Origin of the sequence: Spongiibacter thalassae, assembly GCF_012272835.1 — a bacterium.
GTDB classification, from domain to species: Bacteria; Pseudomonadota; Gammaproteobacteria; order Pseudomonadales; family Spongiibacteraceae; genus Spongiibacter; species Spongiibacter thalassae.
This window is the reverse complement of record NZ_JAAWWK010000001.1, coordinates 115,343-173,013: the sequence shown is the minus strand read 5'-3', so window position 1 is coordinate 173,013 and position 57,671 is coordinate 115,343. Positions and strand designations below refer to the sequence as shown.

The 57,671-nt window shown below is 51.9% G+C and carries 49 protein-coding genes (2 of these 49 running past the window's edge); 23 read left to right on the top strand and 26 right to left on the bottom strand.

The window, feature by feature from the left end:
* From HCU74_RS19915 to HCU74_RS00705, 7 genes are all read right to left on the bottom strand, one after another.
* On the bottom strand, positions 1-826 hold the 5' end (the start) of the coding sequence (locus tag HCU74_RS19915; protein WP_246864388.1) for an acyl-CoA dehydrogenase family protein. It extends 1,541 nt beyond the left edge of the window; only the first 826 of its 2,367 coding nucleotides appear in the window; its start codon is at positions 824-826; its stop codon lies off the left edge, out of view.
* Between the two features lie 13 nt (positions 827-839).
* Positions 840-1,067 carry a Rossmann-fold NAD(P)-binding domain-containing protein gene (locus HCU74_RS00730; protein ID WP_168448484.1) on the bottom strand — a complete coding sequence of 76 codons (228 nt, stop codon included), beginning with the start codon at positions 1,065-1,067 and terminating at the stop codon, positions 840-842.
* A gap of 261 nt (positions 1,068-1,328) precedes the next feature.
* A complete protein-coding gene (locus HCU74_RS00725) occupies positions 1,329-2,237 on the bottom strand; it encodes an alpha/beta fold hydrolase (RefSeq protein ID WP_168448483.1) in 909 nt (302 codons plus the stop codon).
* A gap of 12 nt (positions 2,238-2,249) precedes the next feature.
* Entirely contained in the window at positions 2,250-3,695 is a 1,446-nt protein-coding gene (locus tag HCU74_RS00720) for a WS/DGAT/MGAT family O-acyltransferase (RefSeq protein WP_168448482.1), read from the bottom strand.
* 1,112 nt (positions 3,696-4,807) lie between these two features.
* Positions 4,808-5,662, bottom strand: a complete 855-nt coding sequence (locus HCU74_RS00715) for an enoyl-CoA hydratase-related protein (protein WP_168448481.1) — start codon at positions 5,660-5,662, stop codon at positions 4,808-4,810.
* 9 nt (positions 5,663-5,671) lie between these two features.
* Positions 5,672-7,021: an MFS transporter gene (locus HCU74_RS00710; protein WP_168448480.1), complete on the bottom strand. Its 1,350-nt coding sequence runs from the start codon at positions 7,019-7,021 to the stop codon at positions 5,672-5,674.
* Between the two features lie 66 nt (positions 7,022-7,087).
* On the bottom strand, positions 7,088-7,714 hold the full coding sequence (locus tag HCU74_RS00705) for a TetR/AcrR family transcriptional regulator (RefSeq protein WP_168448479.1): 627 nt from the start codon (positions 7,712-7,714) through the stop codon (positions 7,088-7,090).
* Positions 7,715-7,883: 169 nt separating this feature from the next.
* Here HCU74_RS00705 and HCU74_RS00700 point away from each other — a divergent pair, with 169 nt between their 5' ends.
* The 4 genes from HCU74_RS00700 to HCU74_RS00685 are packed head-to-tail and all read left to right on the top strand — an operon-like array spanning position 7,884 to position 10,855.
* Entirely contained in the window at positions 7,884-8,798 is a 915-nt protein-coding gene (locus HCU74_RS00700) for an oxidoreductase (RefSeq protein ID WP_168448478.1), read from the top strand.
* Positions 8,788-9,471, top strand: coding sequence for a 4'-phosphopantetheinyl transferase family protein (locus HCU74_RS00695; RefSeq protein WP_168448477.1), 684 nt, complete (start codon positions 8,788-8,790; stop codon positions 9,469-9,471). Before HCU74_RS00700 ends, HCU74_RS00695 begins: the two co-directional genes overlap by 11 nt.
* An 18-nt stretch (positions 9,472-9,489) precedes the next feature.
* Positions 9,490-10,428, top strand: a complete 939-nt coding sequence (locus HCU74_RS00690) for a metallophosphoesterase (protein WP_168448476.1) — start codon at positions 9,490-9,492, stop codon at positions 10,426-10,428.
* Between the two features lie 4 nt (positions 10,429-10,432).
* Positions 10,433-10,855 (top strand): PaaI family thioesterase, encoded by a 423-nt coding sequence (locus HCU74_RS00685; protein ID WP_168448475.1) that lies wholly within the window; start codon positions 10,433-10,435, stop codon positions 10,853-10,855.
* A 44-nt stretch (positions 10,856-10,899) separates the two neighbouring features.
* On the opposite strand, the gene HCU74_RS00680 is transcribed toward HCU74_RS00685, so the two are convergent.
* Both HCU74_RS00680 and HCU74_RS00675 read right to left on the bottom strand, forming a co-directional pair.
* On the bottom strand, positions 10,900-11,085 hold the full coding sequence (locus tag HCU74_RS00680) for a hypothetical protein (RefSeq protein WP_168448474.1): 186 nt from the start codon (positions 11,083-11,085) through the stop codon (positions 10,900-10,902).
* Positions 11,085-11,630, bottom strand: coding sequence for a cytochrome b (locus HCU74_RS00675; RefSeq protein ID WP_168448473.1), 546 nt, complete (start codon positions 11,628-11,630; stop codon positions 11,085-11,087). The genes HCU74_RS00680 and HCU74_RS00675 overlap by 1 nt, the downstream gene beginning before the upstream one ends.
* 371 nt (positions 11,631-12,001) lie before the next feature.
* Here HCU74_RS00675 and HCU74_RS00670 point away from each other — a divergent pair, with 371 nt between their 5' ends.
* The 6 genes from HCU74_RS00670 (at position 12,002) to HCU74_RS00645 (ending at position 23,714) form a co-directional block, all read left to right on the top strand.
* The gene (locus HCU74_RS00670) at positions 12,002-12,925 is read left to right on the top strand and encodes an SDR family NAD(P)-dependent oxidoreductase (protein ID WP_168448472.1); all 924 of its coding nucleotides are present in this window, start codon (positions 12,002-12,004) and stop codon (positions 12,923-12,925) included.
* Between the two features lie 89 nt (positions 12,926-13,014).
* Entirely contained in the window at positions 13,015-16,569 is a 3,555-nt protein-coding gene (locus tag HCU74_RS00665) for a thioester reductase domain-containing protein (RefSeq protein WP_168448471.1), read from the top strand.
* Positions 16,570-16,607: 38 nt separating this feature from the next.
* A complete protein-coding gene (locus HCU74_RS00660; protein WP_168448470.1) occupies positions 16,608-17,924 on the top strand; it encodes a spinster family MFS transporter in 1,317 nt (438 codons plus the stop codon).
* A gap of 350 nt (positions 17,925-18,274) precedes the next feature.
* Positions 18,275-20,683, top strand: coding sequence for a TonB-dependent receptor (locus HCU74_RS00655; RefSeq protein WP_168448469.1), 2,409 nt, complete (start codon positions 18,275-18,277; stop codon positions 20,681-20,683).
* Positions 20,684-20,886: 203 nt separating this feature from the next.
* Positions 20,887-21,246 (top strand): hypothetical protein, encoded by a 360-nt coding sequence (locus HCU74_RS00650; protein ID WP_168448468.1) that lies wholly within the window; start codon positions 20,887-20,889, stop codon positions 21,244-21,246.
* 188 nt (positions 21,247-21,434) lie between these two features.
* On the top strand, positions 21,435-23,714 hold the full coding sequence (locus HCU74_RS00645) for a TonB-dependent receptor (RefSeq protein WP_168448467.1): 2,280 nt from the start codon (positions 21,435-21,437) through the stop codon (positions 23,712-23,714).
* Positions 23,715-23,852: 138 nt separating this feature from the next.
* Here HCU74_RS00645 and HCU74_RS20235 read toward each other — a convergent pair whose 3' ends face one another.
* From HCU74_RS20235 to HCU74_RS20385, 4 genes are all read right to left on the bottom strand, one after another.
* Positions 23,853-24,683: a pirin family protein gene (locus tag HCU74_RS20235; protein ID WP_168448466.1), complete on the bottom strand. Its 831-nt coding sequence runs from the start codon at positions 24,681-24,683 to the stop codon at positions 23,853-23,855.
* Between the two features lie 49 nt (positions 24,684-24,732).
* Complete coding sequence (locus HCU74_RS00635) at positions 24,733-25,767, bottom strand: pirin family protein (RefSeq protein ID WP_168448465.1); 1,035 nt, start codon at positions 25,765-25,767, stop codon at positions 24,733-24,735.
* 247 nt (positions 25,768-26,014) lie between these two features.
* On the bottom strand, positions 26,015-27,055 hold the full coding sequence (locus HCU74_RS00630; protein WP_168448464.1) for an alpha/beta hydrolase fold domain-containing protein: 1,041 nt from the start codon (positions 27,053-27,055) through the stop codon (positions 26,015-26,017).
* 218 nt (positions 27,056-27,273) lie between these two features.
* Positions 27,274-27,534 (bottom strand): acyl-CoA dehydrogenase family protein, encoded by a 261-nt coding sequence (locus HCU74_RS20385; RefSeq protein ID WP_428480331.1) that lies wholly within the window; start codon positions 27,532-27,534, stop codon positions 27,274-27,276.
* On the opposite strand from HCU74_RS20385, the gene HCU74_RS19900 reads away from it, so the two are divergent.
* A complete protein-coding gene (locus HCU74_RS19900) occupies positions 27,430-27,768 on the top strand; it encodes a hypothetical protein (RefSeq protein WP_246864387.1) in 339 nt (112 codons plus the stop codon). The two genes, HCU74_RS20385 and HCU74_RS19900, sit on opposite strands and share 105 nt — an antisense overlap.
* Here the strand turns inward: HCU74_RS19900 and HCU74_RS00620 are convergent.
* The 6 genes from HCU74_RS00620 to HCU74_RS00595 form a co-directional block, all read right to left on the bottom strand.
* On the bottom strand, positions 27,760-28,800 hold the full coding sequence (locus HCU74_RS00620) for an alpha/beta hydrolase (RefSeq protein WP_168448462.1): 1,041 nt from the start codon (positions 28,798-28,800) through the stop codon (positions 27,760-27,762). The two genes, HCU74_RS19900 and HCU74_RS00620, sit on opposite strands and share 9 nt — an antisense overlap.
* A gap of 181 nt (positions 28,801-28,981) precedes the next feature.
* Positions 28,982-30,112, bottom strand: a complete 1,131-nt coding sequence (locus HCU74_RS00615) for an acyl-CoA dehydrogenase family protein (RefSeq protein WP_168448461.1) — start codon at positions 30,110-30,112, stop codon at positions 28,982-28,984.
* 7 nt (positions 30,113-30,119) lie between these two features.
* Positions 30,120-31,334 carry an acyl-CoA dehydrogenase family protein gene (locus HCU74_RS00610; RefSeq protein WP_168448460.1) on the bottom strand — a complete coding sequence of 405 codons (1,215 nt, stop codon included), beginning with the start codon at positions 31,332-31,334 and terminating at the stop codon, positions 30,120-30,122.
* A 43-nt stretch (positions 31,335-31,377) separates the two neighbouring features.
* Positions 31,378-32,118 (bottom strand): enoyl-CoA hydratase/isomerase family protein, encoded by a 741-nt coding sequence (locus tag HCU74_RS00605; protein WP_168448459.1) that lies wholly within the window; start codon positions 32,116-32,118, stop codon positions 31,378-31,380.
* Between the two features lie 425 nt (positions 32,119-32,543).
* Entirely contained in the window at positions 32,544-33,788 is a 1,245-nt protein-coding gene (locus HCU74_RS00600; RefSeq protein ID WP_246864386.1) for a cytochrome P450, read from the bottom strand.
* A gap of 119 nt (positions 33,789-33,907) precedes the next feature.
* Entirely contained in the window at positions 33,908-34,243 is a 336-nt protein-coding gene (locus HCU74_RS00595) for a hypothetical protein (protein WP_168448458.1), read from the bottom strand.
* Between the two features lie 377 nt (positions 34,244-34,620).
* On the opposite strand from HCU74_RS00595, the gene HCU74_RS00590 reads away from it, so the two are divergent.
* The 6 genes from HCU74_RS00590 to HCU74_RS00565 all read left to right on the top strand — a co-directional run bounded on the left by HCU74_RS00590 (position 34,621) and on the right by HCU74_RS00565 (position 41,100).
* Positions 34,621-35,829: an acyl-CoA dehydrogenase family protein gene (locus HCU74_RS00590; protein ID WP_345889640.1), complete on the top strand. Its 1,209-nt coding sequence runs from the start codon at positions 34,621-34,623 to the stop codon at positions 35,827-35,829.
* A 12-nt stretch (positions 35,830-35,841) separates the two neighbouring features.
* On the top strand, positions 35,842-36,957 hold the full coding sequence (locus HCU74_RS00585) for an acyl-CoA dehydrogenase family protein (RefSeq protein ID WP_168448456.1): 1,116 nt from the start codon (positions 35,842-35,844) through the stop codon (positions 36,955-36,957).
* Between the two features lie 203 nt (positions 36,958-37,160).
* Complete coding sequence (locus HCU74_RS00580; RefSeq protein WP_345889639.1) at positions 37,161-38,120, top strand: enoyl-CoA hydratase-related protein; 960 nt, start codon at positions 37,161-37,163, stop codon at positions 38,118-38,120.
* A complete protein-coding gene (locus HCU74_RS00575) occupies positions 38,113-38,883 on the top strand; it encodes an SDR family NAD(P)-dependent oxidoreductase (RefSeq protein ID WP_210425057.1) in 771 nt (256 codons plus the stop codon). The genes HCU74_RS00580 and HCU74_RS00575 overlap by 8 nt, the downstream gene beginning before the upstream one ends.
* Before the next feature lie 195 nt (positions 38,884-39,078).
* The gene (locus HCU74_RS00570) at positions 39,079-39,948 is read left to right on the top strand and encodes an alpha/beta fold hydrolase (protein ID WP_210425056.1); all 870 of its coding nucleotides are present in this window, start codon (positions 39,079-39,081) and stop codon (positions 39,946-39,948) included.
* A gap of 27 nt (positions 39,949-39,975) precedes the next feature.
* On the top strand, positions 39,976-41,100 hold the full coding sequence (locus tag HCU74_RS00565; RefSeq protein ID WP_168448455.1) for an alcohol dehydrogenase catalytic domain-containing protein: 1,125 nt from the start codon (positions 39,976-39,978) through the stop codon (positions 41,098-41,100).
* Positions 41,101-41,118: 18 nt separating this feature from the next.
* Here the strand turns inward: HCU74_RS00565 and HCU74_RS00560 are convergent, their stop codons facing one another.
* The 3 genes from HCU74_RS00560 to HCU74_RS00550 form a co-directional block, all read right to left on the bottom strand.
* Complete coding sequence (locus HCU74_RS00560) at positions 41,119-41,970, bottom strand: helix-turn-helix domain-containing protein (RefSeq protein ID WP_168448454.1); 852 nt, start codon at positions 41,968-41,970, stop codon at positions 41,119-41,121.
* 919 nt (positions 41,971-42,889) lie between these two features.
* Positions 42,890-43,999 carry an oxidoreductase gene (locus HCU74_RS00555; protein WP_168448453.1) on the bottom strand — a complete coding sequence of 370 codons (1,110 nt, stop codon included), beginning with the start codon at positions 43,997-43,999 and terminating at the stop codon, positions 42,890-42,892.
* Positions 44,000-44,166: 167 nt separating this feature from the next.
* Positions 44,167-44,811 (bottom strand): nitroreductase family protein, encoded by a 645-nt coding sequence (locus tag HCU74_RS00550; protein ID WP_210425054.1) that lies wholly within the window; start codon positions 44,809-44,811, stop codon positions 44,167-44,169.
* 522 nt (positions 44,812-45,333) lie between these two features.
* Between HCU74_RS00550 and HCU74_RS00545 the strand changes: the two genes are divergently transcribed.
* The 3 genes from HCU74_RS00545 to HCU74_RS00535 all read left to right on the top strand — a co-directional run bounded on the left by HCU74_RS00545 (position 45,334) and on the right by HCU74_RS00535 (position 47,674).
* Positions 45,334-46,107: a VOC family protein gene (locus HCU74_RS00545; RefSeq protein ID WP_168448451.1), complete on the top strand. Its 774-nt coding sequence runs from the start codon at positions 45,334-45,336 to the stop codon at positions 46,105-46,107.
* Positions 46,104-46,622, top strand: a complete 519-nt coding sequence (locus tag HCU74_RS00540) for a VOC family protein (RefSeq protein ID WP_168448450.1) — start codon at positions 46,104-46,106, stop codon at positions 46,620-46,622. Before HCU74_RS00545 ends, HCU74_RS00540 begins: the two co-directional genes overlap by 4 nt.
* A gap of 71 nt (positions 46,623-46,693) precedes the next feature.
* On the top strand, positions 46,694-47,674 hold the full coding sequence (locus HCU74_RS00535) for a DUF7064 domain-containing protein (protein ID WP_168448449.1): 981 nt from the start codon (positions 46,694-46,696) through the stop codon (positions 47,672-47,674).
* 71 nt (positions 47,675-47,745) lie between these two features.
* On the opposite strand, the gene HCU74_RS00530 is transcribed toward HCU74_RS00535, so the two are convergent.
* The 3 genes from HCU74_RS00530 to HCU74_RS00520 are packed head-to-tail and all read right to left on the bottom strand — an operon-like array spanning position 47,746 to position 52,015.
* Positions 47,746-49,140 (bottom strand): phosphotransferase family protein, encoded by a 1,395-nt coding sequence (locus tag HCU74_RS00530; protein WP_168448448.1) that lies wholly within the window; start codon positions 49,138-49,140, stop codon positions 47,746-47,748.
* Positions 49,140-50,405 carry an acyl-CoA dehydrogenase family protein gene (locus HCU74_RS00525; RefSeq protein WP_168448447.1) on the bottom strand — a complete coding sequence of 422 codons (1,266 nt, stop codon included), beginning with the start codon at positions 50,403-50,405 and terminating at the stop codon, positions 49,140-49,142. Before HCU74_RS00525 ends, HCU74_RS00530 begins: the two co-directional genes overlap by 1 nt.
* Before the next feature lie 56 nt (positions 50,406-50,461).
* The gene (locus HCU74_RS00520) at positions 50,462-52,015 is read right to left on the bottom strand and encodes a long-chain-fatty-acid--CoA ligase (protein WP_168448446.1); all 1,554 of its coding nucleotides are present in this window, start codon (positions 52,013-52,015) and stop codon (positions 50,462-50,464) included.
* 562 nt (positions 52,016-52,577) lie between these two features.
* Between HCU74_RS00520 and HCU74_RS00515 the strand changes: the two genes are divergently transcribed.
* The 3 genes from HCU74_RS00515 to HCU74_RS00505 all read left to right on the top strand — a co-directional run bounded on the left by HCU74_RS00515 (position 52,578) and on the right by HCU74_RS00505 (position 56,998).
* On the top strand, positions 52,578-53,600 hold the full coding sequence (locus HCU74_RS00515) for an NADP-dependent oxidoreductase (protein WP_168448445.1): 1,023 nt from the start codon (positions 52,578-52,580) through the stop codon (positions 53,598-53,600).
* 107 nt (positions 53,601-53,707) lie between these two features.
* Positions 53,708-54,328, top strand: a complete 621-nt coding sequence (locus HCU74_RS00510) for an FMN-dependent NADH-azoreductase (protein WP_168448444.1) — start codon at positions 53,708-53,710, stop codon at positions 54,326-54,328.
* Positions 54,329-54,664: 336 nt separating this feature from the next.
* Positions 54,665-56,998, top strand: coding sequence for a TonB-dependent receptor (locus HCU74_RS00505; protein ID WP_168448443.1), 2,334 nt, complete (start codon positions 54,665-54,667; stop codon positions 56,996-56,998).
* A 280-nt stretch (positions 56,999-57,278) separates the two neighbouring features.
* Here the strand turns inward: HCU74_RS00505 and HCU74_RS00500 are convergent, their stop codons facing one another.
* Positions 57,279-57,671 carry the 3' portion of a MarR family winged helix-turn-helix transcriptional regulator gene (locus tag HCU74_RS00500; RefSeq protein ID WP_168448442.1) on the bottom strand. Its footprint extends 102 nt past the window's final position, so only the last 393 of its 495 coding nucleotides appear in the window; its start codon lies beyond the right edge, outside the window — the gene reads right to left on this strand; its stop codon occupies positions 57,279-57,281.

Sequence of the window (57,671 nt, the reverse complement as noted above, 5' to 3'; positions counted from 1 at the left end):
TGTACATATCGGCCATCATGTGTTTGAGCGCCTGAAATGAACCGATAGGTCGGCCAAATGCGTAACGCTCCTTAGCGTAATTCACGGCCATATCTAGCGCCGCCTGTGCGCCGCCAATTTGTTCAAAGGCGAACAACACCGCGGCTCGGTCATAAAGACGCTCAAGCTGGTCCCAGCCCTCGCCATCAACACCGAGCAGGTCTGCACCGGCATTTTCAAAGCTGATTTGCGCGGTATTCCGAGTGGGATCAACGGCACTCACAGCACTTCGCTCAATTCCCGGCCCATTCAAATCAACGAGGTACATCGCCGGGCCGTTGTCACCCTTGGCCAGCACAACTGCAACATCCGCTATACCGCCTTCCGCGACGGCCAATTTATGACCGCTCAAGGCTCCGTCAGTCACCGCGCAGCGTATATTCGTTGCGCTTATCTGCTCAAGACTTTCGGTCACTGCCAGAGCACCGATGAGCTCGCCACTGGCCAGCTTAGGCAGCCATTCACTCTTTTGCTGCTCGCTACCGAACTGCAATACCGCTTCAGTGACGAGGTAGACGGTCGATGAAAAAGGTATTGGTGCCGCATACTTACCAATACTTTGCGCCACCAGGCAAAGACTTTTGTAGCCGCTATCCACGCCGCCATACTCAGCCGGGACATTCATCCCCATCAGCCCCATTTCGCCCAGCCCGCGCCAGACCTCCTCGGAAAACGTCTTCTCGCCGTCCAGTACAGTACGAACTTCATCGATGCCGCAGTGCCTGGACAGGTATTTCTCTACCTGGCCCTGGATGAGTTTATCGTCTTCGGAAAATTCCAGATTCATTGCATATACCTTTCTAAATACTATGGAACTTAAAGATGCTTAAAAGCAGTGCATTAATATCCGCACTGCTGCCCACATCAGCAAGCAGCCCAATGCACTCACATGAGTGACCTGATTCAGTGACCTTCTGGTCGAGATTTTCGTGTTTTCGAGGGGTAATGTAGACCTTGGCAGCGGTGCTGAGCTGCTTCTGAGCAGTCATCTCGCCGCCGCTGCCGCCAGCCAGCCAGCGAGCCAGCAAGGCTACCTCGCCAGCGAAGGAAAACGTTGTTCAATGCTTTTTGTGTTCACGCTGCCAAGACTCCTATAAACCGCATCCCACTAGCATGCACCGATGGAGTCTTTGTGTCGTTAAACTGGTTTAACGAACAGCGCTATTCAAGAGACGTTATTTTAAACCAGCATCAAGGCACCCACTGCTGCGACAGTGCTCTCAGTTGCGAGACGTGCCTGAACGCAGCAGCGCTCGCTGGAATTCCTGGCGACGGGTGATATTTCCTGGCTAGGCTCTTATGGCCTTTTTACTACCGGAGGCGTGTTCGGCAATCATGTCCACAATCCGTGGCACCAACGGTTTCGGCAAGTCGTGCCCCCAACCGTCAATAATTTCCAACTGTGCACGCGGAATCCAGCGCGCGGTATCGACACCATGCGCCACTGGAATCAAGGGGTCATTCTTACCATGTAATACCAGACTCGGAGCCTGGATGCGCCTCAGAAGCCGTATACGGCTACCGCCGGCGAATGCGGCCGCGAGTTGCCGTGAATAGCCGAAGGTATAGTTCGAACGACGGGAAGATTCGATGATTAGCGTCCTCGCATCTTCTTCCGAAGTGGGGAACTTAGGGCTACCGATCAGGCGATACATCTTGACTCCGTGCGCCAAGCGACGCTCCATGTCGTTAGTCATCGGTCGGCTCATCAATTGCCTGAAGACCTTTGGCTTCGGACTTGGCAACCCAAGTCGGCCGCTGCTCGACATCATCGATGTCAACGACAGGCATCGGCTGGGGTAATGCGCAGCAAATAACTGGGCGATCATGCCGCCAAGTGAGGCCCCGACAATATGTACGGCGTCGATATCCAATGCATCCAGCAAACCAACCGCGTCTTCGGTCATATCCGTGAGGCTATACGGCACCGGTACGGGCAAGCCGAAAAACGACCCCATACCCACGAGCAACATATTTGGCTGACCACTGTGATCAAATTTTTCAGAAAGGCCGACATCCCGATTATCGAAGCGCAAAACATGATAACCTTGGGATACAAGGCCCTCGCAAAAGGATAAAGGCCAGAGAGTCATCTGTGCTCCCAGCCCCATCACCAACAGAATGGTCGGATTGCTACGGTCACCGAACTCTTCGTAGGCAATGTCGATGCCGTTGGCCTTAATTATTTTTTCAGTCATATCTCTGCCTACCTATGCACTTTCTTTTTTACGCGTTGTCGTGGCCAACACATCGACGGCATCAATATGCTCCTGAAGGGAACGATTAATACACTGGTGATAAAATTCCGGGTCGTCCATGATTTTCCGACATGAGACGAAGGTCAATGAAGCATAACCGTTGTAACTGGTCACGGTATGAAACAAACCCTGGCCATCCATCAGACAACCAAGCCCCATAGCCAAAGAGACCTTGGCTCCACAAAAATACAGTGGAAACTGCGGCCCAGGGACATTGGTAACCGTGGTATGCGGCATCGGCGCTTTCGACTGCAAGCCCGTATCGGCCGCCACCCTCATCCCCAGCGACATTAAACTCGTGGGAATCGAATCTATCACGGTGGAAATACGTTCAATGCCAATCGCTTGTGCGTAGACCTTGGATCGAACAGCATCCTCATTGATTGCTCTGGCCCGCTCCAGCGGATCAGCAATATCAGTACGCAGGCTCACATTCATCGTAGAAGCTTCATTACCGCCTTCTGCGTTGACATTGTCTTTGGTTCGCGTACTTATCGGCACCAGGGACACCAACGAACTATCCGGCAATTCTCCCTTCTCGCTGAGATAATGCCGCATTGTGCCGCCGACAATGCTCAGCATGACGTCGTTCAGCGTGCAATTACCTGCTGCATTCTTAATGGCTTTCAGCTGAGCCAATTCCATACGCAAACCACCGAATACACGGTGTGGGCTGACATTGCCGTTAAACCGTGTTCGCACTTTCAAGTCGTGGTCCTGCTCAGCTCCCTTAAGCAACTCACGGACTTCTTCGCTTCGGGACTTGACCGCATGTCTTACTAAAGCGCTCACTTGCTTAGGCGTTTTAAACAGCTTGATATAGGCTTTTCCCAGTTTGGAGAAATGACCAGGTTCGCTTTCCGGCATCCATTTGTCGATAGTTTTACTCAGTACCGGCTTCGGCTCAATATCATGCAGCGCTTCGCCCATTTGCGAGCCGGTCGAGCCGTCGATTGCGGCGTGATGGGTCTTGCTGAATACTGCCCAGCTACCTTTGGGTAGACCATTAATGTTATCAAGCCCCTCGATAACATAAGCCTCCCAGGGTGGCCTGCCGAGATCCAGGGGTCGGCTATGGAGCCGGGCAATCAATATACACAACTGACGCCAATCACCCGGCGACGGCAGGGCAATATGACGAACGTGGTACTCCAGATCGAAGTCCGGATCTTCTATCCAGTAAGGAGTATCAAGATCAAAGACCACCCTCGAAAGTTTGCGACGAAAGACCGGTGACCTATCTAACCTTTCTTCATATCGCTGCAAAACGTCTTTGAATCTGACCGAGCTCTCCCCTTCCCCCGGAGGGTCGTAGATGGACACACTTGAAATATGTAACGGGGTTCTTGAGGACTCGTTGTAAACAAATACCGAGTCCATGGCGCTAAGTTGTTTCATACAAATTATCCTTACTGTTTAATTCGACAGAGCACGACTACTCATTCAGTCGTTTGCCTGGGAAATCCCTCATCAATTCGATCTAACCCTCAGACGATATCGCGACCAGTTGCTCTAAAAGGTCAGTGAAACTTGCAACACTTCAGTACCCTCACTGTTGTCAATATCAGCGAGATATGCCAATGCAGTCACGGCACTAAAACTCCTCGCAACAGCATGCACGGATGGAATCTCTTTGTCGTTAAACTGATTTAACGAACGGGCTATCACTGAGACATTTTCTCAATCCCGACTACAGTCCGAGTTAAGGAATTCAATGCGGTTGTCGGCGAGAATCTCTTGGGCAGAATTAGTGTTACCCATCGTCTTTTCATTATTCATTATTCGGCAAATCTGTCGCTGGCAATGACGGCTCACGCCACATTGGCCCCAAACAAGCTCGACCTACCGACCAGGCATACTGCACTATTGTATTACTATGTTACTATAATTTTTGCAACAGAGGGAATACCTGCTTTGATTGGAAGCATTGCAACAAGTAAAAAGACCTGATGGCGGACGCCAGTATTCACGGCCAAATCAGGCACGCGCCCCCTCCTCCGGCGGCCCATAAATGGCCCCAAGGCAAGATCACAGATAGTGCAAATTTCAGGGAATGTTTCGAAAGCCGCCTTAATAAGGACGCTGCTGAAGGCATCGCGCGGCCATTCCAAAACACACTAACTTATTGATATTTATTGATAATATTTGAAATTGGGCACACACCAACCCCAGCATTGCGAATTGCAGCTCGGCGCGCACCCGAAGACGCAGGCAATGGATACCGATAGTTAAGTAGAAACCCGGCCCTACTCCTCTCAGGTGAGACGCTATTTTCCGCTACCCTGCGATCAGGTCGGAAATGGTCTAGGGACAGCCAATGGTGGAGGGGCGGCCGGTGGGCTGACAAATGCGGGGTTGGTCCAGGTGATAGGGGCGCGGGCATTAATAAAGCCAGACAACAGGGAGTGGCTCTACAGGTTACCGGATCTGGACAGGCCACCAGCCCTCTCGCTCAGATAGCAACCTGCCTCCCTCTTGGCCATTCTCTCCCGCGCTTCGTTTTCAGGTGCTCAAAATGCGGTATCGCGAATTTTTCCTAGCTCGGGGAACACTGCTTCGCGCTTTTCCATACTGGCAGTGAACGCTTCTTGCATATGACTTTGCGCAAGCATCCCGGCGTTCCATACACCAATATAATCCAGCGTGTCGCTGGTAGAGTGGTCACGGCCGTAATTAATGAGCGTTTTACACCCAGTGACGGCCAGAGGGCTCTTGCGGGCAATTTCGCTGGCGATACCCATAACGTGTGTCAACATCTGCTCGTGTGATTCAAACACCTCATTCACCAGACCAATCTCCCTGGCCTTTTCTGCGCTGATGCGCTCGCCGGTATAGGCCATTTGCTTTACCCAACCTTCGCTGACATAGCGCTGCAGCCGCGGAAATGTGCCGACATCGGCGGTCATGGCAATATTGGTTTCCTGCACACAGAAGAAGGCATCACTGGTGCACCAGCGGATGTCACCTGCGCAGATCATGTCAATACCGCCGCCGACAACCCCTCCCTGACATGCCATGAGCACGGGCATGCGAGCCTCTTCGATGACGTTAAAGCTATGCTGTATACGCTTTACGTTATTGCGAAAAATATCTGCGCTAATGTATTGGTCATGCTGCTCGGCACTCGTGAGATCATCTCCGGCAAAAATAGATAAGTCCATACCGGCAGTGAAGTGCTTGCCTTGAGCGGAAATGACGATAACGCGCGCAAGGGCCCCGCGATCGATTGCCTGTATGATTTGAGGAAGATCATTCCAGAACGCCTTGTTCATGCTGTTCATTGCTTTTGGTCGAGATAGCACAATATGAGCCACTTTGTCGCTTATGGTGACTTCAAAGCATTCGTAGTTGTCTTTCAGCATCATGGATTCCTTCTATTGGTTATCTAATGCGCCGATACCTTTCAGTTCAGCGATAATGTCTTTGTGAGCTTCTGGCGTAATAGGAAACCGCCAGAGAATCAGCATTGCCACAGTATTGGCCACAACCGGTATAGCGACGACAAGGTACAAGAGGCCCTGTATGGCGTCAGGCGAGTTAAGCTCTGCCGTAGAATCGAAGCCGATAAGGTTTAGCAAAAAATAGGTCGTACCAATCGCCATGGCTCCGGCTAATTTTTCCCCGGTTGTAAAGCAGGCGAACATAAATCCGGTGCGGTAGACCCCTTTGTTTTGCAAGGCGTCAAAATCAGTGGTGTCAGCCAGTAGTGATCGTAACAAGATGGGGGATGAACTGAGGCCCAAACCCATTAAGGCAAACAGCATCGCGATAGAAACGATGTCGCTGTGAGGAATAAAAAGCAGTCCCAACTGGCAGCAACTACCGTACAGCATCGCAATGAGCAAGGCTTTTGGCTTGCCAAGCCTATAGCTTAATGCCATCCAAAGAGGCGCCCCGAAAATCGCCGGCAGAAAGAACAACAATAGCAAAGAGCTCGACTGCTCCTCCAATCCCCAAACCCACTTCAATGCAAACAGCAATACGCCGCTTGTCGCCGATGCCGCAAAGAACGTCAGGAAAATAGCAAGCAAACACCGAATATACGCCGGATTGGTACTAAAAATGGATTTTATGTCGGCAAGACGGGTGTGCACCTGCGTTACAGCGGCCTTGTCGGGCACAAACTTAAGGCAAAGCAACACGGCAATCGGCATGCTAATGATAAGAAACCAGCCCATGCTGGCCACTTTTTGTCGAGCGCTTACATTCCATAGCTGTTCTGCGGCCGCCGGCACAATTAGCACCAGAAGCATTCCCAGGCTCATGATGATTTCACGCCAACCGTAGATGCGGGATCGCTCGTGATAAGAAGTCGTGAGATCAGCGCCCCAGGCCTGATGAGTGACCGAGCTAATAGTCATGCCAAGGTAAAGCACAAAAAGCCAGGCGACTAAATACAACGGCGAAACCGAATCTGGCGGCATATAGATCGCGAATGCGCCGGCTATGGTGATGGGCACACTGAGCGCAATCCAGTGCCGGCGCTTGCCCCATCGACTGGGAAACCGATCCATCAAATAACCGATCGTCGGGTCGGTGATAACGTCCCATATTCGAGCAAGCGCAAAAATCAGACCAACGGTCGCCACCCCCAAGCCAAGGTCTTGCGCAAAAAATGGTGGCAGGTATACCGCCAAGGGCAAACCAAGCGCGGCAAAGGGCAAGGACACAGAGCAATAGCTCGCCAGTACCGAAACTTTAGTGCTGTTATGGTTTGAGGGCATGGGCTATATCGCTTGCTGGTTGCACTGAAGAGGCCGTAGCTTGACCCAACACCCAGGCAGGACAGGTCACGCCTTGACACTCAGCACCTGAGTGCAGGTGTTGGCAATCATATCGAAGGCTGCATCGACATCTACAGTGTTGTCAATCAGGTGCAGCGACCCAACTCCCCGCAACATCCCAATAAACGTGTAGGAAAAAGCCCTGGGGTCTACATCCGTCTTCACTTCGCCGGCTTTCTGGCCGCTTTCCAGTAGCTCGACAATCATGTCGCTTATCTGGCGGTTATACTTGCGGAAGGTGGTAAGCAATTCGGGAATTAATGAGCGACCTTCTGACATCAGTCGACTTTGCGCCAACACCAGCTCACTGCGCTTGGCAACGCTGTCCAGATAAAATCGGCTCATGGATTTCAGTGTCTCGATACAGGAGTCAGAGTGCCCCACTGCTGACTCACGCAGCATATTTGTCCATTCTTCAAGCACCCTCATACAAGTCGCCTGGAGCAGATTGCTTTTCGAGCCGAAACGATGGTTGACGAGCCCAGGACTAACCCCGGCCTCTTTGCCCAGACTGGCAAGCGTCATCTTGTTGGGGCCATCCCTTGCAATTAACTTGATGGCGGCCATGTACATCGCCTCTTCAGTCGCTTCGATACGCTCTGCCTGGGTGCGGCGTTTTTCTGGAGCTGGCATGGGATGCTGATTCCTCTGTGGTCAATAACACCAAAGTGTACCCGACAGCCGGCCGAGAAGTCATTGAATTGGGATTTAATATCATGTATTGTCACAACATACTAAATACCCATTTATTATTATTCAAGTCAGAGGCGCGCCGCGCTCGACCTGACGAACAGGAGCTCTTATGCCTAAAGGATTCACCGACAAGGATGTGCCGAACATGGCGGGGAAAGTCGCTGTAGTAACGGGCTCGAACACAGGTTTGGGGTTTGAAGCAGCAAAAGTACTCGCCGGACGTGGTGCTGAAGTTGTTGTGGCGTGCCGATCCAAAGACAAAGCGGAAGCCGCAATGGCGCAGATACGGCAGGAACACAGCAATGCATTGCTCAAATATGTGCCTCTGGACCTCGGCAGCCTGTCTTCGGTGAAGGAAGCTGCCGCGCAGATCAATGCACTCCCCCGCCTGGATCTTCTGATCAACAACGCCGGCATTATGATTCCGCCTTACGAGCTAACCGCCGACGGCTTCGAATCACAATTTGGCGTAAACCATCTAGGCCCCTTTGCCCTCACCGGCCTCCTGCTTGATAAGCTAAATGAAGCCCCAGCGGGGCGCATAGTAAACACCAGCAGCCTTGCCGCGAACAAAGGCCGGTTCCTGTTCGATGACATTAATGCCGAGACAGGGTATGACGCAATGGAGCGCTACAGCATGAGCAAGCTGGCGAATCTGGCGTTTTCCAACGAGCTTGATAAACGCCTGAAAGCCTCGGGCTCAAAATGTGTCTCGATCGCCTGCCATCCTGGCATAGCCACAACCGAGCTTTCGCGACACTTCCCATGGTGGGTAATGCTAGGCGCGCCATTGTTCTGGCTGTTATGCAATTCACCCAAGCAAGGTGCGTGGCCGACATTGATGGCGGCTACAGATCCTTCTTTGCAGGGCGGGGAATTCTGCGGCCCTTCCAAGCGAAAGCAAATGGCGGGACCGGGCGTGTTGGTCAAAGCGTCAGCTAACTATAGCCAGGCAGACGCGAACAAACTCTGGGATCTTTCTGCTGAATTGACAGGAATAGACTACCTTCGCAATGCTGGCTGATCATTTCCCGCCGGACATCGCCCTTGTTGTTGCGACAGACCCCATGCAGACCCAACGGCTAAGCGAAGCTGAAGAGGCGTGTGTCGCTAACAGCGTGGAAAAACGTAAACGTGAATTCCGCAGCGGCCGCCATGCAGCGAAAGCAGCATTGCGGCAGCTAGGGCTGAAAGAAGATATCAATCTACTGCCCATAGCAGGAGGCACACGCCCGGATTGGCCTGCCGGGTACGTCGGCAGTATCACCCACACAACGGGGTTTTGTGCCGCAGCGGTTGCGACGCAAACCCATTACCAAGCCATCGCTATCGACGTGGAGCCACGAACGCCGATACAACGCAATGCTCTTGCCGCAATTTGTACCAATCGTGAACAACAGTGGATCGCACAACAGCCGGATGACCACTACAAAGCGGATTGGGGAAAAACTTTTTTTTGCATCAAAGAGACGCTTTACAAGGTATTTAACCCTATTCACGACGTTTATTTGGACTTCCAGGAAGCCGAAGTTCAGCTTAGTCGCCAAGACGGGAGCTTTACGGCGGATATTCATCAACAAGCCAAGGGAATAACTTGCCGCTATAGCGGCCGCTTCGGTATGAACGAGCGGTATATTTATGCCAGCACGCTGTTGAGGCAAGAGTTACCGCAAAAGATTAGGCGAAGCGTCCCTTAACGGCCCGGTGACTAAAGCATGCCACGCATTTTCGCCATTTCAGACCTCCACGTGGATTTTCCCGAAAATCTGCAATACATGCTGTCGCTCTCCAATCACGACTACCTCGACGACACGTTGATTATCGCCGGGGATGTGAGTGATTCCCTCAGCCGCCTGGAACAGCTTCTCGTCGACGTGAGGCAAAAGTTTCGCCAGGTCGCCTTCGTTCCGGGCAACCATGAACTGTGGGTGCGAGATAAGACCGCAGCGAACTCACTGGAAAAATTCAACACCATAATGACTCTCTGCCAACAAGTTGGCGTTCACACCGAACCGTTTAGAGTCGAATATGGGCAGCGCTCCGTCTGGCTTGTACCACTGTATTCCTGGTATCGAACAGGCGAGGCCGATAAACATTCTCTACTCATTACAAAAGAGGGAGAGGATTGGAAAAAAAGCTATTGGATGGACAACTACAACTGCCGCTGGCCAGACCAACTTGATGCAGAATCCGGCGCTGTTGCAGATTTTTTTCTATCACTGAATAAGGACGCTGTCACGCGCGGTTACGATGCTCCCATTCTGAGTTTCAGTCATTTCCTTCCGCGCAAGGAATTGATCTTTGACGATCCAGTGATTGCGGCACGCTTTTGCCAGGCCGATGCGGTCATCCCGGCTTATCCCGGCGACCCTGCCCCAACATTCAACTTCACGCGAGTTGCTGGCTGCGACAAACTTGATGAGCAGATCAGGCAATTGGGGGCTGTGATGCACGTCTACGGCCATCAGCACCACCAGCGCAATCGCTCAATAGCGGGCGTTTCCTATGTCTCCAATTGCCTGGGTTACGCCCGTGAGCGACGCCGGCTAGGGGGCTACGCAAGCCCCAAAATGCTATGGAGGGATGGTATTTTCCTCGAACCCGAGGAAACCGTAAGCGACACATTGACAACACCAAATCTCAAGAGGACTTAAAATAATGCCATCCACCAAAGAACAAAACGCCGTTGATAAACTGAGGGCGGGAGCACCGAAATTTATAGAATTGCTTGGCGGGCGCTTACTGACTGTCGATTTCGAAACTCAATCCTGTACTTTTGAATTCAATGTCAGCACAGATTTCTGCCATTCGGTCGACATTGTCCAAGGCGGATTTACAACCGCCATGCTGGATGCAGCGATGAGTCATGTGGTGTACGCCTGCGACGACAGCGTGAAGGGCTTGTCATCACTTGAGATAAAGACGAGCTACCTTGATGTAACTCGAGCAGGTGTATTGAGAGCCGAGGGATACATCGTCAAGGCAGGCTACAAAACAGCCTTCCTGGAAGGGCGCCTTTACAATGCAGAAGGTGTGCTCTGCGCCACAGCAAGCTCTGTTGCCAAGATTAGCAGAAAGTAGGCTTTTTATTCAGAGCGACCCGCTACAGCTGGCTGAGCAAACACTTACGCCTCAGCCCGGTGGAAGCTCAGGATTATACGACCACGTAGTGGTGGTTTTACAATCATCGCCGCCCCCAACAAGGCTAATGGCGGCGTAATATCTGCTTTCTCGGCGCTAAAAAAGTCGCAGCCCTCGGGCACCCCTGAATAATCAAAAGCGCCCTGGATCACAGGGAAAATCTCACCCATTACGACCGCTTGGTAAACGGTAACATCCGCACCAAAACATCATCTTTGTCGACAAAATGATGCTTCAGCGCAGCGACTATGTGAACTACCAAAAGAGCGACGATGGTCCAGTAGATACCTTTGTGAAAGGTGAGCAGCGTGTCGTACATGGCGTCATTCACGAGATCAAAACTGCTGTAATTGATGTTGTAACCCCGTGCAATAAAATCCTGCTTGGTGGTTGAGGCCAGCATTATGCCAACACTGACCTGGGCGAAAAGACAGATATAGAGCAGGTAGTGCACGGCTTTGGCTGCCAACTGCTGCATGTCAGACATCGTTGTCGGCAGAGGCGGAAAGCCTTGCCGCGCCCGCCAGATCGCGCGAATGATCAGGCAGATGGCGATGGTGGTTACGGAGGCGCCGTGGCCGCCATATTCTTCAGGCTTTAATGGCTCGGGCAGGTCTGACATACCGTAGGAAAGTATCAGTGTGGCAAAAATATTCAAGGCCATGAGCCAGTGTATGAATTTATCGAATTTTCCGTAGGTGCTTGTGTTGTCCATCGAGAATACGCCTCAATCAGGTTGGGAGAATGGTTAAAAAAATGCCCTGTTGTCTACTGTGCTGCAAGCCTTTGTGTGCAAAGGAAAAGGCCGAGCTGAATAGAAAGTAGATGTTGTTGCTCCCCATATTCTTAACCTTCCTTCTCGCTCATATATTCAAACTACTTAAGCTCAATCTCTATTGAAATTAGTGTAAGTGCCAGGATCAGCTGCTCGAGCCGAGTTTCCACCAGGAAAGTTTATTGTACCAGCGTTTAATACTTATTGTATATCCATTTAATAATATGTATGCTTTCCATGAGAGCTAGCGAAATACTATACAAAAGACGCGATCTGCGAACTATGAACTTGAAGACCAATAGGAATAAACCATGAGCGGATTTGAACTTAGTACCTATGAAGTACTGGCAGGCGTAAACCTCGAGGGCAAGCAGGCGATTATCACCGGTGGAGCCGCTGGACTGGGCTTTGAGACCGCACGAGCCCTTGGAAGCAAGGGTGCCCATGTCGTTCTCGTGGGCCGAAATGCCGACAAGCTGGAGATGGCAAAGATACAGCTGATGCGGCTCGGGCAGACCAAGGTTGACACCGAGCTGATGGATTTGGAGGACTTGGAGAGCGTCAAAGGTGCCGCCGAGCGCTTGCTGAAACGCTACCCAACCGTGGACATCCTGATCAATAATGCAGGTATTATGGCCTGCCCGCTGGCCCGTACCAAGCAAGGTTTTGAAAGCCAATTTGGCACCAACCACCTCGCTCACTTCCTGTTTACCTGCCTTCTCGCGCCATCGTTGATTGCGGCAGGTTCAGCGCGTGTGGTTAACCTGAGCTCTTCAGGGCATCACGAAGGGTCAGTCAACTTCGAAGACCCCAACTTTGAAACAACTCCCTACGAAAAGTGGGCGGCTTATGGCGCATCTAAAACCGCCAATGCGCTGTTTTCAGTAGGCCTCAACGCACGCCTTGAATCCAAGGGCGTTCGCTCATACGCCGTCCACCCGGGCATGATCGCTACGGGCCTGGGGCGTCATCTGGTGCCCGAAGATCTGGCACGTTTTGCCGCTGCGCCGGAGCCTTTTAAAACCGAACCCCAGGGCGCGGCGACCAGCGTGTGGGCCGCGACGGCACCGGAACTGGCCGATAAAGGTGGAAGCTTCCTAGCGAATTGCCAGGTAGCGCCGATCAATGACGGCCCCAAGCATTACGGCGTTAAAACCTATGCTACCTCGCTGGATAACGCGGACAAACTTTGGACACTTTCTGAACAGCTGGTAGGCGCCACGTTTAGCTGGTGACCGCTCCGAGAGACCGACGAACTGCTCGGCACATTCATCAGGAAGCCCCCAAGCGGGCTCTAATATAAAGAACAGAAGAGGAAGGCACCGTGACGAACGCATTTGAAAATATAAGCGACCCGCTGGAACGCATGATGGCGAGGTTTCAACACTTGCTGGAAACCGATGAACAAATACGCAGCATCATGCCCCTGCCAGAGGTGGCTCAGGCAGCAACAGCTGAGGGCTTGAGTACCGCGGAGCGTATAGACACGGTGCTGACCGGCTACGCAGATCGAGAGTCGCTGGGTATGCGCGACTACAAGCTGGTCAGTGATGCCCGCGGCAGGCAGGTGAAAGAATACCTTCCGGCGTTTTCCACCATCACCTATGCCGAACTCAGAGACGGTGTGCGCGCTATTGCCAATGCATGGCGGAATGAGGAAAGCATTGCGCTGAAACGTGATGAGTTTGTGGCCATTATCGGGTTTACCAGCACTGACTTTTTTATGCTGGATTTGGCCTGCTGTTATGCGCAGACGGTCAGCGTTCCTCTGCAAAGCGCGACCTCTGGTGCAGACCTGGACGAGATATTCGCCAAGGTAAACCCCGCTGCGCTTGCCGCAACAATTGATGACCTGGTTATCGCCGCCAAACATGCCGTGGTCCATGGCGGCGTTCGCACGCTGATCGCGTTCGATTGCGATCTTGGTGCGGACTACGACAAAGAGCAAATACAGGAAGCACAGGCGATTCTGGATCAGGGCGGCGTAGCGACACGCCTGATTACCCTGGATGAAATAAAAAGCCTGGGCAGCCAGTATGAATGGGAATTCATGCCTGCACACCCGGATGGCGAGGAACGTCTGGCGTATATTCTGCATTCCTCAGGCTCCACCGGTAAGCCTAAAGGCGCTATGAGTACCGACAGGATGCTCGCCCAATTTTGGGATGCCAGAAACGACAAAGCACCCGGCGTCGGTGTCAATTTTGGCCCCTTGAATCACGGTATGGGCAGGGTCTATATCTGTATGCATTTACGCAAAGGTGGCATCGTGCATTCGACCTTGAAGTCGGACATGTCTACCTTATTCGAAGATATTCGTATTGCGCGGCCAACTCACCTGTCTATCTTCCCTCGTGTTTTTGAACTGATCTACCAGTATTTCCAGAATGAGGTAACTACCCTCAGAGCGAAGGGCGTTGAGAAGGAAGCCGCCGAACGCCAGGTGGTAGAAAGTATGCGCTACACCTTCCTGGGTGATCGTCTGCTCAGCGGCGTTTACGGCTCTGCCCCAACATCACCTAAAGTGGTCCAGTTTATGGCCGATTGCTTTTTGGTGCTTCTGATCGACGGCTACGCAAATACCGAAACCGGCGCCGGCTCCATCGCGATGGATGGACATATCAATAAGGAAACGATACAGGACTACAAGCTGGTTGACGTTCCCGAGCTTGGCTACTACAGCACCGACAAGCCAAACCCCAGAGGCGAGTTTGTTTTCAAAGGGCGCTGGCAAATTAAAGGCTACTACAAAGACCCGGAGGCGACCGCCGGACTGCTGGATGAGGACGGGTATATCAAAACCGGCGATATTGTCGAACTGATAGGCCCTGATCAGATCAAGATCATTGATCGCCGTAAAGACGTTATCAAACTGTCACAGGCTGAATATGTTGCCGTCGGGCCTTTGGGTACAGTGTTTGAATCAGGCAGCCCGCTCATCAAGCAGATCTTTATCGACGGCAGCTCTCTGCGTTCCTATCTGCTGGCGGTCGTTGTTCCAGACCCCGAGGCTGTCGTGAATGCCCTGGGAGAGAATTACAGTGAAGATCAGCTAAAACGCCTGATTCGTTCGGAAATGTTGCGTGTTGGCGAGGAACGAGAACTCAAAAGCTTTGAAATTCCCCGCGACTTTATTCTCGAATATGAAGAATTTAGTCAGGAAAATGGTTTGCTGTCCAGCGTGCGCAAACGCCTCCGCCCTGCGCTGAAGGCAAAATATGGCGATCGCATGGAAGCGATGTATCTGGCTCATGAAGAGCAGCAAAACCAGGCCTATGAAGCGTTGAAGGACCCGGAATCAGGTCTGTCCATTGAAGAAAAGCTGGTGCGCCTGGTAGAACTGACGCTCGGCGCGGATTCCGCAGATGTCTTGCTGGATAGAACGTTCAACGAGCTGGGCGGCGATTCAATGGGGGCCGTGACCTTTTCGCTGGATATTGAAAATATTTTTGGCGTCAAGTTGGCCGCCGATAGCGTACTCAGCCCAACCGGCTGCATCCGCAAGTGGACTCGGGAAATTGACGCTGCGCTGTCAGGAACCGGTACACAGGCCAGTTTCGAGAGCGTTCACGGTGAAGGGGCCACCGAACTTCACGGCGCTGATCTCGACATTTCAAATTTCCTCGATGATGAGACCCTGCAAAAGGCGCAGGCGGCCGAAGCCGTTGTTGATGACGAGCGCACCGTATTGGTGACAGGGGCCAATGGTTTCCTGGGCCGTCATGTCTGCCTTCAATGGATGGAGCGCCTGGCGACCGTCGGTGGCAAGGTAATCTGTATCGTTCGCGCGCGTAGCGACGAAGAAGCCCGCGCGCGGGTAGATGCCGGCTTTATGGGTGTTGATGCCGCGCTTGAGGAGCATTACCACGCATTGGCAGCAAAGCACCTGGAGGTGCTCGCCGGCGATGTGGGCGAGTTCAAGCTCGGCTTGTCCAATGAGGTTTTTGAGCGAGTGAGTGCTGAAGTCGACCGGATTTGTCATATTGCGGCACTGGTTAACCACCGCTTAAGTTATGAGCATTTGTTTGGGCCCAATGTTGCCGGTACGGCTGAAATTGTCAGGTTGGCGCTTACCTCAAAAATCAAACCTGTCGACTTTATTTCCTCAGAGGGGACCCTGGGGATGATGGACTCCTCTAGTGGCGATATCGAGTCAGCGCTGCCACTGCCTACCGTCTCCATCGGTGAAGATGCCTACGCGGTAGGCTATGCCGCGAGTAAATGGGCCGGCGAGCACATGTTGCGCATGGTTCATCGAGATTACGGCGTGCCCGTGAATATACTGCGCGGCAATATGATGCTTCCCCACCAGAAATATCTTGGTCAGATCAATCACACCGACATGTTCTCACGCTTGTTGTACAGCGTGATTGCCACTGGCCTGGCACCGGAGTCGTTCTATGTGCCCGCCGAAGACGGCGGCAAGTTGCGGGCGCACTACGACGGCAGCCCAGTCGATGTTGTCGCTGCCTCAGTGGTCGCCAACGCCAACTTCAATCACCGTGACTGCGTCGCCGTCAACATGACCAATTATCACGATGACGATGGCTGCTCACTCGACAGTTTTGTGGACGCCATCGAAACGGCGGGCTATGACATCATCAGAATCGCGGACCACGCCGAATGGCGTACTCGTTTCGAGGAGAAACTGAACAACCTTTCCGAGGAGCAAAAGCAGCGGTCTGCCAAGGAAGTTATGGGCGCCTATGCGAGGCCGCGACCGACGGAATCTCTGAGCCATGCGGCAAGTAACTACAGGAAGCTGGTACCCACGCTGAGCACTGGACCTGAAATACCGCATCTGGACGAGGCATTTATTCATAAATGCCTGCGCGACTTGAAGGCACTGGGGATGATTGACGAGAAAGGCATCTTATAGACACCGTGCATTTAGCTTCACCAATAAGAGAAAAGTAAATGTCAGAAGCGAACAATACCAGGGTGGACGAGCAAGAAGCTCAGCCGAACTCACAAAAGGATAAGATTGAGCCTGGTATTTACCGCTGGTACGTACTCGGTATGCTGGTGCTTGTCTATGCATTCAGCTACATGGACCGGCAGATAGTATCCATTCTGCTGGAGGACCTGCGCCTCGAGTTCGCTATGACAGATACCCAATTGGGTTTGTTGTCTGGCCTTGCATTTGCGCTGTTTTACGCCACCCTCGGCGTGCCTATTGCGAGGCTGGCAGATCGCAGTAACCGAGTACGGATCGTTGCAATTGCCGTTGCCGTTTGGAGCGGCATGACTGCAATATGCGGGCTGGCGGGCTCGTTTTGGCAATTGTTTCTTGCCAGGGTGGGCGTTGGTGTTGGCGAGGCGGGTGGCGGCCCACCTTCATTGGCCATCATATCTGATTACTTTGGCCCCAAAGAGCGAGCCCTCGCCACCTCTATCTACGCAATGGGGCCAGTTATCGGCGGTTTCGTCGGTCTTGCTGCAGGTGGTTGGGTCGCACAGGAGTATGGTTGGCGCTGGGCTTTTTTCGTTATGGGGCTACCTGGCATCGCGCTGGCCTTGCTTTTGTACACTACCGTTCGCGAGCCAGTGCGCGGCGCGCTCGATTCCGTTACCAGCTCTAAAGAAGAAAATTTTCTCAATACAATACTCCTGCTGCTGCGTAATCGCCTGTGGTTGTGGCTCATCCTTGGTCAGACCTTTGCAATATTTGTTGGCTATGGCTTCTCGTCGTGGAAACCGTCGCTTTACCTTCGCCAGTTCGATCTCTCTCAAGCTGAAGTCGGTAGCCTGTTGGGTATAATGAGCTTGCTTGCCGGAGCGCCCAGCATGCTCGCTGGTGGCTTCCTAGGTGATCGCCTCATCGCAAAGTCACTTAAATTAGCCATACGTTGCATTGCTTTCGCAGCACTTCTCGTTATTCCGTTTTACGGTTTAGCATTGATGCAAAGTAGCTGGTTAGCCACCACCCTGCTTTTAGGTGTTGGCTTGGTGTTTTATTCGCTCGGATACGGCACCGCTCTGGCGATAGCTCTGTCGGCGGTAGCAGCTAATCAAAGAGCACTCGCGGCTTCGTTCGGTTTTCTTTCTTCAAATTTGCTAGGCCTGGGCTTGGGTCCGCTTTTGATCGGCGTCATCAGCGATGCCGCTGTCAGCAGTTTCGGTGACGATTCACTCGGCTTTTCTCTCGGCGTTTGTCTACTAAGCATGGTCATTTCTTTCGCATGCTACTGGGCTGCGGCAAATGAGGTCTCTCGTCGGGAGCTCAACGCTTAAATGAACAACTGCGTCGTCAGATTTCAGGCCCTTCTGCACGACAAGAAAAAGCTCCCCCACCCTGACCACTCCGCGACCAACTTGCTCTCCGCCAGGGCGTTGTCGTTGCTCTGCCGGGCGGGGCCGTCCGGAAAGTGGGCCAGGTCGGCAGTTGAGTTCAGCTGCCGTCGGTCAGGATAGCTCGCATAGCGCCGTTATCAATGGGGACGGGCACCGACTTTTTAGACCCATTTCACGCTGGAAACTGGCCCTCGCTTCAGACTCTTTTAATAGTGGACAAGGCTCTGGTTGACTCCTTCCGCCCATTTCGCTACGGTTTACTGTATAACAATATAACATTTGGTGATTTTATGAATTCCGGCCTTCCTGGAAAAATAGCTGCGACAATAAAAATTGCATTGCTTGTTACTATCTATAGCACCACCCTGCCCGTCCAAGCTCAATCGGGGCCTGCTCTTCAGGAAAAGCAGCAGCAAACGCAAAAACGTCAGCTTGAAGAAGTCATAGTTACGGCTCAAAAACGTGAGCAGTCCACCTTAGAAGTACCGGTGTCCGTCAGTGCCATTAGCGGCGACAATATGCGTGATATCGGTGCCACTGGCATACAAGATGTTGTTGCCTATATCCCAAATCTGAAATTCTCTGCCGACACCGACCCGATACTGGCCACCGTCAGTATTCGCGGCCTGGGTAGCAATCCCTTAAACACCACATTTGAATCCTCTGTTGGTTTTGTACAAGACGAGGTGTTCTACGCACGCCCCAGCTATTACAGTGAGATGGTATTTGATATAGAACGGCTTGAAGTGTTGCGCGGACCGCAGGGTACCTTGTTTGGCAAAAACACCGTTGCTGGTGTGTTTAATGTGACATCAAAAACACCCGGTGACGAGTTGAGTACTGATATAAGATTAAGCGCTGCCGGCTATGGTGAAGAGCGTTTAGAGGCGGGTGTAACTATTCCAATTGCCGACTCGTTTTCGTCGCGCATTTCCATACTTTCATTTAAAAGAGATGGCGAGCTTGAGAATACGGATATCGGTGGCAATTATGATGATATCGATCAGCTAGCCGGGCGCGTGCAATTTTTAGTCACACCCAGTGACGAACTTAAAGTACTGCTGAGCTATGTAAAGTCTGACCAGGAGTCTAATTATTGGCCGCAGCAATTGGTCTCCTTTGAACAGCATACCGCCGACTACCTTTCCCAGTTTGACCCAGAGGTGGAAGACGACCCCTTTAATCAACAGCTTTCCCAAAACACAGACGGCTATGTAGCAAAAGGTTCTGAAAGTTTCACCCTAAAAACAGACTATGACATTGGCCATTTAATTGGCTTGGATGATTTAACCGTCACTTTGGTGCTGGGCAGTAGCTCTCTTTATATAAACTCAGTCGTCGACCTGGACATTTCACCTGCTGACATAACAGACTTGGCGGTATTTTCAGACTCAGGCCAGAAATCGGCTGAGCTGCGTTTTAGTGGCAGTACAGACAAGGGTCTATTCGGCTTGGGTGAGACGGTAGAATACGTGGCCGGCCTGTATTATATAGACTCGCGCTTTGAGCAAATTGCAGATCTTATCACCGGTGAAGATCTAGCCAGCTATCTAGCTACCCCGGATTTCAGGCAGCTTGCCGGTCAGGATGCCAATGACACCGGCGCTTTGCCCGACCAGTTTGGCGCAGCGGCGGCCTTAGCCGCAGGCAGCATCATTGGCGAGGACAGTTACCGGCTGGCGTTGGATTTGGAAAGCCAAGCGATGGCCTTGTTTGGCCAATTTAACTGGACGATTAACGAGCGTTGGGCGGTGACACCGGGTATACGCTTTAACCAGGAAACAAAAACTGTGGACTTATTGGGTGAGAGTACTTGCAATACCAAGGAGACAACCGGCTGTGTATTATCAACACTGCTATCCGCGGAAGAATATAATTTCACCAATCTAGAAAGGACCGAAACAGACGTCTCGCCCAAGCTGTCTGTGCAGTACTTTATTGATGACAGCGTTAATATATTTGGCACTATTGCTAAAGGGTTTAAGGGCGGTGGCTTCAATGGCTCCTCGCTGACTGGGCAAAACCTGGAATACGATGCGGAACAAGCCGACACGATAGAGCTTGGCATGAAGGGGAAAATTTTTGATAACACCCTGCTGTTTAGCGCCACCTTATTCCAAACCAAGTTCGATAATCTACAAGTGCTTATAGACACCGGAACCGGCGTGGACGTGCAAAACGCCGCTGCCGCAACCGCTGAAGGTGTCGAGGCAGACTTCAGATGGTTAACACCACTGGAGTTTTTAAGTGTGTCCGGCTCGCTCGGCTATTTAAATGCCCGCTACGACGAGTACGATGCAGCGCCAACACCTGTTGGCTCAGAAGAAGAGACGCAAGATTTAGCAGGCAAACGACTGGCAAACGCGCAGAATTCGTCACTGCAAATCAGCCCGGAGATTACCTTACCTTTGTTTGGCAATGTTAGCCTGAAAGTCGGCATAGATTTACTTTATTATGGCAGCCAATTTTCTGAAATAGATTTGGATGATGAGGTAAAATTTGACCCCTACACTACTTACAACGGCCGAGTCAGCGTGGGCGATTTAGATGCCGGTTGGCTGGTGAGCCTGGGTGGCACCAACTTAACCGACAAAGACTCACTTAGCCGTAAAAGTGACACCATCTTTTTCCCCCACACTTATCACGCTACCCAGCGGCCTAGTAGGAAAGTATTCCTGGCGGTTAGTTATAACTGGTAAATGGCCAACTGAGGTACATGAAGCAGGCATTGACGGCTGGACGGATTTAGGCTTAATCCAGACTCCGCCCCCTGCTCCAGACGAACTCGCCACTATGAGCTTTATTTTGGCCCAATGTTGCCGGTACGGCTGAAATTGTCAGATTGGCGCTTACCTCAAAAATCAAACCAGTCGACTTTATTTCCTCAAAGGGCACTCTGGGGATGATGGACTCCGCTAGTGGCGATATCGAGTCAGCGCTGCCACTACCTACCGTATCCATCGCTAAAGATGCCTACGCGGTGGGCTATGCCGCGGGTATATGGGCCGACGAGCACACGCTGGGCATGGTTCATCGAGTTTGGAGCGTCGGCGCACAGCAGCGCCGAGGCTTACCAAGGAGGGTATTGGCTTTCCCTATTCATTCAGTATTTTTTCTACTTACTCTTATTACGAATTTAACCAGCAACACTAGTAGTTTTACCTATATTTTATTCAACACCTATTTAATATCATTAATCCCACCTAATATTTTCCCCGAGGAAACGCCGCATCCACAAAGGGATGTCAGAACAAAAAAATAAGATACGACGACTGGCTAGACGGTTTTATCCAAAGATTTCGCCATACCCAGATCTCGGGAAAAACCGCTTCTGAATAGCGATCACATGGGAGCTACTGGAGCGACCAGACTCGGAATATCAATGCAAAATAATTCTTACAGCCGAGGGCATATAAGGCCCTCTCATTGCAAATAGTGGAGATTAGTCTCATGAAAACCAGATTTCACACCGCAACCATTGCCGCTGCGATCGCGGCAACCGTTGGTAGCGCACCGCCTGCCATGGCGCAGGTGCTAGAGGAGGTGGTCGTTACCGCCCAGCGCCGGGCTGAAAACGTACAGGAAGTTGCCATTGCGGTCACTTCGGTAAGCACCGAAGAGATGGAGGCAGCCCGCGTTTTCAATATAGAGAACATTTCCGCAGTTTCACCGAGCATTTCGTTCAAGTCGACTCAAAACGCCTCGTCCTCGGGCAATATTCAGATACGAGGAATAGGCACAACCGGTGGTTCTCGCAGCTTTGAGGGTGCCGTAGGCGTATTCGTAGATGGTGTCTATAGAACAAGATCCGGGCAGGCGCTTGCCCAGTTTTTGGATATTGAACAGTTGCAGGTACTCAGAGGCCCACAGGGCACCCTGTTTGGCAAAAACACGGCAGCCGGCGCAGTGCTGTTGGACAGTACCGCGCCCGATATGGATAGTATTCACGGCAATGTAACCGCCGAGGTGGGCAACTATAACCACAGCCTTCTGAAAGGCGCGGTGAACGTACCCTTGGGTGATCGCGCTGCGGCCCGCTTCGCCGCTCTCAAATTTAAGCGTGACGGCTTCTTCGAAGACCCCACTGACGGCGATGATCTGAGCTTCAAGGACGATCTGGGTTTCAAGGGTCAATTCCTGTTCCAACCTACAGATACACTTGAGTTCAAGATAATCGCCGACTACGCAAAAAGCGATGACGATTGCTGCTACGCCACCAACGACGAGATCGATGGTCCGCTTCAGCCACTGATCGACGGGCTGACCGCGGCAAATGGTTCACAAGTCCCCTCAAAAGATCGCGACGCCTATGAAGCGGTGACCAACCCCAATCCCAAAAACGAGGTATCGGATTCCGGTATCGCTGTTTACGCGAAGTGGGACCTGGGTGTCGGAGAGCTCAGCTACGTAGGCGCGAACCGAAAATATGAAGTCGACCAGTTAGTCGACGCCGACTTTAGTGGCGCGGATATTCTGGACATAGATGAGGCCTTTGAGTCCAAATTCACCTCGCACGAACTCACCTTCGCGGGACAGCTGGAAGACGCCATCAAGGCGGATTACCTGTTTGGTGTCTATACCTCCAGCGAAGACCTGGCGATCACCAGAGACGGGCGCCATGGCAGTCAAGCCCAACAGTTCTGGGATGCCGTTTTTGGCGCTCAGGGTGCACCTCCGGGAACCGCGAATGCAGCACCTGGGCTTTTGAACAGCGAAATAATGAAGGGAAGCGCGGACTCTCTTGCTGTATTCACGCACTGGGATATTTCATTGAGCGAGAAGTTCAGCCTTATCCTCGGCGCCCGCTACACCGAGGACAAAAAGGAAGGCAGTCATTCCGAACCCTTCTTCCGCGACCCTCTGTTTGATCCGTTCGCGCTTGCGGGTACGCGCCCAGCCATCGCCTACGACGAAGATTTCGAAGACGAATCTGTTAGCGGAACTGTCACCGTTCAGTATTTCCATTCGAACGACGCCATGATTTATGCAACCTATAACAAGGGCTACAAGGCCGGTGGCGTGAATCTCGATGCCACCGCCGCTGGCACCCCTGGCAGTCCGATAACCGGCGTTCCGGCAGAGGAAGGGAACCCGGTGTACAAATCCGAAACGGTCGAGTCATACGAGCTTGGTATAAAAGCAGACTGGCTTGAGGGGCGCGCACGTACCAACGCTGCCGTGTTCTATAGTGATGTCACAGAACTCCAGAATGCCCAGTTTCTTGGGCTGCGGTTCGCTATACAAAACGCACCCGAAGCCGAAGTGTATGGACTGGAATTCGAAGGGCTTTACCAGCTGACCGATTCACTGCGATTGGCGGGCGGCTTCACTTGGCTACCCACCGCAGAGTTCGGTGACGATGCCTCTCTGGGAGCTCTGGCGGGACGCGACTTTTCGACGGCACCCGAGTGGGCAGCCAATACCGTACTGAGCGGTAGCCACCAGGCCACAGAGAACTTTACTCTGGATTGGAGAACTGAAGTTATCTACAGGGACGAGGTGTTTACCAACACAGACAATAATAATACCCAGGACGCGCTTACACTTGTGAATGCAAGTATTGGCATCGCGCCCAATGAGGCGAACTGGCGTGTTATGTTTTTTGTTCAAAACCTGACAGAGGAAAATTATGTCACGACCCACTTCAATACCCCTCTCCAGGGCAGCGATATAAATGGATACATAGGGGCACCGCGAACGTTTGGCCTGTCCGCCTCACGTGAGTTTTAGCATCTGAGAAGCTAGCGTTTATTGAGGTCTCTCGACTTCCTTTACCGGGCTATTTATAGCCCGGTTTTTTTTGTCGAAGGACATTACACTAATACGGGATAGGTGTTCCGCCCACCCGGGGCTTGAAGCGATGGAGTATTACAACTCCCCAAACAGGCCCTTCTGAAACCGTTCAATTGTCTGCTGCATTTCAGCAGCGCTATTTGCCACGAAAGGCCCATAACGAACCAGCTCATCCCTAATTTCATGGCCGCCCAGCACCAATAATTCACTCTCAGTCGTGCAGCAAATTTCCAGGCTTCTCTCACTATCACCCATCACCGCTAGTTCATTTGCCGCAATGGGGGTACCATTGATGGTGACGGCACCTTCAAGCACAAATGCGCCAAGCGCCTCGATACCTGACAGGATCAGACAAGTCGACCCATTGGCCTTTAAGGAAACACGCATCAGCAAGGGCTCGGCTAACGTGGTCAAAGGGCCTGTAAGACCCGCGTATTGCCCCGCTATAACGCTAATCTCCACGCCACTCTCCACGTATTTTGGAATATCCGCTTGGCGGAAGCTTTTATAGACCGGCTCTGAAGTCTTACTAGCCCCCGGCATATTGATCCATAGCTGTACCGCATGGACACGGCCACCACGCTCCACCAGCGATTTTCCTGGCGCCTCGTCATGGACTATGCCACGGCCGGCACGCATCCACTGTACCTCACCTGGCCCTGTTGTCGCCTTATTCCCAAGACTGTCCTGATGAAAGCCTTCACCATCCAAAAAATAGGAAATGGTCTCAATACCCGCATGGGGGTGAGTCGGGGCGGCCACAGATTGCCCTGCCGGGGCCACTAAGGGACCGATATGGTCGAGTAATATAAAAGGGCCGACGGATTCACAGACCGGCGTAGGAATCGGCCTTGCCACCTTGAATCCTGCGCCTTCAAGGGTTTGCTGTGCCTGGAAAATTTTCACTGTATCGTCCTGCTATTGATTTTGAGATAAGGCCGCTGAATCCATAAATTCAGTCATCCGGATTCAATCCAGTAGGCGGAAATTCCTCTTTACCCCGAATACGAGTAAACCGAGGTTGATCTCGTGAATGGGCGATATCGGGCGCAGGCCAGGGCCAGCCGCCAAACTGGGTCTTTTGATAATCAGCAAACGCTTCCATGAGCTCAGCCCGAGTATTCATAACAAACGGCCCTTGCTGGGCAATAGCTTGGTTGATACTTCGGCCCTGGAGCACCAGCATGTAGCTAGGTTCGCTATGGTTTGTTATCGCAAGCGTTTGCTGCGGTTCAACATCAAAGCAGTAGCCCTGCTCAATGTTCTGTTGGTTAACCCACAGGGACTTTCCCTGATAGTAATACACTCTTCGGTTTACCCCATCCGGGCATGGAGGCATTTGCCACTCGGCATCGGCATCCATACGAATATGCCATATCGCAACGTGATTGCGTTCGTCAGCAGCCCAGGAGTTTGGCGGCGGTCGTAGCGGTGTGGTATCTCCCAGCGCACCAGCGGTAATGTCTACCCGAGTTTCCCGGCTGTGCTCGTCTCTATATGTGTAAACTGGCAAGGATTCGTGCCAGAACATGTTGAAACAAGGTTCGCAGCGCTTGCTTTCCGAGGGGAGATTAAGCCAGATTTGAAACAATTCCAGTGGGTTTTCTTTGTTCTCATGCACAAGGGGAAACATTTCAGAATGTTGGATGCCGTTACCCGCGGTCAACCATTGAACATCGCCGTTACCATAGCGCCCGGTTGCCCCCATCGAATCAAAGTGATCTACGTACCCTCTTTTGGTTATGGTCACCGTTTCAAAACCCCGGTGAGGATGTGCAGGAAAACCGGGCACCGTGTGCCCATGGTACATACGCCAATTGTCGGAGAGAGGCAGGAAGTCCATCCCTAACTGATGCCCCGCAAGGGACGCATTCGGGCCCAGTTGATCGTTACCATTAGGGTAGTGGTCGATATGATGCGCACAAAGCAGGAATGGATCTCGGGTTTGCCACAACAACTGCAGCTTTTGAAGATTTTTAATGGCCGTCATACACTCTCCATCGCTCCTCGAATACCTATCCAGCGATTATTGATTTCACAATGAGGTAAAGGCACCTCCTACTACAGGAACACCCGGAAGGATTGCTGACGCAATCAGCACCTCCACGATTCCAACGGCCTCGGCGCGATGTCCGTCGACGAGAAGTGAGTTGAACGCCCTCCTCAGGAGTTTCGGCGAGAAACAGGCTGATGCCATCGGCATTCAACTGCCCAATCCTCTGCCGTACAAGCGGTATTTACCGTAAATGCTTTAGCAAAAACGCGTTTAGCTCGGCGTAGTGCTCCCTGGACTCAGGGGAATCCCACACTTCCATGTAATCCGCGTGGGACAGCCCCTCATAGATGTGTAAGTCCGCTTCCACGCCGGCCCGACGCAACTTCCTGTGAACCATTACAGTGTCGCTTAATAGAGCATCTCGCGTTCCTGAAATTAAGCAGCCGGGTGGGAAGTTCTCAAAGTCACCACGCAGCGGAGAAACATAGCAGTGTTCTGCCCCCAGTTCACCCGGGTATATTTCTTCGCTGACCCTACGCAGGATGCCATGCCGGGAAACCAACATGCGATCAACGCCCTCGTTAATGTAGTGACTGTCGCCGGTTTTATAGCAGTCTCCGCCCGGAGTACCTGCATAAATCGCACCGGGCAGCTCTAAACCCATGTCCTTGAACTTATGTATTGACCCCAGTGTTAAGCCGCCCCCTGCGGATGTCCCCCCCATAGCCATTGAACCCGCTGAGCGAGATTTCAGTAAATATTTCCACACAGCCGTTACGTCGTTGAGCCCTGCCGGGGCCGGGTGATCGGGAGCCATGCGATAGTCGACAGCCAACACTTTCATTTTAGCGCGGGCGGCGATTAATACCGCCTCGTCATTGCCCGCCATTCCAGCACCCATAATATAACCACCGCCGTGTAGATTGATGAACAAGTGGTTTTCGTGCTGTGGATCAATCGTCTCTGGCGTCAGCCAGTACACATTCACCCCATCAATGGAATCCTGCTCAATAGAAACAGAAAGTGTCGCGGCCGTTTCTTCGACTGAGCGAGCTTTCAGCCTATCCATCTCTTCAGCCCGTTCCATCAATTTACTGATGGACATGAATTTGCAGATCAGCTTGTGGATCGTGGCGCGCATAGTCGGAGATTTTCGCAGCGATTCGCGCATTTCATCGCTAACGCCTTCCGGTAGTGGTAGAGAAGTGAAGATCAGCTTTCGAAGTGCTTTTTCAGACACCGCTTTTAACCAATTTTTTTTATTGGGCTTGTTGTTCTTCATTCTCTTATTCTTAACCTCTTTTAAAGACGTAGTAAGCGATCTACCGAAGCTCGATCATTTCTTTCATGGTAATTAGTAACAGGGACGCAAACAGAGACAGGATCCCTTCAATCCAGGAAGACCAATGCAGAAAAAAACCACATTGAAAAAACAATGATTGAGGCTAGAGGATCGCCTTGGTTCAACTCCTCCACGCCTGCTGCAGGTGAAAATTCACATTACCCAGCAGCTGACCAATGGCAATCAAGCGCTTGACATAGTGCCCAACAATGAGTTCGTCCGTCATCACCATACCGCCATGCGGCTGAACTGCCGCGTCGCCGATTATACGACCGGAATGCCCTGCTTTCGCCTTCAGCAGGTGCAGGGAGCACTTGGAACGTGGACAGGGGCACACCGAATTGCTTGCGGGTATTCGTATACTCTACCGTGGAATCGAGCAGCGCCGCCATGATTTCCACTGCCTCGGCGCAGAGCATCAGCAAACCGCTGTCGACAGCCAGCGCCAATATTGTGTAGCCCTGCCCTGCCTCAGTCAACAGGCACTCAGGACCCAGTTCTACATCGAGACTGATATTGGCGGCGCGGTGTCTGTCGACGGTGGAATAAGAAGTGAGCTGAAGGCCCTCCTTGGGAGTTTCGACGAGAAACAGGCTGATGCCATCGGCATTCAACTGCCCAATCCTCTGCCATACACGCGGTATTTACTGTAAATGCTTAAGCAAAAACGCGTTTAACTCGGCGTAGTGCTCCCTGGACTCAGGGGAGTCCCACACTTCCATGTAATCCGCGTGGGACAGCCCCTCATAGATGTGTAGGTCCGCGTCAACGCCTGCCCGACGCAACTTCCTGTGAACCATTACAGTGTCGCTCAATAGAATATCTCGCGTTCCTGAAATTAAGCAGCCGGGTGGAAAGTTCTCAAAGTCACCACGCAGCGGAGAAACATAGCGATGTTCTGCCCCCAGTTCTCCCGGGTACATTTCTTCGCAAATCCTACGCAGGATGCCATCCCGGGAAACCAACATGCGATCAATGCCTTCGTTAATGCAGTAACTGTCGCCGGTTCTATGGCAGTCTCCGCCCGGAGTACCTGCATAAATCGCACCGGGCAGCTCTAAACCCATGTCCTTGAACTTATGTATTGAGCCCAGTGTTAAGCCACCCCCTGCGGATGTCCCCCCCATAGCCATTGAGCCTGCTGAGCGAGACTTCAGTAAATATTTCCACACAGCCGTTACGTCGTCGAGCCCTGCCGGGGCCGGGTGATCGGGAGCCATGCGATAGTCGACAGCCAACACTTTCACTTTAGCGCGGGCGGCGATTAATACCGCCTCGTCATTGCCCGCCATTCCAGCACCCATAATGTAGCCACCGCCGTGTAGATTGATGAACAAGTGGTCTTCGTGCTGTGGATCAATCGTCTCTGGCGTCAGCCAGTACACATTCACCCCATCAATGGAATCCTGCTCAATAGAAACAGAAAGTGTCGCGGCCGTTTCTTCGACTGAGCGAGCTTTCAGCCTATCCATCTCTTCAGCCCGTTCCATCAATTTACTGATGGACATGAATTTGCAGATCAGCTTGTGGATCGTGGCGCGCATAGGCGGAGATTTTCGCAGCGATTCGCGCATTTCATCGCTAACGCCTTCCGGTAGTGGTAGAGAAGTGAAGATCAGCTTTCGAAGTGCTTTTTCAGACACCGCTTTGAACCAATTTGTTTTATTGGGCTTGTTGTTCTTCATTCTCTTATTCTTAACCTCTTTTAAAGACGTAGTAAGCGATCTACCGAAGCTCGATCATTTCTTTCATGGTAATTAGTACCAGGAACGCAAACAGAGACAGGATCCCTTCAATCCAGGGAGACCAATGCAGAAAAAAACCACATTGAAAAAACAATGATTGAGGCTAGAGGATCGCCTTGGTTCAACTCCTCCACGCCTGCTGCAGGTGAAAATTCACATTACCCAGCAGCTGACCAATGGCAATCAAGCGCTTGACATAGTGTCCAACAATGAGTTCGTCCGTCATCCCCATACCGCCATGCAACTGAATTGCCGCATCGCCGACAAGGCGGCCGGAATGCCCTACTTGCGCCTTCAGCAGGTGCAGGGAGCGCCTGTCGACGCTCCCGCCGGCGGACTGGGACAAAACGACCGTGTCCAACAGCGCACTCGTGCGCTGGTACTCGATGAACATATCCGCCATCCGGTGACGCAGCACTTGAAACGTGGACAGGGGCACACCGAATTGCTTGCGGGTATTCGTATACTCAACCGTGGTATCGAGTAGCGCCTCCATGATTCCCACCGCCTCGGCGCAAAGCATCAACAGGCCGTTGTCGACGGCCTGTATCAATAGCGGGTAGCCCTGCCCCTCTTCCGATAACATGTTCTCAAGGCCCAGCTCTACATCAAACTTTATATTGGCGGCACGGTGTCCATCCACCGTGGGATAAGAAGTGAGTTGAACCCCCTCTCGGTCGGTCTCAACAAGAAAAAGGCTGATACCGTCAGTATCCGACTGCTCTTCAGAGGTTCTCGCCGAGACCAGTAGAAAATCGGCCTGGGGTGCATTCAGCACGCATATCTTCTCGCCCCTCAGCCGATATTCACCTCCCTTCGCAAGCGGCTGGGCGGTCATGTTTACTAAAGCCGGGTTGCCCCGCGACCCTGGCTCCTCCATAGCGAGGGCCCCGATGACCTCACCCGCTATCAAACGGGACAGACACTCCTCCTTGAGGTGCCGGTTCGATCCCTGTGCAATAGCACCTCCCACCATACCCACGGTGCTGGCAAAGGGTTCTACCACCAGATGCTTGCCAAACAGACGCATCATCTCCAGGGTATCTGTGAAAGCCCCACCGATACCGCCGTGTTGTTCGGCGAAGGGAATTCCCAGCCAGCCCAGTTCAGCGAAAGCGCGCCAGTGCTCCCTCGAATAGCCCTCTTCAGAAGCGACAAGCGACTGCCGCGCCGGGAAATCGTATTCATTGTCAAGAAATTGTGCGATGGTGTCGTCGAGCTGTTGTTTGAGCTCCGTATTCAGGGCTGTCATAGTTAACTCAGTTCCTTCCATCCACAATCGCCTTGGCGATAATTTCTCGCTGAATTTCGTTGCTACCACCATAGATGGACGCCGCGTGGTTATTCAGGTACTTGGGCATCAGAGTAAGCGCGTCTTCCGGGCCTATCGGCTCTACACCGCTACCCACTTCCAGTGCCGCCAGCTGCAGCGGCAATGACACCGAACCACACACATCGATGGCGAACTCGCATAAGCGTTGCAGGCTTTCCGTCCAGGCGATCTTGATCAGGGAGCTGTATGGGCCTGATTCCGGGCTGCTTTTGTCAATGCGGAACATCTTATCTTCCAGCGCGTCCACGGTGGCCGCTTCGCGCTGCAGGTCTGCAAAGCGTCGCTGGAAGGCCGAGTCGTCAACGAGCACGCCACCAAAACCATCGCCCATCTCACTCGCCAGGCGTCTGATGCGTTGTAGCTCGTTCTCCATGATGACACCCATGGACAGACTGGAGCCGCGCTCGTGCACCAACAGGTACTTGGCAACACTCCAGCCGTCGTTTTCTTCGCCCAGGCGGTTGCTAATGGGCACGCGCACGTTGTCGAAGAACACTTCGCACTGCTCCGGCACACCGTCCAAGCCGATGATTTCCCGCACTTCCATTCCGGGCAAATCCAGCGAATCGAGCAAGAGAAAGGTAATGCCGCGCTGGGGCTTGCAGTCGAAATCGGTGCGCACCAGCATGAACATGCGCTTCGAGTGGTGGGCGTAGGTTGTCCAGATCTTGCTGCCGTTGATGACGTACTCATCGCCGTCGCGGTCCGCGCGACACTTCAGCGACACCAGGTCAGAGCCGGATCCCGGCTCAGAGTACCCCTGAGCCCAGTACTCTTCGCCGCTGAGAATCCCAGGCAGGTAGCGCTGTTTCTGCTCCTCGGTACCGAATTTCATTAACACCGGCCCCACCATCTGCAGCCCATTGGGCAACAAAAACGGCAGCTCTCTCACTCGGCACTCTTCCTGGAAAATATTCTGCTGCGCCAGGCTCCAGCCCGTACCGCCATATTCCCTGGGCCAGGAAACACCGGACCAGCCCTTGGCGTGCAGCGCTTGCTGGAAGGCCATTGCCTCCGCAAAGGGTGAGAACATACTGGTGGTTTTTTTACCGCCCTCACGAATACGGTCGCTCAATTCCTCGTCCAGGAACTTCGCCACTTTCTGCCGGAAAACGTCAAGTGATTGTGTCTCGTCACTCATTGCTGCATATCCTCATTGCGTGTGGCGGACTTCGCGGGCGGGCTTATTTCTGATTTTTGATGAAGTTGGCGACCCGCTCCTTCGCGTCGTCACAGGCGCCGGGGCTGTTGGCGTATTCATACGACAGGCCCTGGGCCAGCGCCATGCCGTCGGTCTGATTCAAAATATCCTTACACACACGATGGGTGTACCTACTGTTGTTAGCCACTTCTCTGGCGTAGGCGAGGGTCTCCTCTTCCAGCGAGTCGACGGCACAAACCTTCTCGACCAGCCCTATAGCCAAGGCCTCCTGTGCACCCACAAGGCGAGCACTGAACATCATGTCCTTGGCACGGGCGGCACCAACGCGGCGCGGCAGACGCTGCGTCATCCCCCACACGGGACTCAGGCCCCATTTACTGTGGGTGTCTGCCAAACGTGTATCCTCATCAATAAAGATCAGGTCACAGGCGAGGATCAACTCCAGCGCACCGGTGAAACAATACTTGTGCACTCGAGCGATAGTCGGCATTGGCAGGGCTGCCAATTGCTCCAACACCTTGGCCTCGAACTCGGCGTGATCCGCCTCGGCGCCGGCATCAATGTCATTCAGATCATGGCCTGATGAAAATGCCCTGCCGGCACCACACAGGATCACGCAACCCACATCCTCGCGGGAAGCCAGGTCGGCCACAGCGCTTTCCAACTCTTTGAACACATCGTAATTCAGAGCGTTCATCACCTCGGGACGATTTAATGTCAGGGTGGCAATGCAGTCGCTAATCTCGACAAGAAGGTTGCTCATATTGTTACTCGCTTCACTCTGTAAATTACGTATATTTAAATTACGCTGCTCTCTTTATCCTGCTTGGTTCAGCGCGATGCAGAAGATCCAAATTCCCAGCCGTACATAACAGCCTTATCCATGGATCAATGTGCCACTAACGATCCAACTGAATATGGCTTGATAGCGCAAAGCTCTTTGCCCAAAACCACCTGCGCCACACCCAGACACCGAAGATTTTCCATGCTACATTATATTAAATGGCCATACAATATTATTACATAATAGATAGAGACGCCATGTAAAATATATAGACAGAACAGTTAGTTATGAGACAGAAATTATGAACGCGGCAACTGCAAGCCACGCACAACAGGCAAGCGCTCTGCTATGCGAATCAAGCACGCCATGCCCCGATATTCGATAGCGCCAAGTCTTATTGCAGTTCAGTTAAATTCGTATCGCACGGGTAGGGATTTCAGGCCGCCGACAAAATTAGCGTGAATCCATTTCGGCTCCCCCGCCAGCTCGATATGCTTCAATCGGGGCAATAGCTCTCGGTAGAAGCGCGCCACCTCCAGCACGGCCAGATGCATACCCAGACACATGTGAGCGCCATAACCGAAGGCCAAGTGCTTTTTCGGGTCCCGGGTAATATCCAGCTTATTTGGGTTGTCAAAAGCGCGTGGATCGCGATTGGCGGCGGGAAACCAAAGCACCAGATTGTCTCCGGCCTTGATCTGCTTGCCATGAAGTTCCAGATCGTAGGTCGCGGTACGCACCATGTGCCGAACCGGTGACACCCAGCGCATCAATTCCTTCGCTGCGCGATCATCCAGATCCGGGTTGTCGCGCCACTTTACCAGCTGCTGAGGGTTGTCCAGCAGCGCCTTCATGCCTACGCCCAGCACTGCGGCAGTGGTATCGTGCCCAGCACTGGCGGCAATAATGAAATAGCTGAGCTGGTCCAGTTCGCTCATGGGCTCACCATCCACCTCGGCATTGGCCAGTACGCTGGCGAGGTCATCCGCAGGACGCTTTCTGCGCTCCTCAATCACACCCTTGAAGTAATTGCTAAAGTCGGTGAGGGTACCCAGAGAGTCCTGCTGAACCTGCCCCGGGTCGCGCTGTAAATCCGGATCATCTGGACCGAATATCTCCTGGGTCAGTTTGAGCATCGTCGCCTCGCTCTCGCGAGGGAGACCCAATATAGACATGATAACCCGCAGCGGATAGAGCAGAGTGAGATCCTTGATGAAGTCGCACTGGCCGCCACAGGCCTGCATCTTATCGACATACTCCCTGCTCAAATCCTGTACTTCAGCATCCAACTTATTGATCGAACGAGGCAGGAACCAGTCGCGAGTGACTCGACGCATCTTCAGATGCTTGGGCTCATCCATGTGGATCAGTGTGTCGAGACCGTTCTTATTCCCGAACTGCGCCTCCAACTGTTGCTCCATCTCGACTGGCGCCAGGATCGTGCGCGGAGAGCTGAGAAATTCGCGGTTGTTATTGCCGATCGACTTGATGTCGTCGTAACGGGTCAGGTTCCAGAAAGGGCGGTAGTCCGGGTGCTCCACCCAACTGACCGGGTCGTTTTCGCGCAGGTGATCAAACAGGGCATACATCGTATCCTCATGCCCCATCAGCTCAGTATCGAGTACGTGGACCGGTTGGTAGTTTGCCATTTCGTCAATCCTTCATAAGCGCGGAAATTTTATTCATGCAAGACCACAGAACTGCTTGTTTTAATACATACTCAGGGGCCACTCACCGCCACAAGCAAAACCGTTGGCCAACCCTTATCTCAACCCCACATTAGCAGGGCGCGAACAAGCACAGACATCAATCTTGCAGAAAACCGATAAGACACTGATTCACAAGCAAGAGTGCCGTCGATCAATCCCTCGGGCATCAGCACTGCCGAGGCAGCGTCATTATTATCCCGGCGCCAATCCAGCGCACGCGGCGGCCATTTGTGCGGCGTTGCCGTTAGCACCCGAAGCAACCACCAGTATAGCCAGTTTAGCGACGGTCGCTGGCGGCGATACCACGCATTCCAGGATTTTCGCCCGGAGCCCTGTCGCCATGAGCGCTGCATCCAGAGCTCTGTATCCAGGATCACTCGAAACCAGGCTTGCATGAAGGCAGCTTAACGCAGGGACTCTCTCGCCCCCTGGAGATTCGATGTAAACTGTTCTCCGCACACAGAAAGAACGCGATATGAGCACAGTCCTCTTTGCTCTGCGGAGGCAACACAGCGAACGGAGCCGCTACGAAATTGCTCCACTCCTCGAAGCCCCAGGCCGTATAGTCATCCGGCATCAAAAAGCCCCAAAACACCTTATTGAGACCTCAATAGAACTGAGCGCTTCGCGCTTGGCTCGATGTCTCATAACCTATCAGGTCATAGCCCCGCTCTACATTCTGCTTCACCATGAGTAGCTTTGCAGGCTCATTCTGAAGAGCCGAACCCAGCATAAACAAGGCATAGCACCTTTAAGCGATTAACGATCACCAATGATCCAAACAGGTATCTTTATGGCCACTGAATTAGAACGGTTTCGAGACGAGGTGAGGGAATGGCTGGAGCTGAATTGCCCCGCCTCAATGCGCACCCCCATGGTAGATAGTGAGATTCCCTGGGGCGGGCGCAATGCCAAATTCCCCAACCCTGACACTAAATTATGGCTGGATCGCATGATCGAAAAGGGCTGGACGGTACCCACGTGGCCTGAACAGTACGGCGGCGCAGGACTCTCTATTGAGCAGGCTCAGGTGCTTGAGCAGGAGATGGAGAAGATCAATGCGCGCACCCCTTTGTTCAGTATGGGCATTTTTATGTTGGGCCCGGTTCTGCTAGAGCTGGGCACTGAGGAGCAAAAACAGCGTTTTCTCCCTGACATTGCCAGAGGGAAAAGACGCTGGTGCCAGGGTTATTCGGAACCGGGGGCCGGCAGTGACTTGGCCAGTTTGAGCACAAAAGCCGAATTGCGTGGAGATCATTATCTGATCAACGGAAGCAAAATCTGGAACTCGGAAGCGGACCAGTCGGATTGGATTTTCTGCTTGGTCCGTACCGACTTTGACGCCCCCAAGCACAAGGGCATCTCATTTCTGTTGTTTGATTTGGATAGCCCAGGAGTGGATCGTCAGCCGATCAAATTAATTTCCGGTTCGTCCGTGTTTTGCCAGACCTTTTTTGATGATGTAAAGGTGCCCGCTGAAAATTTAGTCGGTGAAGAAAACGCGGGCTGGAGTATCGCCAAGCGATTGCTGCAGTACGAGCGACAAAATGTCGGCAAGCATTTAAATAAATCCTTTGACATTAAGCTGTGGGATTTGGCCAAAAAATACTCGTCGTCAGCAGACGGTCAGATCGAACCCGATCTTCGCTCGCGTATTGCCCGTCAGGCCATCCAGGACGGCGCGCTGGGTTTGTTGATCGAGCGCCTGGAACGTGAGGCAGATAACCCGAATGCGGGCAGCATGAGCTCTGTTATGAAAGTTGCTATGGCTGACATCAATCTGCAGCGCGGCGAGCTCGCGATTGAGGCCATGGGGGCCGCGGGCCTGGGTTGGCAAGGGGATGAGTTTCCTGAGGAAGCTTTAGGGGAAGTCAGGGTATGGCTACGGGGGAAGGCGAATTCCATTGAAGGCGGCACCTCAGAGGTGAACCTGAATATTATCGCCAAGCGTATTCTGGGCTTGCCGGATCCACAGCACTAGGAAGCATTTGATATGAATCTGGATAGAGAAAGTCAGCAAATATTTCAAGACAGTGCCCGTGACTGGGTATTGAATAGCGCACCGATCTCGCACTTTCGCCACCAGCGAGACAGCCAGCCCTATGTGAGTGGGCGCGAGTTGTGGCAGGAACAGGTAGAGCTCGGCTGGCCGGGCATTATGGTGCCGGAAGAACTGGGCGGCAGTGGCCTGGGCATGCAAGAGCTGAGTCTGGTCATCGAGCAGATGGGACGTAGCTTGACGGCTTCGCCCTTGTTGTCAACTGGGCTTATCGCCGTAAGCGCCCTGAGCCTCTGCGAGCAGACAGACTTTAGTCGCAGCCGTTTAACCTCGATCGCCAGTGGTGAGTTAACTGTCGCACTGGCCACCGAAGAAGGCAACCATCATGCACCGCATTGCGTGAGCGCAACAGCCAGACAGCATGAAGGACAGTGGTTATTGAACGGCAGAAAGATTCGTGTGGCCGATGCCAATAGCGCTGACGCGTTTCTGGTGAGCGCCAAAATCGAAGCTAGCGACCAACTTGGCGTATTCCTGCTGCCAGCCGAAGGTGTGTCTGTTACGCCGTTGGCGATATTCGATAGCCGTGAGCATGGCAATATTTCCTTTGATGCTATCGCGGTGCCCGAGCAAGCGTTATTGGTGGCCAGGGATAGCTCTACCAGTTTACTGGACCAGATACTCGATCGCGCGCGTATTGGCTTGGCGGTCGAAATGTTGGGCAGTGCCAATGCCGCCTTTGAAATGACGCTGGACTACCTGAAAATTCGAGAGCAGTTTGGTCAGCTCATTGGCAGTTTTCAGGCGCTGCAGCACCGAGCAGCAAAAATGTATATCGAGCTGGAATTGGCACGCAGTGTGGTCGATGCCGCGTTGCTGGCTGTTGATGAAGGCAGCACTGAGATTCCGCTGTTAGCCTCCCAGGCAAAAGCCCTGGTGGGTGACACGCTCAACCACATTACCAATGAAACCATACAGCTGCACGGAGGCATCGGCATGACCGATGAGCACGATGCAGGTCTGTTTATAAAACGCGCACGTGTGACCGAATACCTCTATGGTTCATCGGCTTTTCATCGAGATCGTTATGCTCGCCTGCGCGGGTTTTAAAGAAGGTACCGAAGTGGGGAGCTCAAACAAGCACCTTCGGCGTTGCACTTTTAACTAATAACCCAGGTTATTAGTGGCGGAGAGCCTCCTTTCGACAGAAACCCGGCAATAAGTAAATACTGATATTTGATGTGTCCGCCGAGAGCCACCTCCTCTTTTCGAAGGTTCTCCAGGCAACTGATGTTAACACTGAGGAAAAACAAGTGAATTCCACAAAATTCGAAACCATAAAATATGATGTCGAAGACAATATCGCGACCATCACTCTGAACCGCCCCGATCAGCTGAACGCAATGACCGTACTCATGATGGACGAGATGGTTCAAGCGCTGGATCTCGTCGACGCTGATGATGACGTAAGAGCGGTTATCGTCACTGGCGAAGGTCGCGGTTTTTGTGCTGGCGCAGACCTGACGCAACCAGCCGGCCCAGGCGATAGTTCAAATCCGTTTGAATACGAAATACCGAGAAACGCCGATGGCAGCATCAACTATAGTGACCCTTCCATACGTGACGGGGGCGGCTTTATAACCCTGCGTATGTACCAATGCAACAAGCCGATTATTGGCGCCATTAATGGCGCGGCCGTCGGCGCCGGTGCCTCTATGATTGTTGCCATGGACATGCGGCTTGCCAGCGAAAAAGCCAAATTTGGCTATGTGTTTGCTCGCCGAGGTATTGTGCCGGAATCTGCCAGTGCCTGGTTTTTACCTAAAATCGTTGGCCGTGCCCAGGCACTGGAATGGTGTATGACCGGTAGAATTTTCGGGCCTGAAGAGGCATTGGCCGGTGGCCTAATACGCTCAATTCACCCCGCTGACGAACTGTTAAGCGCTGCCCGATCACTGGCGCGCGAAATCGTGGACAATACTGCACCGGTATCCGTGGCCCTCACTCGTCATATGATTTGGCGTATTCCAAACGAAGACCATCCTATGGCGGCGCACAAGATAGATAGCCGCGGTGTATTCAGTCGTGCCAGTCACAGGATTCTGCCGAAGGTGTCGCCAGCTTTTTGCAAAAGCGAGCACCAAGCTATCCCGATACAGTCCCTAAAAATCTGCCGGACTTTTTCCCTTGGTGGGAAGAGCCTGATTACGAATAGTGCCGAAAGACCAGCGAAGAGCTTAGTTTTCCAAATTAAAGGATATTTGTATGTTTGATCTAACAGGTAAGGTCGCCCTTATTACCGGTGGCAACAGCGGCATCGGTATGGGCATGGCAGAAGGTCTTCTACAACAGGGTTGCGAAGTTGCCATCTGGGGTACCAATGCAGCCAAAAACGATGCGGCTTTGGAAAAACTCTCGGCCTATGGCCCTAAAGTCACAGCCCGTGTTTGTGATGTCACGGATGCCGCTGCTGTAGAATCAGCGTTTGCTCAGGCAGTAAAAGACCATGGTAGAATAGACGGCTGTTTTGCGAATGCAGGTTACGGCTTACAAAAAACTCGCTTTGATGAGTTTCCGGATGAAGAGTGGCACCGTGTTCTAGACATCAATCTCAATGGCGCCTTTTACGTATTCCGATGTGCCGCAAAACATATGCGAGAACGAGCATTAGCCGGCGACCCATTTGGCCGCTTGGTAGGAACATCAAGCCTTGCTGCAGTAGCAGGTCAGCCGCGAGGCCAGCACTATGCCGCCTCAAAAGGTGGCTTGAACGCCATGATCAGGTCACTCGCCGTAGAATATGCGAAGCATGGGGTGACGGCACATAGTATTATGCCGGGATTTGTAGAATCAGCCCTTACCAAAGAAAATTATGACCCCCAGGCTTTTACTGAGAAAGTTATGCCAAGAATACCTGCGCGACGAATGGGACAAGGTTCAGATTTCGCCGCCATCGCTGCTTACATCATGAGCGACGCCAGCAGCTGGCATACGGGACAGGATTTCGTGATTGATGGTGGCTATTGGATATTTTAAGGCCGCCATACAAGCGAGAACTCAACCAGATGAATTTGTATAGGTGAGCCAGGCCGTAGATCCTTTTGCCGAGCGCTTGTCACCGCTCGGCAAAAGGCAAAATACCCGTGAGAAGCCACTGCACTGTCACAGCGACGTTAATCCGCTTATCGGCCCAATTAAACCCACACACCCTACATACACAGGTATAGCAGTTTGATTTACCCTACTTCCCAATACTATGTTTCACAGCGTTTGAAGCTACACTACACCGACTGGGGCAATCCCGACGCTCCGCTACTCATCCTGATTCATGGCGGCAAAGATCACTGCCGCAGCTGGGATTGGGTCGCAGAACGCTTAAGAAATGATTGGCATGTGGTAGCCCCCGACTTGCGCGGCCATGGCGATAGCGCTTGGGCTCCCGACGGAAACTACTGTACAAGCGCATTCGTATACGACATCGCACAACTGGTCCAAAACTTAAGTGCGGATAAAAAAGTAAGAATTGTTGCACACTCAATGGGTGGAGCAATGGCTCTTAGATATGCCGGCCTTTACCCTGATAAAGTCGAAAAACTGGTTGCCATAGAAGGTTTGCGACCGCTCAGCCCACCAGATAAAGCAGCTGAGGAAAAGCCGCCACAAGATCGCTTCCGAGACTGGATAGAAATCAAGCAAAAAAGCGCTTCCAGAGGTGCAAAGTGCTATTCAAGTATAGATGAAGCCTATCAGCGCATGAAAGCGGCAAATCAACAACTGTCAGACGAGCAGGTGCGGCATTTAACGTGGCATGCTCTCAACCAAAACGAAGATGGCAGTTATAGCTGGAAGTTCGATTATCACCTTAATGCCATCTCGCCTATCGATTTGCCTTCAGACGCATTGTATGAAATATGGAGGGCTATCACCTGCCCTACATGGTTAATGTGGGGCGAAGACAGCTGGGCCTCACACCCTAAGTCCGACGGGCGTTTGTCGCATTTTCGCAATGCTGAAGTTATTGCATATAAAAACGCTGGGCATTGGCTGCATCACGACCAACTTGATCAGTTTGTCCGTGATCTCCAAAGAATCCTTCCCTAGGGAACCTCTGAACAAGGTAGCAATACTATGAGAACAGGCAAGCAGCTCTTTAGTACATTGGCGGATCATAAACTTACAGTAGAGATTTCGGAAACGCAATTTGAAGAACCAACAGGCAAGCAAGTCTTGGTACGTATGGAAGCGGCACCGATTAATCCCTCGGACCTTGGGCTACTAGCCCTTGGCGCAGATCTCGCTAATGCTGAATATTCAGCCGGAAAGTTTGTTGCCGATATGCCTGAACCTTTCTACAGAGGCTCCAAGGCACGCCACGGTTTACGACTCCCCGTTGGTAACGAGGGTGCAGGTACAGTTGTCGCCGCGGGTGAACACGAAATGGCGCAAGCCTTAATAGGCCAGAGAGTCGCCTGTCTGTCGGGCTCCACATATTCTGAATATACGCTTATCGACGCGATGATGTGTTTGCCCCTAGGTAATATATCGGCAGTCGATGGCGCATCGGCATTTGTTAACCCTATGACGGCCTTGGGATTTGTCGAGAACGCTAAAATGGAGGGGCAGACAGCCATCCTTCATACTGTGGGCGCCTCTAATTTAGGCCTGATGCTTAATAAAATATGCCAGGAAGATAATATTCCACTGGTCAATATTGTTCGCAAAGCGGAACAAGCAGAGTTGTTATCGGGTTTAGGTTCAAAGCATACAGTCAACTCTTCCGACAAGGATTTTTCCAAGCAGCTTTGCGATGCTATCGAGGCAACTGACGCCTACTACGGTTTTGACCCTATTGGCGGGGGCAGGATGATAGATACTTGTTTAAGGGCTATGGAACGAGTAGCTGTTAAAAAAATGACAGAGCATTCGCGTTATGGGTCAGATCAACCGAAAAAAATGTATCACTATGGTGTGCTGGACATGAGCCCGACTATTTTAACGCCATCCTATGGTCATGGCTGGACCGTTTCGGGATGGCTGTTATTTCCGTTCCTGCGCGCTGCAGGTAGCGAAACGGTTGAACGAATGAGGCAGCGTGTTTTAGCCGGTTTAACGACAACGTTTGCAAGTTCATACAAACGCCAGGTATCGCTGGAAGAAATGTTAACGCGCGATGCGGTGCTAGAGTACAGCGCAATGAAGACCGGCGAAAAATATTTAGTAACGCCCCCACCATTGAGGCAAGCATTAGCGTAATTTACAGCAGTAGTCAGCTTACAGCTCTTGCAACAGTGGGTGAGCCAAGTCATTTTCAACCAGAGAGCTTATATCTATATCATCTACAGGGTAGTAGGTACAGATACTCAGCCTCGGCTCAGATACATATGCAGCTGTGCCGACAGAACCGACGGTTTGTACCACGCTGTAGAAATAGGTCGGCTGACCGTTGAACTCCAGCTTTACTCGAAAGCTGGCAAGAGGATCGACGGATGCAGCCCGCCTTTTCCAATTTTCAGGCACCTGCGGCAGTGATGTTACTCTAGTGAGGCGCCGACGACTTTCGTCTTCATTGTTCAGAATCACTTCTTGCTGCAGCCACATGGCCATCAGCGCCTGGGCGTCGGCCCAGTCTTCACTGTCGACTTCTGTGGCCATATACTCAAAAAAGAGATCGATGTAGTTGTTGATATTTTTCAGTTTTTCATCCGGGATGGATTGTTGAAATAGACCGAGCCAAGCCCTGTTGACCATCAGCACATTACAGGCACCATCCATTAGCATGCTTGGATAAGGGTTGAGTGCTTTTAATGACAAAATCATCGCTTTTCTTAACCATTTTAAGTTCGGCGATTTAAAATCCATTTTACGGACCTGCGGTCTATAACCCGCCGCCAATAGCAGATAATTCCCATCCCTCTCTCTTAGTGACAACGTTTCTATGATTTTTCCAACCATATCCAGACTAGGATGAACATGACTGTTTTCCAACCGGTTGATATGCCGGGTTGATGAGTCAACAGCAAGCGCCAACTGCTCTTGACTGAGCTCAAAGGTCTCGCGCCAAAATCTCAACAGGCGACCAAAGGGCAGGCTTTCTTTAGCCGCTGCATTTAACGATTTGGGCATGGGACTTATCCGCCTGGTTCAGTGGGTATACCTTCTAGACACAACTTTCGCGGCTATTATCGCCAACCGCCCTTAGTGCTTCAAGTCGCACGGCGCTTGAATCAGAGTATAGAGAACCTGACATTCGCTTACTTGACAAGTAGAAAGTTCGCTTGAAAAGCCCTCCAGCCCGAGCTTCGAGATGCAATGCGACTCATCTATTATTTAAAGTTACTGTTTAGCTGGATGCATTCGCAAATGAATGACAAGCCATAGGGCTATGGCAATTTCTGCAGCAAGCAAGACATTTAGATCCTGGTGGTAACCGTGCTGGCATATTGCAACAGCTCGACCACACAGCACGACGCCTTCTGCCAAAAGGACCACCCAAAGAAAGGTCATATTTGATCGCCAGACTCCCAGTAATGCGCAAAGGCCCAACAAAAGCAAAAGCGAAGCGATATTTCCACTAAGGGTAGACCAACCAACGGAATTCATCGGCTCGACAGCATACGATTGAATGATTACAGTCGGCTCTAGCATCGTATAGAGGCCTACGCATATCATCCAAATACCCCAAAGGGAGACAACAGCTTTGCTTATCACAGAAAACATCGTATTAGATTCCCGGTAATTGATTCTATTGAAGGTATTGCCAATTTAGCCAGAATGGTTTCAAACACCCAGCATCTTGTATTGTAATAACATATATTATCAGGCGATCGACAAGCCCTTAGCCAGGTGCTCACGGGACAGAAACCAACAAAGTGCCGTGATAACTCTTTGGGAACTGCATGCATGAAAAAGGCCTCTCCTTCCAGAGGCCTTTTTTTCACACCTTGGGCGTGCTCTACGCACCCTGAATCTCAAGCCCTGCTTCAGGGCTATACTCTACGGCACCGGCGCCAGGCAATACCGTAGATTATTTTCGATCCACACCTTACTCGAGCCTGTTTAACATGACTTTTTCAAATGCCACAAGTTTGTCGAAGTCCCCGTTCTGCACCAGCTTTACCCAATCGGGATTGGCTATCATTGCACGTCCAACGGCAACCAAACTGAACTCGTTGTTATTCATACGCTCCAGGAGGCCATCCAAGCTCGCAGGTTCTGCCGCCTTAAAGCCGATTTCTCCATTATCAGGCAAATAGTCGTTATTTAGCCCAACACTCCCTACGGAGATAGCGGGCTTTCCGGTGATTTTCTGAGTCCAGCCCGCGAGGTTTAAATCACTCCCTTCGAACTCAGCTTCCCAGACTCGACGTTGTGAACAGTGAAATATATCCACTCCGGCTTCAGACAAGGGCAGTAGAAACTCCTCCAACAGCTTCGGAGTTTCACACAGGCGCACAGTGTAATCCTGCTGTTTCCACTGGGAGTAACGGAAGATTATTGGGTAATCAGGCCCAACGGCCTCACGCACAGCTTCGACTAGCTCCAAAGCAAAGCGGGATCGTTTAGCCACACTGCCACCGTATTCATCATCACGCTGGTTAGTGCCTTCCCAAAAAAACTGGTCAATCAAGTAACCATGGGCGCCATGAATTTCCACCGCATCAAAACCAATATCCTTCGCATCTTTCGCGGCCTGGGCAAACGCAGCAACGACTTCTTTGATGTCTTCCTTGGTCATGATGTGGCCGGTGACCTTCCCCGGTATGGCCATGCCACTGGGACCATAACCCGGCGTATCTCCGCCAGGTTCCACCCCGGGCCTGCGCACGGCGCCAACATGCCACAATTGCGGTGCAATTTTTCCGCCCTCGGCATGTACTGCGTCAACGACTGCCTTCCAGCCTGAAAGCGCTTTTTCGCCATAAAATGCCGGAACATTTTTGTACGCGCTCGCTGCTTTGTGATTGACCACAGTACCTTCGGTAATGATCAAACCCGCTCCGCCTGCGGCGCGCCTGCGGTAATATTCCACCACGGCCTCATTGGGCACACCATTGGGTGACTTGGCACGCGTCATAGGCGCCATAACGACACGATTTTTTAGTTTAAAGCTGCCCAACGCAAAAGGCTGGAACAGCACTTCGATACCCGACACATCTATCTCCAATCAAGCCTATTCCGTCAAGCATGCAGCCGACTCGCTATATACAAATACCGAACCTATATTTCTCAGCTGCTTTATTTGCGGCGATTTAGGTTTTAATAATGACATGCAACTTTTGTTGCACATTAATTGCCGCACGACATTCTGTACCGTGCCGGTCAGACTATAAAATGTACCGCGTCACTCAACTCAGCCCGGTCCGTTTTGGCGGCATTTGCCGGAGCGTCTGAATCTGCGTACCCGAAAGACATACCGAACAACACCCCTTCGGAGTCGAGCATGCCCGTCATCGCCCGTACCGGCGCAGGAAATTGCCCTAACGCGCCCTGCATACAGCTGCTGATACCGTTTTCTGCCAACAACAATGAGAGCGACTGGGCATAGATACCTAAATCCACTGCCCCCATAATCCCGAGGTACTTTTCCATGGTGAAGAAGGCAACATGGGGAGCTCCAAAAAACTGCCAATTTTTCAACATCGCGCTTGCTCGTGCCTGCTTGTCCTCCCGCTCTACCCCCAGCGCGCCATACAATGCCGCAGCAGACGCAAATTGACGCTCACGGTGGCCCCCTTGGTACTTCACGCTCCATTCGAAATCCGGTACAGGAGGCCTTCCGGATTGCAATTCTTCTACAAGCTTCCTACTTAGTTCGTTCTTTTTCTCACCGGAAAAGACATAGACCTTCCAGGGCTGGGTATTACAGTTTGAGGGTGATTTCTGAGCATCTTTAAATATTCTTTGCAAAACATCGTCAGGCACCGGTTTGTCTATAAAACCTCGCACCGAACTGCGTTCTTTCATCGTCTGAGCTATATTCACCGTACCTACTCTCTATTTTTTTGTTACTAAAATCGCAGCCCGCAATCAGCAAGAGGAAGCGTATGTGGTTGTACTCGCCGCAAGTATGAAAACACAGAAGCACCACAGCCTGAGCCAAAACACATACGCTGTTTGCTACCCGCAAGAAGGCCTTTAGAAGGCTGAACGAATCACGACACAAGCCGACATTGTAATACATTAATACACACTGTGAAATCACAACGGAATGACCCACTTGTGTGATGCACCCAATTAACATCGCGAAGGCGAATCGACGAAAATATCGCAGTAACGAATATACGAAAGCATTTTAACCTTACCCGCTATACTGAGTACGACACGGAGACTTCTTGCTGTGAATTACTGACAAGGCACTACAGGCCCAGCCTTACCATATTGTCATACTACTATACAAAACTCGGTGTCGGCGCTACACTACTGAATAGTAAAATCGCCGCGAAATGCGTGTTTCAATTTCGATAATTAACATAGAAAGTGGACGACATGAGCATGCTACAACCTAATGGTATCCACCACCTCGCGATCTGTACGTCAGATATGCGCAAAACTCTGTTGTATTTTAACGACGTGCTGGGTTTTCCCCTCGCCGCGTTGTACTGGATGCACGGCGTCAAAAATACGGTGCATGGCTTCCTCAAGATTAATGATTCGTCATGTTTGGCATTTGTTTATAGCCCGAAAATTATTGACGAAAAAATCGTTGGTATTACTCACCCAGCGACGATTAGCGACACCAGTACCCGGGGCACGATGCATCACTTGGCGTTTAACGTGGACAGCCAGGAAGCACTCACCCAGATTCGGGAAAGGATTCTGGCCAAAGGCATAGCTTGTTCTGAGATAAATACGCAGGGCTATCCCGTGTCGTTCACCTTTCCCGGCCCTGAAGGCATGCTCCTGCAAATTGGATGTCAGCCCAGCGCAGAGGAAAACGTATTTGATGAAGATGCGGCGGCGGCGATTGGGCTTGATAAGGCTGCGATGGAAGCCCTGAAATCGCACAAGCCCTACAATCGCCCTGCCAGCCCCGTGCCGAATGCCTTATTGGGCGCCGATGCCGGATACCATATGAACTATCCTGACCCGGTTTATCGCACATTGATTTCGGCACCGGATGAACTGGTCTTCGACTTCACCCAGGACAACGTGCCTCCAAACGAGAAGCAGCCGTTTAATGTGAAGCGTAGATTGGCAAAATTAAAGTTACTCTTCCGAATTATTCTCAGTTCGATTTCTCGCAGCAGGGGGAAGGCATGACACAAGCAAGCGTTAGCGACTACAGCCACCTGGAACTCAACTGCAGCAATATGATGCAGACCTTGAATTATTTTTCAGACGTGCTCGGCATGACCCTGGTATCAATTCAGTGGGCAGACTCTGCAAAGAATGCCGTGCGGGCGTTTATGCGCCTGAATGACCGCGCCACTATCTCTTTTCTGGCGACGTTGCGTACACCGATTGACATCGTAACTGGCGTTACCCACTCCAAAAATGCGGCTGACAACACCCGCGCCGGCACCCTGCAGCACATAGCGTTTAATGTCGATACCGTCGAGGATTTACTGGCGCTTCGGGATCGCATACGGGCAAGCGGTGTGCACTGTCTTGGCCCCATGGATCATGGCTTTTGTTACTCGATTTACTTTGCAGGTCCGGATGATACCGCTCTGGAAATTTCGACAACAACCAATGATATGAGTAAATGGATCGTTCCCAGTGTAGTGGACTACATCGGCCTGACCGATGAAGAATTGGAACGCCTGAAAGCCTGACTTCGACGTGTTTAAGTCTACGGGGCTAGCTTAGAAGAGCGAGCATCCCGTATCTATTATAAGGAAATACTATGGTTAATCATGAAAGCATGCATCCAGTGGGCAACGACCCACACTGGAGCGAAAGCTATTATTTTAACTTCTATGACCCGGAAACACAGGTTGGCATGTTTACCCGCATGGGCTGGCGAACAGGAAGTGGCTGGGCTGACGCCTTGCACGTCCTGTTCCTGCCCGGCTCGAGAGTCGTCTTTACCTATGGGCGCCGCAACATCGAGCGCAATTTAAGTCAGTATGATAACGATTTGTCGGTCGGCAACCTGACCATTAAATGTCTGGCCCCCCACGAAAAGTGGTCGCTTATCTACAGTGGCGAAGCGCAGGATATTGCCGACGGCACCATCCTTCTGCAGCGCAGTAAATCGCGCCCTGAGGGCTGGTACACCGCAGCACAATTGGACATGTCCCTCGAGTTTAACTGTCAATCAAGCCCGCACTTGGCTTCCGAAGATGACCGTGGCCATTTCGAGCAGGCCGGCGAAGTGAGCGGCAAGATCACGCTCGGCAATGAGCAATGGACCGTTAAAGGCCACGGCATTCGCGACAAGTCCTGGGGGCCACGTGATTGGAGTATGGGGCAGAGCCTAACTGCCACTCCCGCTGAAGCGGGACCAAGCCCCCATGTTTATTGGTTTTCAATGAACTTTGGCCCTGAAGTGGCGCTGGGTGGCAGTATCATAAAATCACCTGAGGGACGCTGGGAAACTTTCGGCTCTTGGCTACTGCGCGACGGCAAAACAACTGCACTCGCTGATCTAAAAGTTGAGTCTGACTATAAAGCAGACTCAATAATACATACCGATGTCGTCATTACCGGGAAAACGGTTGAAGGCGAGGATCTGCGCATCACCGGCCAGGTGGTGAATATGTGCCCGACAAAAGTCCCTACCGAGAATGGCGCTATTTTGATTATGGAAGGTCTGGCCCGATATCAATGGAACGAATTGACCGGCTACGGTATCTCCGAACATTGGCATGTTATGAAAAAATAGGCCTCCGACGAGCGAAAACCTGCTCTGTCAGCCCCAAAAAAGGCTCGCCCAACAAGGCGAGCCTTTTTTGTTTATTGCAACGCTGAATATCCGGGCTGATCAATGGCCAATTGGCCAGCCACCGTTTGTCGCAAATGATCGGCAAGGGAAGGTGAGTCCAGTGGCATGTCGGCACGTAGTCGCTTACTTAGCTCCCCTCTCAAGTGATCTACATCACCATCCTGGCCCAACAGGGCTTGCAGGCGTTGCCGCTCTTCGCTTGCCAGTTTTGGCCCGATAAGGAGTTCTCGTTGGGCTATACCAAGGGAGTTGGCGGCAACTTTAGCGAGAAAGCCAGAACGCCCCTCGAGGTTTGCTGCGGCCTCGTCCTTCAGGAAGTCCATCACGCCCTGCAGTAGCTCTGCGGGCATAGGAAGCTGTGTTCCTGCGTCCAGTCCCGGTGCTTCCGGTAGATTGAAGTCACCGGGAATAAGCAGGTTAACGCAATCCATTTGCGCCTCTGAAGACCGGCGACCAATCACGGGGCGCTCGAGGCTGGGGGTCTCTCCAGTTCGCCATGTATGGGCCATGCCCAAGGTGCCGACCGACCAGCCAAAAGAGCCAAATACCTGCCAAAAAACAACGTCTTGCGGGTTTACCTCTATGCCGGTAGCGTCGCTATACCCTGCGAGTAAATCGTCAAGGTGGCCAAATCCACCTACAGCTAACTCGCGGTTACCAAAGCGCCAGGAGTTAACCGTCAACCAGCCGAGGTCTTGAATGGGGTCGCCAATATGCGCCAACTCCCAGTCGAGCACTGCCTCCACACCTTGTGGGCTGATCATCAAATTACCGTTACGGAAATCGGAATGAACCAGGGTTTGGCGACCGTGTTCGGGAAGGTTTTCCAGCAACCAGCGGGCCGTGAAATCTATCATTGGCGTTGGGATATTGAGGGCAAGGTACTGATCCCACGCTTTTTGAATGACGGCCCGAGTATCAACGACCTCCAGGAAGCTATCGAGCTTCTCTTTGCGCCAATCGATGCTGTGAATTTGGCCCAAAATTTCGCCGCATCGGTAGGCCAACTTCGGGCGTATGTCTGCCAGTTCCGGTCGGCGATTGATACGGTGGCCAAGCGTTTCACCTTCGAGCCAGTTCATAATAAAGCCTGCGCCGAGACCGTCTTCCGGCTGAAGCTCATAGAGCACGGTTGGGCTGGGAATGTCGTAGCGCTTAGCCAGTTTGAATAGTTTCGCCTCAGCCTCCAGGCTGATTCCGCCAACACTTGAATCGCTAGTGGAGGTGGCTTGCCCCCGTCGCAACGCGATGCTTGTCTCCCCCTCGGCACCGCGATAAATAATGCGATAGGTTTCCTGGCTCGCGCCTGCTGTTAATTGCCGGCAATCCACTAGCGCCTCAAAGCCGGGTATGGCGCTTGCGAGTACCCGACTGAGGGTTTGGGTAAATTCCTGGGCTGTCGTCATTAGCCAACTCCCTTAGGCTTGCTCTGCTTCATAAAGCCAAATAGATAACCGGCCACTCGGCGCATCTGTATTTCATCCGCGCCTTCGGTAATGCGGTAGCGCCGGTGGTGGCGGTAGATATGTTCAAAGGGCTTGTATCGTGAATAGCCCATGCCACCGTGGACCTGCATGGCGAAATCGGCAGCTTCGCAGCACAGTCGATTGGCCTGGTAGTTACAAATGGAAACCTTGTCTGACACCGAAAATGCGCCATCCTTGTCCATCAGCCACGCTGTTTTGTGGATTAGCGCGCGCAGCATTTCCGCCCGCGCTTGCAGGTCTACCAGTGGGAATTGAATGCCTTGATTTCTTGATAGCGGCTTGCCGAAGGGTTTTCGCGCGTTGGCATGCTTTACCGATTCGTTGATACAAAATTGCGCCGCGCCAAGGCTGGAAGCCGCTTGACGAATGCGATTCTCATTGAAGAAATGCTGCACAATTTGCAAGCCTCTGCCCTCTCCGCCAAAGATGGATGAGTGGGGAACTCTCACGTTGTTGAAGCTCACCCGAGCATGATCTGAGGGCATATTAAAGGTCCACAGGTACTCCTCGACCTTCACCCCTGGGGCATTCATCGGCACCAGGAAAGCGGTGATGCCGAGGCCGTCGCCAGGGTTTCCGCTGGTGCGGGCCATCACCAGATCGGCCTGAGCGATGTGCACGCCGGTATTCCAGGTCTTTTCACCGTTAATAATCCAGTGATCTCCCTCTTTCACCGCACTGGTTTCCATCCACGTCGCATCGGAACCGTGTTCAGGCTCGGTAATACCGAAGGCAAATCCCGCTTTAGCGGATTTTAGTCCTTCGAGCCATTCGGCCTTTTGTTCATCAGTGCCGTATTCGAGCATCAATAGCAGGCCGATGTTGTTACCTATGACCGAATGCTCGTTCTGTAGGTCATTGTGCAAACCCAGGCCTTTCGCCGCGAGGTGCTCACGAATAATGGCCATGCCAAGATTACTGCCGTCCCGACCGCCATGCTCTTCAGGAAAGGGGTAGCTAAAAATGCCCGCTTCAATAGCAAGGCTTTTAGCCTTGGCCAGCAACTCTTCCCACTCCTCATTTGGCAACCCACCACGCTCCCAGTCGGTTCGCTCATTTTCGCGGCGATGGTCGAAAAAACGAATATTGTCGTCCTGCTGCTCCAGAGGCTTGATTTTGTCTTCAATAAATTGATCAACTTCTGCTAGAAAGCGGGTTATTTCTTCCGGGATCGTAAAGTCCATTCTATTGTTCTCGTCGTGAATATCTATCTGTCAGGTTAATAAGGGCGTTTGGGAACTTAGCCAATAGCTCGCTCTGCATTTTGCCAATAAGGCTCTCGCAAATTCTTTTTCAAAATTTTGCCCGATGGATTGCGCGGCAGCTCCGTGACTATCTCGAGTCTCCTGGGGATTTTGTAGCCCGCAATTTTATCCCTGCAGAACTCAACCATCTCTTCGGCGGTGAGCGACGATCCAGGCTTGAGCACGACGACAGCCAATAGCGCTTCGCCGAATTTATCATCTGGAATACCAATGACGGCGACATCGGCAATCGCATCGTGCTTGGCCAGCGCGTTCTCGACTTCCACGGGATAGATGTTCTCACCGCCGCTAACCACCATGTCTTTGATGCGGTCTTTGAGATAGAGATAACCCTCGGCGTCCAGATAACCCGCATCGCCGGTGTGAACCCAACCGTCGGTAAGATCCTTGGCGGTCGCTTCCGGAAGGTTGTGATAGCGCATCATATTGGTATCGGATTTTATCCAGATTTCGCCGACTTCGTTTGCCGCCACGCTATTACCTGCCGCATCGACGACCTTGACCTCCGCCCCAACCATGGGCTTACCGCAGGAACGCAATAGCTCAGGCTTGCCTGCCAAGGCGCGATGATGATCACTGGGTAGCAGGGAGACCACGCTGCCTGTGGTCTCGGTCATACCGTACAATTGCATGAATTCGCATTTAAACACCGCCATCGCCTGAGCCAATACCGTTTCAGAAATCGGCGAAGCCCCATAAGAGATAATTTCAAGCTGGCTGAAGTCGCGTTTTTCAATGCCAGGTATTTGCAGTAGGAACATAATCATGGCCGGCACCATGAACACATTCCCCACCGGGTAGTTTTCGATATCATCCAGCAGCTTTATTGGATCGAAGGTTTCATGCAGCAGTGTGTGCTGGCCATAACAAACACCGAGAATGGCTGACCCCGCGCCACCAATATGGAACAAAGGGGCAACCACAATACCGGCGCTACCTCTGGCGACACGCTTGGGCGCCGCGAGTAAGCCCATAGTGCTTAATTGCACGACGTTGAAGTGACTGATGATGACGCCCTTGGGGTTGCCTGTGGTGCCGCTGGTGTACAACTGCAAGTAGGGGGCAGTTTGGTCGACCTCGATGATTGGCTTGGTGCTTGGAAAACTTTCCAGCCACGGTGCCCAATGCAAGCTGTCGCTCAGGCTCCCGGTAATCAGGTGTATCGACGGCGACAGATGAGCGCGCAGGGCGGCGAGTGTCTCCGCCATCGAATCCAATACGATCAATACCTGGGCTTCGGCGTCATTGATGATGTAGGCCAGCTCTGTCGCCGTCAGGCGATAGTTGAGAGGCACCGCAACGGCACCGATTTTGCTGGCCGCCATAAACAGCAGGCAATGCTCAAGGCTGTTTTCACCTAAAATAGCAACACGCTGCTCTTGTTTAACCCCAAGATCAAGCAAACCGTTTGCCAAGCGATTTACACAAGCATTCGTCTCTCGGTAGCTTAACGTAGTGTCATTAAAGCTATAGCAAGGCGCGTCAGCCGAACCTTGTGCGTAGAATTCCAGATAGTGATGGACCAGCATAGTGATCTCCCTTAGGGCGTTGTTCGTTATTTTCAGGAACAGCTATTGTTATGTCATGCCCTTGCGCAGCTCGCCTGCCAATGACCCGCGGTACTGACAGACGGTTTTGCCTACGAAGAACCATTGGCCGCCAACACTTGTTAAGGCTCGAATTATGAGTCGACTGGCCAGCAACTTTTGTATTACATTAATACATTAATTCGGTTTGAGCAAAATAAGATGAATTCCCGGCGGCCTCGCTAACGCCCACCTTGCGCCTAAGCACCGGGATGCTCACTTTCGAAGCATCCGTGCCGCGCGATTGGGGGGATTAGCAGGATTCAGCCGGTTGTGACGGCTAAACCACCCTGTCGGCACGCGACAGTCAGGCCTTATGCGGTCACACCGTCGTGTGCCAACAGTGTATTGAAATTACGGAGACCACCGGCCTTAAACACTCCTTAGGTAATTTCAACACTTGCATAATTGTCATCAATGTTGCTTATTATGTCACCTATGCTTACTATATCCAAGACAGGACCAAGCGTTTTTACTAAAGCATTTATCTCGGAGAATAAAAACCATGATTCCCAATGAGTATCGTCAATGTGTTGTTGCATCACGCCCCGAAAAGTCAGTTACCCTTGATAACTTTCGCCTCGAAACCGTCAGCATGCCCGAACTCGCTGAAGGTGAGGTTTTGGTACGCACCGACAGCGTCATGGTAAACCCACCAGCTGTTGTTGCCCTCAATCGCGGCGTTGCGCAGCAGCCCCCTGTGCCGGTTGGCAGTGTTATGTGGGGGCAGGGAGTGGGCGCTGTCGTTGCCTCGAAAAATGAGTCTTATTCGGTCGGCGACCGCGTCGTTGGGCCGCTTGGCTGGGCGGAATACTGCGTAATTGGCGGCGAGCAGCTACCAAATCTACGTCATAACCCCTTGCCCGCAGAGATACCCGCGACACTGGCGCTGCACGTGCTAGGTGCGTCGGGGCCTACGGCTTACCTTGGTTTAATAGAACTGGGACAACCCAAATTGGGTGATACCGTATTGGTGTCCGCCGCGGCAGGCACTGTCGGCAGCTTGGTGTGCCAATTGGCTTTGGCAGCGGGCTGTACGGTTGTCGGCATTATGGGATCTGATGAAAAGGGCGAGTGGTTAAGCTCCATGGGTGTCCACCATGTGATCAATTATAAACGCGAAGACATTAGAGCTCGGATCGCAGAGCTATGCCCAAAAGGTGTCGATGTGTATTTTGATAATGTCGGCGGTGAGACATTGGAAGCCGCGCTGAGCAACCTCGCCATGCACGCAAGGGTCGTGCTTTGTGGAGCAACCTCACAGTACTCAGACTCAGGGCCATTCAAAGGGCCATCAAATTATTTCGACCTGGTTCACAATGAAGCAACGATGCGGGGTTTTCACATTTTTCATTATATGGATCGGGTTCCAGCGGTGGCGGGGCGTTTAGTGCCTTTGCTCATGGCAGGCAAGCTTCAATATAAGGAAGACGTGTTAGAAGGTATTGAGCAGGCGCCAAACGCACTGCTTCGTGTGATGAAGGGTGAAAATTTTGGTACTCAGCTAGTGAAGCTGGCAGCCTCGTAGCGCGTTTTGGCACGGTAATTTTGCTGTAGATATTGTTGAAAAGGGGCTATAGAAGCCTTTTAAAACAATAGCGCCGACTGTTAGACCTTAATTAAAGGAATAAAAATATGATTTTATTACATATCGAAGCGAGCCCTAAGGGAGACCACTCGTATTCAAGTCGATTGGCAAGAGCTTTTCTGGAAGCCTACAAAGCGAAGAATCCTGATGACGAAATCAGAACACTGAATGTGTTCGAGCATGATATGCCGGCCTTTGGTAAAGCCGAGGCCTTCGCAAAATTCGCCCCGATTATGGGTGAGGCCCGTACCGCGGAACAGGAATCGGCCTGGGAGAAGGTCAAACAAGAAATCAGTTACTTTGACGGGGCAGATAAAATCTTGCTGTCCTGCCCAATGTGGAACTACTCCATTCCCTGGCCGCTCAAGCAGTATATCGATTGCCTAGTCCAGCCTCTTGAAACCTTCGGTTACGATTTCGAAAAAATGGATCATGTTGGGCTCCTTAGAAACCGTCCTGTACAAATGATTTTGACTCGCTCTTCAACAATGCCCGGTGACTACAACGATTTTCAGTTGCCTTACTTGAAGTATATTTTTGGTGCTATTGGCATTCGCGACGTGCGGGCCATCGTACCTTGGGCAACGACAAAAGCGAGTCGCGAGGAAGTGGAAGCCTATCTCTCAGGTTTTGAAACCGAGGCCAGACAGGCAGCAGAAAACTTCTGATTGGCTTTAAGTAAAGGGAATCAACTCGAATCTTATTCGAATGCTGAGATCGTGATAGCCGCCCCTTAATCCAGGGGCGTTCCACGTGGTATTTCGAACATATTTCGCAATGGTTTCAATCTCTTTTTGCCGATACGCAACGAAGGCCTATGAAGCAAGGATTGTATCGAAAAACTTACAACGACGCCGTCGACGACGCTTTTATAGCTTTCTCGCGTCTCGCGTCTCGCGTCTCGCGTCTCGCGTCTCGCGTCTAGCGTCTAGCGTCTAGCGCAATAGTTTATTACTTCTAAAATGTTAGCTCCATCGAAAATAACTATACTGCGGATAACTCTAATGAAATCATTAAGCAACAAATCTACCAAACTGGCACTATGCTCAATGCTTACATTAGCAAGCAGCATGGCATTCAGCGCCCCGGCATTAGAAGAGGTTTTAGTTACAGCTCAAAAACGTGAGCAAAGCGCTCAGGACGTTCCTATTTCGGTCACCGCGATGTCCGCGGAAGTAATGACTAAAAATGGCCTGAACAATCTACAAAACATGTCGGAAATGATACCGAACCTCAATATCGGCGCGACCACGGACGATACCGTTATCACCATGAGGGGCCTTGGTTCAGGCGGAGGGAACCCCAGCTTTGAACAAGCAGTGGGACTCTACATCGACGGCATTTACGCCGGCCGTGCCGCTCAATTCCAAGTGCCATTCTTAGATATCGCCGCGGTAGAGGTTGTACGCGGACCTCAGGGTGTATTGTTCGGCAAAAACAGCATTGCAGGCGCCGTGAGTATAATTACCCAAAAGCCCTCTGACGCGTTCGAAGGCTATATCAGCGGTGCATACAATTCCTTTTCGCAATATGAAACTACTGCAGTGTTGAACATTCCGTTGACGGAGAGATTAAGTACGAGAATTGTTGCAAAGAGAGAAACCACAGGTGGATTTCTAAGCAACGAGGTTCAACATACCGACGACCCTGATTCTGAAAATGAATCCCTGCGGATCGCCTTCACCTGGGATGTGAGCGATAACTTCAACATCTTCTTCAAAGCGGAAAATTCTCGGCAGACCGCCATTAACAATAGTTTTCAACTAACCCACTATGATCGAACTGCACCAAATGCGTACACGGGTGACCCCGCATCACAACTCATCATTGATTTGGTTGCCGCTGAAGTCTTCGCGCAACAAAACGCCGCCGGCGAGGATTACATCGCTAACGAGTACGTTTTTAGCAACGCACCCTCCGGCCGGACCATTATCTCCGACAATTTCACACTGAAACTCACCACGGCTTTGGGCGAGCACGAACTCACTTGGCTGGGCGGGTACTCAGAGTACGAGAAAGAAAATGAGATGGACGGCGATATCTCTGCTTCTAATTTCATATACGTATTTAACGACGAGTACTTTGACCAAACCTCTCAGGAGTTACGGGTTGCATCCCCTACCGGTGGCACAATTGAATATATCGGCGGCTTGTTTTACATGGATCGCAGGTTCTACCAGCCCAATTACCAAATTGACCTGGACCTACTATTCGCACCCAGGGCGAGGTTTACGAGCAACTCCGACTACGAAGAGCCCACCAAATCCATGTCAGCCTTTTTCCAGGGCACCTGGAATATCTTTGAGCAGCTTAGCTTAACCGCTGGCGCCCGGCGCTCCCATGAAGTCAAGAAAGGCCGTGCCTCACAAGATGTCTACCGCTATGGATCTCCCGACGATCAATCAGAAGATTTACCCGGCGATCAGGCGTTCAGAGAAACTTTAGCTTCGGCGCTAGGCAGAAACCCTTACGTGTACGACTATCAAACACGTAAAGAGAACAACACGGACTATACTGTGAATGCACAATGGACTCCCAGCGACGATCTGATGTTCTACTATACTCATGCCAGGGCGTCAAAGGGTGGCGGCTTCAATGCATCCGAAGCCACTGGAGATATTAGCAAATTCGAGTTCGAATCCGAGCTGGCAAAAAATCATGAAATAGGTGCGAAGCTACAGCTTTTTGACAACCGCCTCAGAATCAATAGCGCTATTTTCTATACCAATTTCGACAATCTGCAAGTATCCAACTTTAACGGCACAGAATTCATCACCGGCAATGCGGCAGAGGCGACAACCAAAGGCGTTGAGCTTGAAATCATGTTCGCGGCGACAGAATCCTTGCTCTTCGGCGGCAACGTGGCTCGCCTGAGCGCGAAATACGACTCGTTCCCGGGTGCGCCCTGCCCCGGCAACCAAAATGATTGGGGTGAAGACTGCCGAGCCAGCGACGGCCAGGGGCGCGAAGCCGCAGGCGAGCAGCTCGCCCTCGCCTCTGAATGGAGCGCCACTATGTTTATCGACTATTCACATCTGATCACCGACCATTTAACGCTGAACCCGAGGCTCGACATTATCTACTCAGGGGAAACGCCGCTCGATGCTTCGCACCAAAAATCCACCATTCAAGACGAATATATCAAGTACAACGCGAGCATCCAGCTGTCGGCGATAGACAATCAATGGTCGCTCATACTTGGCGGTTACAACCTGACAGACGAAACAACGCTAAACTTCGCTGCACCAACAGTCGTGACGACCGGTGTAACCCTTGGCAACGTCAATGACCCACGCACCTATGCGCTGTCCTTTCGGTGGAACTTTGGTGCCTACTAGTTGAAAACGACGACAGCAAGCCTGGAAGGCCTCTAGCCTGCGAACACATAGATCTTCAGCGACCCTATCTGAGATATATTGTTGGCGTTATTGATATTCGTGACGTGCAGGCCAACGTGCGGCCTGCCAAGACAAAAGCCTGTCGCGAGGAAGTTGAGGCCTACCTGGCAAATGTCGAAATCGAAGGCAGACAAGCTGTCTGAAATTTTCTAATCGTCTTCGAGGCAGTGGCGTTTTGTTCTAAAATGCACACCAATCTCGAAACACTGAGAGTCGCCCTTTACTCCAGGGGCGCTCCGCGCGGCATTTCAAGAATAGTTCGCAACGATTCCAAATTCTCTTTGCCTATGCGCTCTGCAAGAGTTTTTTCAATCATCTCCAGCGACTCAAGGGCGCATAGCACAATACGCTGCCCCTCGGCGGTTGGTGAAATAACCTTGGCCCGCTTGTCATCCGGGTCAGGGTTTAGCTCCAGCAAGTTCAGGTCAACAAGCTCGTTTACACAGCGATTGACAACCTGCCTGCTAACACCGACGTGCTTCGCAATATCTGTGGTTCGAATTAACCCATACTCAAGGCAAGTGAGAACCTGGGACTGAAGGCGAGTAATGCTCGGCCAGCCATTTTTCTTCAATAGGTTTTGCAGGCTGTCATCTACCCAATAGAAGATATT

Coding starts and splice junctions, on each gene's coding strand:
- HCU74_RS00725 (WP_168448483.1), bottom strand. CDS start 2,237: ATGACTGAAAAAATAATTAAGGCCAACGGCATCGACATTGCCTACGAA.
- HCU74_RS00720 (WP_168448482.1), bottom strand. CDS start 3,695: ATGAAACAACTTAGCGCCATGGACTCGGTATTTGTTTACAACGAGTCC.
- HCU74_RS00715 (WP_168448481.1), bottom strand. CDS start 5,662: ATGATGCTGAAAGACAACTACGAATGCTTTGAAGTCACCATAAGCGAC.
- HCU74_RS00710 (WP_168448480.1), bottom strand. CDS start 7,021: ATGCCCTCAAACCATAACAGCACTAAAGTTTCGGTACTGGCGAGCTAT.
- HCU74_RS00705 (WP_168448479.1), bottom strand. CDS start 7,714: ATGCCAGCTCCAGAAAAACGCCGCACCCAGGCAGAGCGTATCGAAGCG.
- HCU74_RS00700 (WP_168448478.1), top strand. CDS start 7,884: ATGCCTAAAGGATTCACCGACAAGGATGTGCCGAACATGGCGGGGAAA.
- HCU74_RS00695 (WP_168448477.1), top strand. CDS start 8,788: ATGCTGGCTGATCATTTCCCGCCGGACATCGCCCTTGTTGTTGCGACA.
- HCU74_RS00690 (WP_168448476.1), top strand. CDS start 9,490: ATGCCACGCATTTTCGCCATTTCAGACCTCCACGTGGATTTTCCCGAA.
- HCU74_RS00685 (WP_168448475.1), top strand. CDS start 10,433: ATGCCATCCACCAAAGAACAAAACGCCGTTGATAAACTGAGGGCGGGA.
- HCU74_RS00680 (WP_168448474.1), bottom strand. CDS start 11,085: ATGGGTGAGATTTTCCCTGTGATCCAGGGCGCTTTTGATTATTCAGGG.
- HCU74_RS00675 (WP_168448473.1), bottom strand. CDS start 11,630: ATGGACAACACAAGCACCTACGGAAAATTCGATAAATTCATACACTGG.
- HCU74_RS00670 (WP_168448472.1), top strand. CDS start 12,002: ATGAGCGGATTTGAACTTAGTACCTATGAAGTACTGGCAGGCGTAAAC.
- HCU74_RS00660 (WP_168448470.1), top strand. CDS start 16,608: ATGTCAGAAGCGAACAATACCAGGGTGGACGAGCAAGAAGCTCAGCCG.
- HCU74_RS00655 (WP_168448469.1), top strand. CDS start 18,275: ATGAATTCCGGCCTTCCTGGAAAAATAGCTGCGACAATAAAAATTGCA.
- HCU74_RS00650 (WP_168448468.1), top strand. CDS start 20,887: ATGATGGACTCCGCTAGTGGCGATATCGAGTCAGCGCTGCCACTACCT.
- HCU74_RS00645 (WP_168448467.1), top strand. CDS start 21,435: ATGAAAACCAGATTTCACACCGCAACCATTGCCGCTGCGATCGCGGCA.
- HCU74_RS00635 (WP_168448465.1), bottom strand. CDS start 25,767: ATGACGGCCATTAAAAATCTTCAAAAGCTGCAGTTGTTGTGGCAAACC.
- HCU74_RS00630 (WP_168448464.1), bottom strand. CDS start 27,055: ATGAAGAACAACAAGCCCAATAAAAAAAATTGGTTAAAAGCGGTGTCT.
- HCU74_RS20385 (WP_428480331.1), bottom strand. CDS start 27,534: ATGCTCTGCGCCGAGGCAGTGGAAATCATGGCGGCGCTGCTCGATTCC.
- HCU74_RS00620 (WP_168448462.1), bottom strand. CDS start 28,800: ATGAAGAACAACAAGCCCAATAAAACAAATTGGTTCAAAGCGGTGTCT.
- HCU74_RS00615 (WP_168448461.1), bottom strand. CDS start 30,112: ATGACAGCCCTGAATACGGAGCTCAAACAACAGCTCGACGACACCATC.
- HCU74_RS00610 (WP_168448460.1), bottom strand. CDS start 31,334: ATGAGTGACGAGACACAATCACTTGACGTTTTCCGGCAGAAAGTGGCG.
- HCU74_RS00605 (WP_168448459.1), bottom strand. CDS start 32,118: ATGAGCAACCTTCTTGTCGAGATTAGCGACTGCATTGCCACCCTGACA.
- HCU74_RS00600 (WP_246864386.1), bottom strand. CDS start 33,788: ATGGCAAACTACCAACCGGTCCACGTACTCGATACTGAGCTGATGGGG.
- HCU74_RS00595 (WP_168448458.1), bottom strand. CDS start 34,243: ATGCAAGCCTGGTTTCGAGTGATCCTGGATACAGAGCTCTGGATGCAG.
- HCU74_RS00590 (WP_345889640.1), top strand. CDS start 34,621: ATGATCCAAACAGGTATCTTTATGGCCACTGAATTAGAACGGTTTCGA.
- HCU74_RS00585 (WP_168448456.1), top strand. CDS start 35,842: ATGAATCTGGATAGAGAAAGTCAGCAAATATTTCAAGACAGTGCCCGT.
- HCU74_RS00575 (WP_210425057.1), top strand. CDS start 38,113: ATGTTTGATCTAACAGGTAAGGTCGCCCTTATTACCGGTGGCAACAGC.
- HCU74_RS00565 (WP_168448455.1), top strand. CDS start 39,976: ATGAGAACAGGCAAGCAGCTCTTTAGTACATTGGCGGATCATAAACTT.
- HCU74_RS00560 (WP_168448454.1), bottom strand. CDS start 41,970: ATGCCCAAATCGTTAAATGCAGCGGCTAAAGAAAGCCTGCCCTTTGGT.
- HCU74_RS00550 (WP_210425054.1), bottom strand. CDS start 44,811: ATGAAAGAACGCAGTTCGGTGCGAGGTTTTATAGACAAACCGGTGCCT.
- HCU74_RS00545 (WP_168448451.1), top strand. CDS start 45,334: ATGAGCATGCTACAACCTAATGGTATCCACCACCTCGCGATCTGTACG.
- HCU74_RS00540 (WP_168448450.1), top strand. CDS start 46,104: ATGACACAAGCAAGCGTTAGCGACTACAGCCACCTGGAACTCAACTGC.
- HCU74_RS00535 (WP_168448449.1), top strand. CDS start 46,694: ATGGTTAATCATGAAAGCATGCATCCAGTGGGCAACGACCCACACTGG.
- HCU74_RS00530 (WP_168448448.1), bottom strand. CDS start 49,140: ATGACGACAGCCCAGGAATTTACCCAAACCCTCAGTCGGGTACTCGCA.
- HCU74_RS00525 (WP_168448447.1), bottom strand. CDS start 50,405: ATGGACTTTACGATCCCGGAAGAAATAACCCGCTTTCTAGCAGAAGTT.
- HCU74_RS00520 (WP_168448446.1), bottom strand. CDS start 52,015: ATGCTGGTCCATCACTATCTGGAATTCTACGCACAAGGTTCGGCTGAC.
- HCU74_RS00515 (WP_168448445.1), top strand. CDS start 52,578: ATGATTCCCAATGAGTATCGTCAATGTGTTGTTGCATCACGCCCCGAA.
- HCU74_RS00510 (WP_168448444.1), top strand. CDS start 53,708: ATGATTTTATTACATATCGAAGCGAGCCCTAAGGGAGACCACTCGTAT.
- HCU74_RS00505 (WP_168448443.1), top strand. CDS start 54,665: ATGAAATCATTAAGCAACAAATCTACCAAACTGGCACTATGCTCAATG.